The organism is Nocardioides sp. NBC_00163 (assembly GCF_045206295.1).
GTDB lineage: Bacteria > Actinomycetota > Actinomycetes > Propionibacteriales > Nocardioidaceae > Nocardioides.
In genome coordinates this window covers 452,430-510,100 of sequence record NZ_CP108155.1, presented here as the reverse complement: position 1 = coordinate 510,100, position 57,671 = coordinate 452,430, and the positions used below count along the sequence as shown (strand labels likewise).

Sequence of the window (57,671 nt, the reverse complement as noted above, 5' to 3'; positions counted from 1 at the left end):
GCGCCGGGCCGAGGACCAGCCCGACCGGCGCCAGCCACGCCCGTCCGTGCGCGGGGTGGGTGCTCAGCCGGATGCCGAGGTCCTCGCTGAGCGTCTCCTCGCCCGGCGTACGCAGCCACGTCCGCCGCCTCGGCAGCACCACCAGCCCGAGCGCGGTGAGCGCGATCCCGCCCCAGAGCACCGGGTCGCGGCCCATCCCGACGATGCGGGCCGGCCACGGGTTGATCGCATGCTCGCCGTACGCATCGGAGTCGACCACCCACATCCGGAAGGTCGCCTTCGAGGGGTCGGGGTCTCGGCCGATGTCGCGCAGGGTGCCGTGGATGCTTCCGGTGACCCGCTCGCCGTCGACCCGCCACTGGCCCCGGCAGGAGGTGATCTCGCCGGTGCCGCTGTCGAACTCGCACCGCTCCACCACGCTCACCTCCGCCCACTGCCCGCTGTTCCACCTGTCGGCTGCGTGCAGTGCCACGACGGTGGCCGGGAACAGCATCGCCAGCGCGCCGAGGCCCAGGGTGATCAGGACGGTTGCCATCGACGTACGCCGCTGTAGCCGGAGGATCCGGCGAGACGGGTCGATGAGACGGGACTTGGGTCCGGTGGTGGGGAGCACGGGGCCTTTCACGGTGGAGCGGATTCGAACGGTGGAGTGTAGTGGGCAAATACCGATGAGCGTCGGGGGCTTTCCTGCGGATACGATCGACGCGTCCGAATCACCGACCTGACCACAGGAGAGATCGTGTCCGAGATCAAGATCGCCGTACTCACCCCCGACGGGCGCGAGGAGCGGACGGTCACTACGGGCACGAAGGCCTGGGAGCTGTTCCAGGATACCCCCGAGGTGATTGCTGCGAGGGTCGGTTCCGACCTCAAGGACCTCGCCTACGAGCTCGCCGACGGTGATGACGTCGAAGGTGTCCTGATCGACTCCAAGGACGGCCACGACATCCTGCGTCACTCGACCGCGCACGTGATGGCGCAGGCGGTGCAGGAGCTCTTCCCGGAGGCCAAGCTCGGCATCGGCCCGCCGATCACCGACGGGTTCTACTACGACTTCGACGTCGAGACCCCGTTCCACCCGGATGACCTCGTCAAGATCGAGTCCCGGATGAAGAAGATCATCAAGGCCAACCAGAAGTTCTCCCGCCGGGTCACCACCGACGACGACGCTCGCGTCGAGCTGGCCGACGAGCCCTACAAGCTCGAGCTGATCGGTCTCAAGGGCTCGGCTGCGGACGCTGCCGAAGGCGCCAGCGCCGAGGTCGGCGGCGGCGAGCTGACCATCTACGACAACCTCGACCGCAACGGCGAGATCGCGTGGAAGGACCTGTGCCGCGGCCCGCACCTGCCCACCACCAAGCGGATCCCGGCCTTCAAGCTGATGCGCAGCGCCGCGGCGTACTGGCGCGGCGACGAGAAGAACAAGCAGCTCCAGCGCATCTACGGCACCGCCTGGGAGTCCAAGGAGGCGCTCGACGCCCACCTGGTCCGGATCGAGGAGGCCGAGCGCCGCGACCACCGCAAGCTCGGCCGCGAGCTCGACCTCTTCTCCTTCCCGGACGAGATCGGTTCCGGCCTCCCGGTCTTCCACCCCAAGGGCGGGATCATCAAGCGGGAGATGGAGGACTACGTACGCGCCAAGCACATCGAGCACGGATTCGAGTACGTCGGCACCCCGCACATCGCGCGTGAGCAGCTCTTCCACACCTCGGGCCACCTGCCCTACTACGGCGACGGCATGTTCCCGGCGCTGGACGTGGACGGCCAGGACTACCGCCTCAAGGCGATGAACTGCCCGATGCACAACCTGATCTTCCGTTCGCGCGGGCGGTCCTACCGCGAGCTGCCGCTGCGCCTGTTCGAGTTCGGTTCGGTCTACCGCAACGAGAAGTCGGGCGTCATCCACGGCCTCACCCGTGTGCGTGGGTTCGCCCAGGACGACTCCCACTCCTACTGCACCAAGGAGCAGGCGCCGGCCGAGGTCAAGCACCTGCTCGACTTCATGCTGACCGTGCTCAAGGACTTCGGTCTCGACGACTTCTACTTGGAGATGTCGACCCGCGACGACTCCAACAAGGACAAGTTCGTCGGCAGTGACGAGGACTGGGCCGAGGCCACCAAGATCCTCGAGGACGTCGCGTCCGAGACCGGTCTCGACCTCGTGCCCGACCCGGGCGGCGCGGCGTTCTACGGCCCGAAGATCTCCGTCCAGACCAAGGACGCCATCGGCCGGACCTGGCAGATGGGCACGGTGCAGTACGACTTCAACCAGCCCGCCGCGGACCGGTTCAACCTGGAATACCAGGCCGCCGACGGCACCCGCCAGCAGCCGGTGATGATCCACTCGGCGAAGTTCGGTTCGATCGAGCGGTTCCTGGGTGTGCTGGTCGAGCACTACGCCGGCGCCATGCCGCCGTGGCTCGCCCCGGTCCAGGTCGTCGGGATCCCGGTCGCCGACGCGTTCGACGAATACCTCTACGAGGTCGCCGCCAAGCTGAAGGCCAAGGGCATCCGGGTCGAGGTCGACGAGTCCGACGACCGCTTCCAGAAGAAGATCCGCAACGCCCAGCTCCAGAAGATCCCGTTCATGCTGATCGCCGGTGGCGAGGACGTCGAGAAGGGCGCGGTCAGCTTCCGCTACCGCGACGGCCACCAGGAGAACGGCATCCCGGTCGACGAGGCGATCGAGCGGATCGTCGCTGCCGTGGAGTCGCACGAGCAAGTCTGATCCGAAATCTCTCGAGGGCGGTGCGTGAATGTCACGCATCGCCCTCGCGGCATTTCCGGACGGTTCTGAGAGACGAGAAGATAAACGTGACACGAAGTCGCGCGTACTCTTGTTATCGGGACGCGTGTCCGGGTAACGTGAGTCACGTCGTTAGCAGCTCAACGTAGAACTCAACGGTGAAGGAGCGATCGTCATGACCGCCGTTCAGGATGAGAAGTCCACTGGATACGTCCGCCAGGGCAAGCAGGCCTACCTCGACACGCTTCGTACGCTGTCCGAGGCCTCGGTGGAGGTGCACTTCGACCCGTTCAAGGACATCGACTGGGACTCCGACGAGCTCGCGGTGCTGCCCGATGACGAGCGCTGGATCCTCAACGACGCCGACGAGATCGGTGCCCACCCTTGGTACAAGGCGCTGTCCAAGGAGCGCCAGATCGAGATCGGGATGTACCGCTGGGCCCAGGTCGCCAAGGTCGGTCTGCAGTTCGAGCAGCTGCTCATCGGCGGTGTCATGAACCACCTGGTCTGGTCGAAGAACAACAACCCGGAGTTCCGCTACGCGACTCACGAGGTGACCGAGGAGACCCACCACACCCAGATGTTCCAGGAGTTCGTCAACCGGGTGAACCCCGACGTGGCGGGCGCGCCGACCTACTTCAAGGTCCTGGTGCCCTTCATGGCCTCGGCGGGTGCGTTCTTCCCGGAGGCGTTCTTCACCGGCATCCTCGCCGGCGAGGAGCCGATCGACCACCTGCAGAAGGGCGCGATGCGCTCCGGCGGAAGCCACCCCGCGGCCAACCGGATCATGCAGATCCACATCGCCGAGGAGGCCCGTCACATCGGCTTCGCCCACCAGTACCTCGAGCAGCACGTGCCCGAGCTGGGCCGCGTGAAGAAGACGCTGCTGGCCTACATCTTCCCGATCATCATGCGACTGCTCTGCGACGTGATCATGGTCCCGAGCAAGCAGGCCCGCCACGACATGGGCATCCCGGACGAGGTCGCACGGGAGATCTGGTGGAAGTCGGAGGAGTCCGAGAAGCTGCTGCGTGACCTCTTCGGTGACGTACGCCTCCTGGCCGACAACCTCGGCATCCGCAAGGGCCCGGCCAAGCTGCTGTGGAGGATGACCGGCATCGACGGTCGCGCCTCGCGCTTCCGCGCCGAGCCGCGTGCGGCGTCCTACTGATCCCCCGAGCCCCGACGCCCTAGAACGGTAGTCACAAAGTGCCTCACGTCGTCACTCAGTCGTGCTGTGCGGACGCCTCGTGCGTGGTCGCCTGCCCGGTCAACTGCATCCACCCCGCCCCGGGCGAGCCCGGCTTCGGCGAGGCCGAGATGCTCTACGTCGACGCCAAGAGCTGCGTCGACTGCGGAGCCTGCGTCACGGCCTGCCCGGCCGACGCGATCGTCCCGCACACGACCCTGACGGCCGCGCAGACGCCGTTCCTGGCGATCAACGCGGAGTACTTCGAGGTCTTCCCGCACAAGGACCGCACCCCGCTCGCCCTGGTCCACCCCCAGCGTCGGCTGACCCGCACCGGACCGTTCCGGGTCGCGGTGGTCGGCGCCGGGCCGGCGGGGATGTACACCGCCGACGAGCTGCTCAAGCACCCCGAGATCACCGTCGACGTCTTCGACCGGCTGCCGACGCCGTACGGCCTGGTCCGGGCCGGCGTCGCGCCCGACCACCAGAACACCAAGCAGATCGAGAGGCTCTTCGCGCAGATCGAGTCGCAGCCCGGGTTCCGCTACTTCCTCGGAGTCGAGGTCGGCAAGGACGTCTCCCACGCCGAGCTGACCGCTCGCTACCACGCGGTCGTCTACACCGTCGGCGCGGCGAGCGACCGTGCTCTCGGGATCGAGGGCGACGACCTGCCCGGCTCGCTGAGCGCGACCGACTTCGTCGGCTGGTACAACGGCCACCCGGACAAGCAGGACCTGCCCGTTCACCTCGACCCGGAGTCACTCCCGTCTGGGCGGGTCGTCCTGGTCGGCAACGGCAACGTGGCGCTCGACTGCGCCCGGATCCTCGCCGAGGACCCGGAGCGGCTGGCCGGCACCGACATCGCCGAGGGACCGCTGGCGGTCCTGCGCGACAGCGCGGTGCGGGAGGTCGTCGTCCTCGGGCGCAGGGGGCCCGAGGAGGCGGCCTTCACCGTGCCGGAGCTGGTCGGGCTGATGGGGCACACCGGGATCAACGTCGTCGTCGACACCGGAGACCTGCCGATCGAGGAGGCGCTCGCCGGCGGTGGGACCACCACCCGGCTGCTGCGCGAGCTCGCCGGCCGCGAGGTGCGCCCGGAGCTGCGTACGATCGTCCTTCGCTTCCTCAGCTCGCCGGTTCGCGTGCTGGGTGAGGGCCGGGTCACCGGGGTGGAGGTCGGCCGCAACCGCCTCCAGCGCGACGAGAACGGCATCGTCCGAGCGGTCCCCACCGGCGAGACCGAGGTCCTCGAGACCGGGATGCTGCTGCGCGCGGTCGGCTACAAGGGCCTGCCCGTGGCCGACCTTCCCTACGAAGCCGCGACCGGCACCGTCCCCAACGAGCGCGGCCGGGTGCTCCCGGGCGTCTACGTCGCGGGCTGGGTCAAGCGCGGTCCCAACGGTTTCATCGGCACCAACAAGTCCGACGCCGAGGAGACGGTCGAGCAGGTGCTCGACGATCTCGACACGGACCGCATCCCGGCCCCGGTCGGTGACGCCGGCGAGATCACCGCGGTCGTACGCAGCCGCCAGCCCGGCATGGTCGACCTGGCCGGCTGGCAGGCGATCGACCGCGAGGAGAAGCGACGTGGCGCCGAGTCCGGCCGTCCGCGGGTGAAGATCACCGATGTCGAGGAGATGCGGGGCATCGCCGCGAAGTCGCGGAAACCCCGATACTCTCTTGGGCGTCGCAAGGAGCGCTGAGACGCTCTCGACACCGGGTTGAATTCGGGGAGCACGGGAGCAGGGGGAGAAGCGGGTGGCCGGGGAGAAGCGCGATGGTCGGCAGGACCGGTGGAGCAAGCACAACGAGCAGCGCCGCCAGCAGATCATCGATGCCGCGATCGCGGTGATCGAGGCCGGTGAGCCCGGCGGCGATGTGCAGGTGCAGCAGATCGCGGTTCGCGCCGGACTGTCCCGTACGGTCATCTACCGCCACTTCGAGGACCGCGCCGACCTCGACCGGGCCGTACAGCAGGCGATCCTCGACGGGCTCTGGTCCGACCTGATGCCCGGGATCACCCTCGACGGCACCGTGCCGGAGATCATCGAGCGGATCATCGGCACCTATGTCCGCTGGGCCCGGGCGCATCCGGCGCTCCACCTCGCCGCCGACCACGACATCGACGGCGGCGACGACGGTCCCTTCCAGCAGGGGATGGAGCAGCTCGCCGGCCGGATCGCGGCGATCGTCGGCACCGCCGTCCTCGCTCTGGGGGGCAACCCCACCGAGGAGGAGGCCGAGGCCCTCGACCCGCTGATCTACGGCCTGGTCGGCGCCGTCTTCGGTGCCGTACGCCGCTGGCTGACCCGCACCGGCGAGCGCCTGCCCGCCGAGACGCTGGAGCGGCTCACCGCCCAGTCCATCTGGTATGTCATCGACGGCCACGCCCGCGGTTTCGGGATCGAGCTCGACCCCGACCTGCCTCTCGAGGAACTCCTCACCAAGGACATCTTGGCCGTATAGCCTCTCGGGTATCGCCCGGCCGCACGGCCGTTCAGCCCAGGAGAAGACATGCCCCACATGCGCAGACTCTCGATCGCCGTCACCGCCGGACTGGCGGCCACCGCCGGGTTCGCCGTCCCGCTGAGCCCGGTGACCGCGGCTCCGGGCAGCGGCTCCTCCGAGGGCACGGCCAGCGTCTTCATGGTCAACCCGGTCCAGTCCAGCAACGACCAGGGCCTGACCGACCAGAAGGACGCCGCGAGCGCCGTCCCGGACAGCGCCTATGCCCAGGTTCCGCTCACCCACCTGGACGGCTCGGGCTACCTCCGCGGCGACTACGCCGTCGTCGAGTCGAGCACCGGCACGCCGGCGTACTCCACGACCAACAGCTACTCCTACGACCGCCACCAGGACCAGTTCGAGCAGGTCATGGGCTACTTCTGGGTCACCCGCGCGCAGACCTACCTGCACACCCTCGGCTTCGGCGAGTCGCTTCCGGGCGTCCTGAACCAGCCTTTCTCGGTCAAGATCAACCAGTACGGCGGCGACAACTCCTACCAGACCGACAAGCCCTTCCGGATCCGACTGGGCAAGGGTGGTGTCGACGACGCCGAGGACGCCGAGGTGATCGTCCACGAGTACGGCCACGCCGTCCACGCCAGCCAGGTGCCCGGCTACGGCAGCAGCCTGGACGCCGGCGCGATCGGGGAGTCGTTCGGCGACTACCTCGCCGTCACCGTCGGGCTCGACGCCGCCTCGGAGTACGGCTGGCCGGTCGCCGCCGACCCCTCCTGCCCGATGGACTGGGACGCGACCGCCTACACCGACGCCCCGCACTGCATCCGCAGCTTCCACCTCGACCTGACCCTCGAGGACCGCCGCAACCAGGTCCACTACGACGGGCAGATCTGGAGCCAGGCGCTGTGGGAGATCCGCGAGGGCTACGAGGCACTCGGCCTCTCCACCCGCGACTGGGACACCACGCTGATCTACTCCCAGTTCTCCTACGCCCCGGACACCAACTTCCAGGCCGCGGCCGCCGAGACGTACGCCGCAGCGGCTGCTCGCGACGGCCAGGCCGCCGCCGACCTGGTCCGCGACCGGTTCGCCGCCCGGGGGATCACCTTCTGATCATCACGCGGCTCCGCTAGGCCTCGCGCAGGTAGGCGAGGACGGCGGAGACGCGTCGGTCGGTGGTGGGGTCGAGCCGGAGCTTGGCGAAGATGTTGCCGACGTGCTTGCGTACGGCGGCCTCGGAGACGAACAGCGCGGTGGCGATGCTGCCGTTGGTGCGGCCCTCGGCCATCAGGGCGAGGACCTCTCGCTCGCGCTCCGAGAGCACGTCGAGCGGACCGTCGGGCTGGTGCCGGCTGAGGAGGCCGCGTACGACCTGGGGGTCGACGACCGTCTCGCCGCCGGCCACCCGGTCCAGGCTGTCGAGGAAGTCCCGGACGTGGCCGACCCTGTCCTTGAGCAGGTAGCCGATGCCGCCGCCACCGGTGGTGTCGAGGAGCTCGGCGAGGTAGGCGTCGGCGACGTAGGCCGAGAGCACCAGGACGGCCAGGTCGCGGTGCCGCCGCCGCAGCTCGGCGGCGGCGCGCAGCCCTTCGTCGGTGTGGGTCGGCGGCATCCGGATGTCGGTGATCACCACGTCGGGGCGGGTGTGGTCGGTGAAGGCGAGCAGGGCTTCCGCGTCGCCGACCGCGGCGATGACCTCGTGGCCGGCTCGCTCGAGGATGGCGAGGAGGCCCTCGCGCAGCAGCGCGGCGTCCTCGGCCAGGACGATCCTCAGGGGAGCACGGTCGGGCACGTCATCCTCACTTCCGTCGGTCCGCCCGGTGGGCTGGTGACCTCCAGGTGGCCGTCCAGGGCGGCCAGACGCGTGGCCAGACCGGCGAGCCCGCCCCCGGGACGCAGGGTGGCGCCGCCGTCCCCATCATCGCGTACGCCGACCTCCAACCGGCCACCGGTGACCTGCCCCTGAACGCGGGCCGATCGGGCACCGGCATGGCGGACCGCGTTGGTGAGCGCCTCGGCGACCACGAAGTACGCCGCGGCCTCGACCGGCGCCGGCAGCCGGCCGTCCACACGTAGGTCGACCGAGACCGGTAGCCCGGCGGCGTCGGCGAGCTCGCGGACGGCAGCGGTGAGCCCGTGGTCGACCAGCACCCGCGGATGGATCCCGCGGACGGTGGCGCGGAGCTCGGCCAGCGCCGTCTCGGCCTGGGTGTGCGCCTGCCGGACGAGGTCGAGCCCGGCACCCTCGGGCACCTCCAGCTCGGCCAGTCCGAGGGTCATGGTCAGCGCGACCAGCCGCTGCTGCGCGCCGTCGTGGAGGTCGCGCTCGATCCGGCTGCGCTCGGTCTCGAAGGCGTCGACGAGGTCCACCCGGGACCGGCGCAGGTCGGCGACGGCTGCGGCCATCCGGGTCTGCGCCGGTTCGAGCAGGAGCCGCGCCAGGCTGGCCTGGGCGGCGGCGAGGAGGGTGGCGGCGTACAGGCCGGCGATCAGCAGCACCAGCCCAGGGGCCACGGCGATCCAGGCCTCGGTGGGCGTGGTGAGCTGCCAGGGGCCGAAGGAGACGGGAGCGTCGAGTCGGACCAGGACCGGGGCGAGCACGAGCACACCCGGGATGGTGATGATCAGGTTGAGCACGACGGCGTCGACCACCCACAGCACCGTGGCGACCAGCACGGTGTAGCCGACCTCGGGTCCGGAGACCCGGAGCCGGCGCAGCGCCCGGAGGCGGTCGCTCCAGGCGATCGGCTCCAGCGGCTCGGCGGGTCCTGGGCGGACCTCGGGGAGGATCAGCCGGAGGCGTACCCGTTCCACGTCGGCGACGAGCGCCGCCAGCAGCGGGATACCGGCCAGGACCAGCACCCCGACCAGGAGGACCAGGGTGAGCAGTCCGACGCCGATCAGCACGAACAGGAGGAAGGCGACTACGAGACCGATCAGAGCGCCGGAGGCCAGGTAGGCCAGGGCGCGCCAGGGCCAGCTGGAGGCAAGCAGCCGCCAGGGGGAGGAGCGCAGCGCGGCCCAGACGTCGGGTGGAGGTCTCATGACTCTCGAGCCTAGGCACTTGTGACCCCGCGGTGGGGTAGCGCACGCGCTACCTCGCCGTGGCGTCTGCGCCCGTGTGCGCGCCGCGTACGAGGCGTTTGCTGGAAACCATGACCGCCACCATCCCGGACGCCGTCCACGCGCCTCGGCCGCCCGGCCCGCCCGCCGTCGTTCTCGACGACGTCACCCGCACCTATCGCTCCCGCTCCGGCAAGGTCGACGCCCTGCGCGGCGTGAGCCATGCCTTCGCCTCCGGGACGTTCACCGCGATCATGGGCCCGTCGGGATCGGGCAAGTCCACGCTGATGCAGATCGCCGCCGGCCTGGACCGGCCCACCCGGGGCACCGTCCGGGTCGCGGGCACCGCCCTGGCCGGCCTGAACCGGACGACGCTGACGAAGCTGCGCCGACAGATGATGGGCTTCGTGTTCCAGCAGTACAACCTGCTGGACGCTCTCACCGCGTACGACAACGTCGCCCTTCCCACCCGCCTCGCCGGGCGGCGTCCGGATCGCGCCGAGGTGGTCGGGGCGCTCGAGCAGGTCGGTCTGCACGGGCTCGCCCGGCGGCGGCCGCCGGAGCTCTCCGGCGGCCAGCAGCAGCGCGTCGCGATCGCGCGTGCGCTGCACGCGCGGCCGGCGGTGCTCTTCGCCGACGAGCCCACCGGTGCGCTGGACCGTAACGCCGGACGCGACGTGCTCGAGCTGCTGCGGAACCTCGTCGACGCCCCAGTCGCTCACGGGCCGGCGCAGACGGTCGTGATGGTCACCCACGACCCGCTCGCCGCCTCGTACGCCGACGGCGTGCTGTTCCTCGCCGACGGCCTGGTCGTGGGGCAGATGGGTCGCAGCGACGCGGCCCGGATCGCCGCCCGAATGGCCGAGCTGGAGCCTGTGCGATGAGCATCGTCTCGCTGGCCGCTCACAGCCTGAAGACCTTGCGCCAGTCCTGGCCTCCGTACGCCGGAGCCGCCGTCGCCCTCGCCGGTGGCATCGCCCTGATCACCCTCGCCACCAACATGCTGGGAGCGCTCGGCACCGCCACCGACGGGCTGGATCCGCAGACCCGGACGCAGATCGACGACCTCGGGTCGCTGTTCGGGATCATGGCCGGGATCTCGCTCTTCCTGGCGCTCTTCGTGGTCTCCTCGACCTTCGGGTTCGTGGTGGCCACCCGGCGCCGCGAGCTCGGCCTGCTCCGCCTGCTCGGCGCCACTCCGCGCCAGGTGCGGACCCTGCTGCTCGGAGAGGCGCTCGCGGTCGCGGCCGTCGGCACGGTCGCGGGTTGCCTGCTCGGTACCGCCGTGACGGTGCCGGTGCTGCGCATCCTGCACCAGGCCGGGGTCACCCCGGTCCTGCTCGTGATGCCGAGCCAGGGCACCGGATGGGCGATCGCCGCCTCCTGCGGTGTCGGCGTCGCCCTGGTCGGGGCCTGGCGCGCGGGCGCTCGGGCGGGACGTACGCAGCCGGTCGAGGCGCTCCGCGACGCGGTCCTCGAGCGGCGTCGGCCCACGGTGGTCCAGGCGCTGGTCGCGCTCACCGCCGCCGGCGCGCTGGTCGCGACCGCCGTGCTCTCTCCCGAGATGCCGCTGCTGTTCGCGCTGCTCGTGGGCATGTTCCTGCCGATCGTCGCCGTGATCGGGGCCAACGCGGTGGGCGGCCTGCTCTACACCGAGCTCGCGGCTCTCGCTGGTGCCACGGTGTCAGGACGGGACCCGGCGGCGCATCTGGCCCGCGACCTCGCCCGCACCAGCAGCCGGATGACCGCCGCGGTGGCGGCGCCGGTGGTGGCCATCATGGCGGTGGCCGGCTCGATGGTGCTCGCGGTCGGTGCGACCGCCGACTGGAGCGAGGGTGCCGACCGGGCCGCCCTCAGGTCGGAGCTGGTCGTCGACCAGGCCGAGCGCCCAGAGCGGATCCAGGACGTGCCCGGGGTGGATGTGAGCGACGTACGCCGCACGGCGCAGGTCGGGTTCGGGGGCGGTCCCGAGGACGTCGAGGTCGTCGATGTCTCCAACGCTGCCGCGACGCGGAGCCTGCAGGCGACGCAGGGGAGTCTCGCCGACCTGCGCGGCCGGGCGATGGCGGTCACCGCCTCGTACGTCACCGACCTCGGCGGCCGGGTCGGCCAGACCCGCCGGATGCGCATCGACGGCCGGAGCGTCAAGGTGCGCCTGGTCGCGGTCGTCCCCGACGCCCCGAACCTGTGGAGCGACATCATCGTGCCCGACGACCTGCCCCGCATCGACAGGGTCGCCCGCGACACCGGAACGGTCTTCGTGCGCACCGACGCCGGCGCGGACGTCGCCGGGGCCGCACGGTCGATCCGGGAGACCGGGGCCGAGGTGAGCACCGGCGAGGAGTGGGTCGGCACGGTCTCGGCCGAGGCGCGCGAGATGAACACGGTCGTGCTGTGGGTGATGCTCGGCCCGGCCGGGGTCTACGCCGCGATCGCGGCTGTCAACGCGGTCCTGATCGGGGCGAGCCAGCGCCGCCGCCAGACCGCCACCGCCCGGCTCGTCGGCGCCACCCCGGCACAGGTGCGCCGGACCGCGCTCTGGGAGACGGTCTTCACCGGCGCCGGCGCTCTGCTGGTCGGCGGCGCGGTCACCGGGTTCACGGGCTGGCTGTTGCGGCAAGCGGTTGTACGCGACGTGCCCGGCGCACCGCTGACGTTCCCCTGGCAGGCACTGTCCGGGATCACGGCAGCCTGCCTGGTCGTGCTGCTAGCCGCAGCCGTCGCCGGGGCGTACGCGCTGCGGGGCGGGGAAGCGACCGACTGAGCCTGTCCTGACTGTGCCTGTCCCGAATGGGCCTGTGAGGGGTTAAGTAGTGTTTGCCGCGTGACAGAGATGGACGGCGTACTCACCCAGGACGGCATCGGCGAGGGCGACGGTCTGGAGCGGCTGTGGACGCCCTACCGGATGGCCTACATCCGCGGCGAGAACAAGCCCACCGACCCCTCGGAGACGGAGTGCCCGTTCTGCCGGGTGCCGACGCTCGAGGACGCCGAGGGCCTGGTCGTCCACCGCGGCGAGACCTGCTTCGTGGTGCTCAACCTCTACCCGTACGCCCCGGGACACATGATGGTGTGCCCCTACCGCCACATCGCCGGCTACGTCGAGACCACCGACGAGGAGGCCGCCGAGATGGCGGTGCTGACCAAGCAGGCCGTACGCACCCTCGCCGGCGTCTCGCGTGCCGAGGGCTTCAACATCGGGATGAACCAGGGCACCGCAGGCGGTGCCGGCATCGCCGCCCACCTGCACCAGCACATCGTGCCCCGCTGGGTCGGCGACCAGAACTTCATGCCGATCATCGGCCGCACCAAGACCCTGCCGCAGCTGCTGACCGACACCCGCGACCTGCTCGCGAAGGCGTGGGCGTCGGTCTAGCGCGTCGGACTGGGGATCAGACGATCGCCCAGGCCACGGCGGCGGCCGCGAACCCGACGATCGAGAGCACCGTCTCCAGCACCGTCCAGGTCGCCAGCGTCTGCTTCACGGTCATGTTGAAGTAGCGAGAGACGATCCAGAAGCCGCCGTCGTTGACGTGGCTGAGGATGATCGAGCCGGCGGCGATCGCGACCGCGATCACGGCGAGCTCGGGCTGTGAGTAGCCGGTGCCGAGGGTCGGCGCGATGATGCCGCCGGTCGTCACGATCGCCACGGTCGCGGAGCCCTGGGCGATCCGGAGCGCGCAGGAGATGACGTACGCCAGCAGCAGGATCGGCAGGCCCGCGTCGGAGAGCACCTCGGCGAGCGCGGTGCCCACACCGGTCGCGGTGATCACCGCGCCGAAGAAGGCGCCGGCGCCGACGACGAGCAGGATCATGCCCACCGGCCGCAGCGAGGCGCCGGTGAACTCCGAGATCTCCTCGAGGCTCATCCCACGCCGGATGCCGAGCAGCCAGAAGGCGAGGAGCACGGCGATGGTGAGCGCGATCGCCGGGTTGCCGAAGAAGGTGAGCAGGCTGAGCAGCCGGCCCGGGTCGAGCAGCATCGTGCCGAAGGTCGCGCCGAGGATCAGGACCAGCGGCACCGCGATGACCCCGAGGACGAGGGAGAGCGCGACCGGGGTGGCAGGCGTCTTGTCCTGCTCCGCCTCGGTCTCCGCAACCAGGAACTCCTCGGGCACCGAGACCTGGACCCGCCGGGCGATCCACGTCGGGAAGATGATCCCGGCGGCGGCGAACGCGGGCAGGCCGCACAGCAGGCCCATGATGATCAGCCAGCCGAGGTCGACGCCGAGCAGGCCGCCCAGGGCCGTCGGGCCGGGGTGGGGAGGCAGGAAGGCATGCGTCATCGACAGGCCCGCGAGGACCGGGAGGGCGTAGAGGACGAGCGACTTGCCCCCGCGGTGAGCTGCGACGTAGACCAGCGGCGCGAGCACGAAGATGCCGATGTCGAAGAAGACCGGGATGCCGAAGATCAGGCCGACCAGGCCCATCGCGACCGGGGTGCCGCGTTCGCCGAAGATGCCGATCAGCCTCGCGGCGAGGACGTCGGCGCCGCCGGACCGCTCGAGCAGCGACCCGAGCACGGTGCCGAGACCGATGATGAGCGCGATGTGGCCCAGCACGCCGCCGAAGCCGGTCTCGATGAGCGACTCCTTCGCGGAGAGCGCGGTGCCCACCATCTGCTCGACGGACAGGCCGGCCGCGACGGCGAGGCCGATGCCGCTGATGAAGAGGGCGATGAAGGGTTCGAGCTTCACCTTGATGATCAGGAAGAGGAGCACGGCGATCGCCACGGCGCAGAGCAGCAGCAGGCCCGTGGTGCTTGTCTGGAGCCAATGCATGGTTGGTTCTCCCGTCGGGTCGGGGTGGGGGATGGGTTGGGGGATGGACTCAGCGCAGAGCTGCGCGGAACCGGGCGGCGTTGGTGGTGATCTGCTCCCACCGGGCCTCGTCGACGTCGGCGGGCTGGACCACCGACGTCCCGGCGGTCACGGCGATGGCGCCGGCCCGCAGGAACTCCGCGGCGTTGTCTTCGTCGACTCCGCCGGAAGGGATCAGGGCGACCTCGGGGAACGGGCCCCGGAGGTCGGAGAAGTAGCGCGGACCGACGGCCCGCGCCGGGAAGATCTTGACCGCGTCGGCGCCGAGCGAGGTCGCGGTGAGGACCTCGGTCGGGGTGAGGGCGCCGAGGACGACGGCCGCACCCGCGGCGTGACCCTCGGCGACGATCTCCGCCGCCTCCGGCGGCAGGCCGGGCGTCACCAGGAACCGGGCGCCGGCCGCGAGCGCGGCGCGGGCCTGGTCGGCGGTCAGCACCGTTCCGGCGCCGATGACGATGTCGTCGTCGGCCCGGGCGCTGACCTGCGCGACGAGGTCGGTGAGGCCCGGCGTCGTGTAGGTCAGCTCGACGGTCCGAATACCCCCGGCGGCCAGCGCATGGCAGAGCGCGACGGGATCGTCGAGCCGGGAGGCGCGTACGACGACCAGCGCCCGGTCGTCCTGGAGCGTCTCGATGACGAAGTTGCTCATCGGGCTCGGGTCCCTTCGTCGGTGCGGCGCAGTGCCCGTCCGGGCAGTGCGTCGGTGCGGTGGCCGTCCTCGATGACGGCGGTGCCGTTGACCAGCACCCAGTCGATGCCGTGGGCCTGCTGCCGCGGTTGCTCGAACGTGGCGGTGTCCTGGACGGTGTCGGGGTCGAGGAGCACCAGGTCGGCGGCGTACCCCTCCCGGACGACGCCGCGCTCATGCAGCCCGAGCCTCGCCGCCGGGCGGCCGGTGAGGTGGTGGACGCAGTCGACCAGGTCGAGCACCCCGAGTTCGCGTACGTAGCGGGCGAGGTAGCGGGGGAAGGTGCCCCACGCGCGCGGATGCGGGCGCTCGCCGACGAGGATCGCGTCGCTGCCGCCGCAGTGGGTGCGGTGCCGCATGATCGTCTGCACGTTCTCCTCGTGGCCGACGTGCTGGAGGATCGTCGTGGCCAGCCGGTCGCGGACGAGCAGGTCGAAGAAGACGTCCGTGGCCACCTCGCCGGTCTCCTCGGCGATCGCGGCGACGGTCCGGCCGACGTAGCGGGACAGCTCCGGGTTGCGTACGCCGCTGATCTGGATCGTGCGCCAGTCGGTCACGCAGCCGTGGCAGCCATCGGTGCCGACGTGGTCGAGCTCGTGCGCGATCCGGGCACGGTCGCCGGGGTCTGCGATCCGCGCGAGCAGGGCGTCGGGGCCGCCGGAGGTCGACCAGCTGGGCAGCACGGCGCTGAGTGTGGTGGCGCCGGGTAGGTAGGGATAGGTGTCGAGCGTGATGTCGACGCCGTCGTCCAGGCCGGCCTCGATGAGGTCGACGAGCTCGCCGGCCCGTCCGCGGTTGGGCTCGAAGTTCATGGTCGCGTGGGTGAGGTGGAGGGCGCACCCGGAGGTCCGGGCGACGGCGATCATCTCGGCGTACGCCTCCAGCGCACCGGCCCCGTAGGACCGGTGGTGCGGGCTGTAGTAGCCGCCGGCCTCGGCGACGACCCGGCACAGCGTGGCCAGCTCGTCGTCGTCGGCGAACATGCTCGGCGGGTAGGTCAGGCCGCTGCTCATCCCCACCGCGCCCTCCTCGAGGCCGACCCGGAGCAGCCGGGCCATCTCGGCGATCTCGGCGGAGGTGGCGGGCCGGTTGTCGGGACCGACGACCATCAGCCGCAGGGTCCCCTGCGGGACGAGGTACGCCGCGTTGCACGCGATCCCGCGGTCGAGCCGGTCCAGGTAGCCGGCGACGGTGTGCCAGTCGAAGTCGAAGTCGTCCGGCCCGCCGTTCCAGCCCGCGATCTGGCGGCGCAGGTGGGCGCGCGCCGCCGCGTCGGCGGGTGCGAACGAGAGGCCGTCCTGACCGACGACCTCGAGGGTGACGCCCTGGCTCACCTTGGCGGTGTGGTCGGGGTTGACCAGGATCTGCAGGTCCGAGTGGGCGTGCATGTCGATGAACCCCGGGGTCAGCGCCCGCCCGGCGGCGTCGACGGTGCGTCGCGCGGCCGGTGCCTGAGCATCGGTGTGGATGCCGGTGATCCGCCCGGCGTCGATGCTGACGTGGGCGTGGAACGCCGGGGCTCCGCTGCCGTCGATGACGGTCGCGTCGCGGATGAGCAGGTCGGTCATGGTGGCTCCCCTCAGAACCAGGTGCGTACGAGGTCGACGACGACCGGGTCGTCGGCGTCGGCGTCGTCGAGGACCGGGATGAGGCCCCACTTGTCGAAGGCGGTGCACGGGTGCGAGAGCCCGAGGCGGAGCTCGTCGCCGATCACGACGGGTGCCTCGGTCGCGGGGTCCCAGCGGAGGAAGCCGTGCTGGTCGTTGAGTGCGGTCACGGCGACACCGGTGATCGGGGTCGCAGGGGAGCCGGTCGTCCGTGCCCGAAGCAGCTGCGCCTCGGGCATGCCCTCGTCGAAGGGCAGGTCGCGCTTGCCGGCATCGAAGAGCGCGAGCCCCGGCTCCGGCTGCGAGGAGATCCGCACCCAGCCGTGAAGGGCGCTGCGCAGGCCGGGGCCGGTGGTGCGGGGCGTGCTCCCCAGCGGTGAGATGCCGCGGTAGAAGCCGTCGTCGTGGGTGATGTAGGCGCCGCTGCGGAGCACCACGCGGGCCTCGTCGTCGGCCACCAGCGGCGCGAGCGCGTCGGCGACCTGCTCGAAGTAGGCGCTGCCGCCGGCGCTCACCACCGGCGTCCGGCCGGCGGGCAGCAGGCCGGCGATCCGCCGGTGGAGGGAGACCAGGCTGTCGACGTACGCATGGACGACGCCGAGCGCGGCCTCGTCGGTGGTGTGCGCCAGGGCGCCTTCGTACCCGGTGACCCCGGCGAGCTCCAGGTGGGGAGAGGCCGCGACCGCCTCGGCCACGGCGACCGCGGTCGCCTCGTCACGGGCGCCGGTGCGACCGCCCGCGGCGCCGCGCTCGACGAGGACGCCGAGCGGGCGGCGCGGCCCGGCCTCGGCGGCATGGGCAGCGAGCGCCTCGTGCATCAGGGCGACCGTTCGTGGCGAGTCGGCCCACACCAGCACCTCCAGCCCCGCGTCCTCGGTGATCTGGTCCGAGATCCAGCGCAGGGTGAGCGGGGAGACGATCGCGTTGGCCACGATCACCCGGGAGACGCCGAAGGCGCGGGCGACGGCGAGCTGGGGGAGGTTCGCCACCGTGATCGCCCAGGCGCCGGCGGCGAGCTGCTCGGCCCACAGCTGCGGAGCCATCGTGGTCTTGCCGTGCGGAGCCAGGGCGATGCCCCGCTCCGCGCACCAGGCGGCCAGCACGTCACGGTTGTGGGTCATCGCGACGCGGGAGAGGGAGAGCACGGGCGTGGGCAGCTGCGAGAGGCGGGGCGCCGCCTCGAGCACCTCGGCGACCGTACGTCCCCACAGCGCGGGCGGGATCGCCTTGTGGCGCCAGTCGACCCGCTCCTCGCGCAGCGCCGCGACGGCCGCTGTGTCGATGTGGGCTGCCGGGTGATCCATAACCCGTCCTTCCTGCGTTGCACATTATGCAACAGTGATTGCGTATTTCGATTCGTTAGTTGTAGCATCGGCCACACCGGGCGTCAACGGCCCGGCGAAGAACCAACAGGGGAGGAGCTCCATTCGTGGGCAGTAGCGGAGACGTGCGAGTGGTCTGTCTCGGGGAGGCGATGGTCGTCCTGCGTCCGGAGGGCGACCAGTCGCTCGCCGGGGCGACGACCCTGCGCCGTTCGGTCGGCGGCGCCGAGGCCAACGTGGCCGGTGCCCTGGCCGCCCTCGGCGTGCGGACCGCCTGGGTGTCCCGGCTCGGCCAGGACCCGTTCGGCGACGTCGTGACCGAGGACCTGATCGCCCGCGCCGTGGACGTCGAGGCGGAGCGTGATCCCGAGCGGCCGACGGGGCTCTACCTGAAGGAGCCCGCCCCCGGGGGCAGTCGTATGCACTACTACCGTGCCGGCTCCGCGGCCGCCGCGATGGACGCCGGCCTGCTGGATCTGCCGGGGGTCGCGGAGGCGCTGGCCTCGGCCGAGGTCGTGCACACCTCCGGCATCACCGTCGGCATCCTCGGGGAGGGATCGACGCTGCTCACCCGCCTGCTGGCGCTGCGCGATGAGCTCGGCTTCCGGCTCAGCGTCGACCTCAACTGGAGACCGGCCCTGTGGGCCGGGCGCAGCATCGCGCCGCTGATCGACCTGCTCCGCGCGGCCGACATCGTTCTGCTCGGAGCCGACGAGGCACGCGCGGCGCTCGGCGCGGACGCTCCGCAGGACCTCCGCGAGCTCCTGGGTGAGCGTCCGCGGCTGGTGATCAAGGCCGACTCCCACGCGGCTGGGGAGTACGACGCCGACGGAAGCGCCACGCAGGTCCCCGCGCTCCGGGTCGACGTCGTGGAGCCGGTCGGCGCGGGCGACGGCTTCGCGGCGGGCTACCTCGCCGCGCTCGTCGACGGGACCGGCCCGGTCGGCCGGCTGCGCCAGGGCCATCTGGTCGCGGCGGGCGTCCTGGCCGCGACCGGCGACCACGCGCGACCGCCGGCCGCCGACGTACGTGCCCGGCTGCTCGAGTCCTCCGAGGACGACTGGGCCGCGACCCGGGTGAGCGCGTCCGGCATCGACACCCCGGCGATCCGTGAGGAGGTCGGGCCGCGATGAGTCAGAGTCTCTCCCGCGCGCTGCAGATCCTCATCGAGCTCGGTGAGGGCGAGCGATCCCTCGACCAGGTGGCCGCCAGTCTCGAGGTCCACAAGACCACCGCGATGCGGCTGCTGCACACCTTGGAGGCGGACCGCTTCGTACGCCGCGACGACCGCCAGCGCTACCACCTCGGCTCCCGGCTGTTCGCCCTCGGCGCGGCAGCCCTCTCCCAGCACGCGATCCGCGACGTGGCCCAGCCCCACCTGACCCGCCTCGCGGCCGAGACGGGTGGCCAGGCCGTCCACCTGGCTGCGTACGAGAACGGCACGGCCATCTACCTCGCCAAGGTGGAGAGCACCCACTCGGTGCGGATGTACTCGCGGGTGGGTCTGCCCGCCGCGCTGCACGCGACAGCTGTGGGCAAGGTGCTCGTCGCGGGGCTGCCTCCGGGTGAGCAGGAGGCGGTGGTCGCCGGCATCGACTTCCGGCCGTTCACCAGCCGCACCATCCCCGACGCGGCCGGCTATCACGAGGTGCTCGCCCGGACGCGCGAGCAGGGCTGGGCCGAGGACGCCGCCGAGCACGAGGACTTCATCAACTGCGTCGGGGCGCCCGTGCGCGACGAGGCCGGGCGCGTCGTCGCCGCGGTCTCCGTCTCCGTGCCCGACGTCATCCTGCCCCGCGATGGGGTGCGTGCCCTGGTGCCGCAGCTCCTCGCGGCCACCGAAGCGATCTCCGCCGACTGGGCCGGCCGGAGCTCATGAGAACACCCCGAGAGGAAACCCATCCCATGTCCGACATCCGCATCTCCACCGACCAGGCCCCGGCCCCGGCGCACACCTTCTCCCAGGGCGTGGTCCGCGGCGGCCTGATCCAGGTCTCCGGTCAGGGCCCCGTCGACCCCGCCACGAACGAGTACCTGTTCCCCGGCGACGTGAAGGCCCAGACCGTACGCACCCTGCAGAACGTGGAGGCGATCCTGGCTGCCGCCGGTGCGGGCTTCGAGGACGTGCTGATGCTCCGGGTCTACCTGACCACCCGGGACGACTTCGCCGCGATGAACGACGCCTACGGCGAGTTCATCGGCTCACGCGTCGCCGAGGGCGGCATCCTCCCGTGCCGCACCACCGTGATGACCGGCCTCCCGCGCGAGGAGATGCTCGTCGAGATCGACGCGCTCGCCGTCGCTCGCTAGTCGACCACCCGGGCGAGCTCCCGGCTGAGGTAGGGCGCCAGGGTGCGGGCGTAGCGCGAGGTGATGTGGTTGCCGTCGCGGTAGACGATGACGTTGCCGATCACCGCCGGGCAGACCTCGTCCCCGCAGAACAGGTGGGTCAGGTCGACCAGGTGCGCGTTGGGGTCGCGGGCGACCGCGTCGCGGTGCGGATCCTTGACGAGTACGTCGGTGCGCGGCCGCCCGCACTTCTCGCCGGCGGTCTCGGGGGAGTGCCGCTGGATGCAGCCCAGGGTGGTGCGCAGATAGGCGGCGTTGTCGGGCTCGAACATCGGGTTGTCGACGAGCGCGATCACCGGGACGTCCTTCGCGGGCCGGTGGCTCCAGGCCTCGACCAAGCCGTTGACCGTGGACTCGTACGGCGTCTCGCCGTCCAGCGGCTGGGTCGTCTTGCGGGCCGAGTGGGTGACGATGATCGCGTCGAGGTCCTGCTGCTCGGGAGCGCGCAGGTAGGCCTCGAGCTGCCGGTTCCACTCCGCGCAGGCGGGGCGGTTGTCGGCGATGTTCCGGCCGAGCGGCCGGGTGTTCCAGTGGCAGGCGGCGCGGGCGGCGACGTCGATGCGCCAGTTGCGCTGGTCGCCGATCAGGTCGAGGGCGCCGACAGGGGCGACGGCATGGGAGTCGCCGACCATCAGCAGCCGCTTCCGGTAGCCCTCGACCGACCCGTTGGGGCAGGCGCTGAAGCGCACCGGACGCTCCTCGAAGGACCAGCACTGGCTCCGGTTCTCGTCGTCGGCGCCGATCGCGGCCACCGCCGGGATCAGCTCGCCCCGCAGGTCGGGGTTGTGGCACGAGCTTCCCGCGGAGCGCACCGCCAGCGCAGCCGCGCCGAGGCACTCGGTCGTGAAGGGGTCGGCGGTGGCGAGCCGGGCCGCCGCCGCGATCGCCCTGTCCTCGGAGTGGTCGATCGCGGTCAGGCCGCTCCAGCCGGCGCCGACGGCGACCACGAGAGCAGTCAGGGTGGCGACCAGGGCTCGCGGACCGCCGGGCCTGATGACGTACGTCTGGACCTGCCGGGTCACCAGCCGGTTGGTCGCCCAGGCGAGCAGCGTCGAGACGACCAGCACGCCCGCGGCCGAGGCGACGGTGAGCCGCTCCCCGCCGGTGTAGTAGAGCCATGCGATCAGCAGCGGCCAGTGCCACAGGTAGAGCTCGTAGGAGATGTCGGCGACGAACCGCAGCGGCCGGGTCTCCAGCAGGCGGCGCGGCCCGCGGGGCGACGGGGTGGAGCCGGCCATCACCAGCAGCGCCCCGGCGACCGGCCACAGGGCCAGCGGCCCCGGGAAGTGGTCCGCGCCGTCCATCACGAAACCGCAGGTCACAATCAGGGCGAGACCGGTCCACGCGGCGTACGGCTTGATCTTCTCGGGCAGGCTGCTCTGCCCATTCCTTCGGGGCCGCAGGGCGAGCGCGGCCAGGGCGCCGGCGGCGATCTCCCAGAAGCGGGTGATGGAGTTGAAGTACGCAGCCGCCTGGTCGGATCCGGAGACCTTGACCGCATAGGCGAAGGAGAGCGCGAACGCGGTCGCGGTCAGCACGAACAGCACCCGCGCGAGGCTGAGCCGCACCAGCCGGCCGCGGGCCACGACACGGAGCGCGAGGGCGAGCCCGACGACCACCAGCGGCCACAGCAGGAAGAACTGCCCCTGCACCGCGAGCGACCAGAAGTGCTGCACCGGAGTCGAGGACGGCCCCGCGGCGCCGTAGGAGAGCTGGTTGGCGATGAGCTCCCAGTTGAGCGTGTACGTCGCGGCCGCGACGAGCTCGCGGGTCGTCTGCGTCCACAACGTCTGCGGGATGAAGACCACCATCAGCGCGGCCGTCGCGGCCAGCACGATCAGCGCCGGCGCGGCGAGCCGCGCGAACGTACGTCCGTAGTGCTCGCCGAGCTTCACCCGGCCGCGCTCGGCCCTGCCCACGAGTGATCGGGTGGCGAGGAAGCCGGAGATCACCAGGAAGACGTCGATCCCGCCCGAGACCCGGCCGTTGCCGAAGAGATGGAAGGCGACCACGAGCGCCAGGGCGATGCCGCGCAGCCCGTGGATCTCGCTGATGTGTCCGGAAGTGTGCCCAGAGGTGTGCCCAGATTTGGGGCTGTTGGGATCGCTGTCGGCCCGACTGGTCGCGGGCGTGCGGAAATCCAAGGTGGCGGTCACGTGATCGCTGTTCTAGTGGACGTTGACGGGTGAGAGCCGTCGCACCGTAACGAGCAGTGGTGACCTGAAGGCATACGGCCGTTATCAATCTGCCGTCGAGATCTCCTCAGAACCGCTTCACATCGCCGCTGAAGGAGATAGGTTGCACCCCGACGTGACTTAGATCACACCCAGGACTGAGGAGTTCGACGATGAACACGCACAAGATCGGCCGCCTGATGGCGGTCGCAGCGGTGGCGACCCTGTCGACCGCATCGCTCGTGGCATGTGGAGGCTCGGATGACGGTGGCGACTCGGGAGACTCGGGCGGCACCGACGTCGGAGTGATCCTCCCCGACGCGACCACGTCTCCCCGATGGGAGTCCCAGGACCGCCCCAACCTCGAGAAGGCGTTCGACGACGCCGGCCTCGAGGCCACGATCCAGAACGCCCAGGGCGACACCGCCAAGTTCGGTCAGCTGTGCGACAGCATGATCAACGAGAACGTCAAGGTCATCATCATCACCAACCTCGACTCCGAGTCGGGCGCGGCCTGCCTGAAGAAGGCCGCCGACGCGGGCGTCACGAGCATCGACTACGACCGGCTGACGCTCAACGGCGGCGCCTCCTACTACGTCTCCTTCGACAACGTGAAGGTCGGCGAGCTGATGGGCACGGGCCTCGACGAGTGCATCACCGCCGCGGGCAAGAAGGGCGGCAACATCGTCTACGTCAACGGCGCGGCCACCGACAACAACGCGGCCCTGTTCAAGTCGGGCTACGAGAAGGCGCTCGAGCCGAAGATCGCCGACGGCACCTACAAGCTCGTCGGGGACCAGTCGGGGGAGTGGGACGCCACCAAGGCCGGGAAGGTCTTCGACCAGATGTACACGGCCAACGGCGGAAAGATCGACGGCGTGGTCTCGGCCAACGACACCATGGCCGGCGGCATCATCGCCCGGTTGAAGGCGAACAACGCCCAGGGCAAGATCCCGGTGACCGGCCAGGACGCCTCGGTCGAGGGTCTGCAGAACATCCTGCAGGGCTTCCAGTGCGGCACCGTCTACAAGAACACCGCGCTCGAGGCCAAGGCCGCCGCGGACCTGGCGATCGCGCTGATCGAGGGTGACGAGGAGGGTGCCGAGGCGCTGGCCACCGGCAGCGTCGAGGACACCGAGGCCGGCACGGACGTGCCGTCCGTGCTCGCCGAGCCCGTCTGGGTCACCAAGGAGACCGTCGGGACCGTCATCGAGGACGGTCAGGCCGACGCCGCCGAGGTGTGCGCCGGTGCGATCGCCGACCTGTGCACCGAGAACGGCGTGCCTCAGTGAGTCCACTGCTTGAGCTGCGCGGCGTCGAGAAGTCCTTCGGCGCCGTGCAGGTCCTGCGCGGAGTGGACCTCTCGGTCCAGGCGGGCCGGGTCACCGCGCTCGTCGGCGACAACGGTGCCGGCAAGAGCACCCTGGTCAAGGGAATGGCCGGGATCCATCTCTTCGACGCCGGTGACTACCTCTTCGAGGGCGAGCCGGTGAAGGTGACCAACCCCAAGGAGGCCGCCGCGCTCGGGATCGAGGTCGTCTACCAGGACCTCGCCCTGTGCGACAACCTCGACGTCGTCCACAACATGTTCCTCGGCCGGGAGATGAGACGGCTGCGGCTGGTCGACGAGGACACCATGGAGCAGCGTGCTCGCGAGACGCTCGACGGTCTCTCGGTGCGTACGCTGAAATCGGTGCGTACGCCGGTGGCCTCCCTCTCCGGTGGCCAGCGTCAGACGGTGGCGATCGCCCGGGCCGTGCTGTGGAACTCCAAGCTCGTCATCCTCGACGAGCCGACGGCCGCTCTCGGCGTGGCGCAGACCGAGCAGGTGCTCCGGCTGGTGCGGCGTCTGGCCGACCGGGGTCTCGGTGTCCTGCTGATCAGCCACAACCTCAACGACGTCTTCGAGGTCGCCGACGACATCGCGGTCCTGTATCTGGGCGGCATGGTCGGGCAGATCGAGGCCGCCTCCACGACGCGTGAGCGGGTCGTGCAGGCGATCACCACCGGCGTCGTTCCCGAAGGGGGTGCGGCATGAGTACCGACACCGATGACCCGACGATCGCCGCGGCACCGGACCCGGAGCCCGATAACTCTCTGGGCGGGATCTTCCGGGCCTACATGGCCAAGCTCAGGGGTGGTGAGGTCGGCTCGCTGCCGGCGGTGCTGGGTCTGATCGCGCTGGTCGTGGTCTTCTCCGCGCTGCGTCCCGAGCAGTTCACCAACTCGTTCAACTTCGCCAACCTGATTGGCCAGTCGGCGGGGGTGACCGTGCTCGCGATGGGCCTGGTCTTCGTGCTGCTGCTGGGCGAGATCGACCTGTCCGCGGGATTCGCGGGCGGCACGTGCGCCGGGGTGCTCGGCGTGTGCCTGACCCGGCAGGAGTGGCCGCTGATCCCGGCGCTGCTGGCGGCGCTGCTCACCGGAGCGCTGATCGGTCTGCTCATCGGTCTGCTGGTGGCCAGGCTCGGGATCCCGTCGTTCGTGGTCACGCTGGCCGCCTTCCTCGGGCTGCAGGGCGTACTCCTGACGATGATCGGTGAGGGCGGGACGATCCCCATCCGCAACGACTTCATCAACGGCCTCAACAACGCCAACCTGCCGGTCTGGCTCGGCTGGGTGCTCGGCATCGTCTGCATCGTGGGCTATGCGGCCTTGACGTACATCACCGATGCGCGCCGCCGCGCCAAGAACCTCACCGTGCAGCCCATCCTGCTGTGGGCGCTGAAGACCGGGCTGCTCACGGTCGTGGTGCTCGCCGTGGTCGGCTATCTCTCCGTCGAACGCAGCCGTAACCCGGCGCTGACCTCGCTCAAGGGGGTGCCGGTCTCGCTGGTGGTGATCGTCGGCCTGCTGATCCTGCTCACCTTCACGCTGACCCGCTCCGCCTGGGGCCGGCACGTCTACGCGGTCGGCGGCAACGCCGAGGCGGCACGCAGGGCCGGGATCAACGTGTTCCGCGTGCGTCTGTCGTGCTTCGTCCTCTGTTCCACCATGGCGGCGGTGGCCGGCATCATGATCGCCAGCCGCACCAACTCGGTGAACCCGAACACGGGCGGCGAGACGACCCTGCTGTACGCCGTGGGCGCCGCGGTCATCGGTGGCACCTCGCTCTTCGGCGGCAAGGGCCGGGTCATCGACGCCGTCATCGGCGGCACCGTCGTGGCCGTCATCGACAACGGGATGGGCCTGCTCGACCAGCCCCAGGGCACCGTCTGGATGGTCACCGGCCTGGTCCTCCTGGTGGCGGCCAGCGTCGACGCGCTCTCTCGGCGCCGGGCATCGGCTACCGGGCACGTGTAGCGGGCGCGTTCCTCCGTCAAGGTATGCAGGCGAAGGCGCACATCCCCAGCGGAGCTCCGCACGGGATGTGCGCCTTTCGCTGCATGCCTTGACGGAGGCTCAGGCCGGCGGAGCGGTGCTGCTGCGCTCGACCAGCTCGGCGGGCAGCCGCAGATGGCGCTCGGTCTGCTTGCCCTCCAGCAGCTCGAGCAGGAGCCCGAGAGCGGCCCGGCCCATCTCGTGGAGCGGCTGGGCGACGGTGGTGAGCGGGGGAGTGGCGTCGCGGGCCTCGGGTACGTTGTCGAAGCCGATCACCGAGAGGTCCTCGGGCACGCGCAGGCCGAGCGAGCCGGCGACCTCGATGACCTTGATCGCGGAGATGTCGTTGGCGGCGAAGATGGCGGTGGGGCGCTCGCCGGCCGGGAGCGAGAGCAGCTCGCGGGCCGGCGCCTCGGCGAGCTCGGGGTGGTAGCCGCCCACCCGGATCAGGTCGGGGGAGACGCTGAGACCGGCGTCGTAGAGAGCCTCGCGGTAGCCCTGCTCGCGCAGGCCGGCGGAGCGGAGGTCGGGGCGCCCGCCGAGGAAGCCGATCCGTCGGTGGCCGAGCCCGACCAGGTGGTCGACGGCGAGCCGGGCGCCGGTGATGTTGTCGGCGTCGACGGTCATCGGGCCGTCCGGCCCGGTGTGGGGGTCGATCGCGACGACCGGGATGGTGGTCTCGTCGGTGATGATCATCGACGGTGTGACCACGATCGCGCCGTCGATCAGGGTGTGACCGAGGCGGGAGAGCGAGCGGCGCTCCCAGCCGGTGTGGTTGTGTGCGCCGGTGCGTCCGGCGTGGGCCAGCAGCTCGTAGCCGGTGCCGTCCAGCGCCGCCGAGATGCCCTTGAGGAGCTCGGCGGAGTAGGGCTCGAACTCGGCCACGAGCACGCCGATCACGCCGGTGGACTTGCGGCGCAGGCTCGAGGCGATCAGCGAGGACTGGTAGCCGAGCTCGTCGATGACCGCGAGCACCTTCTCGGCCGTCGCCTCGCTGACGCCGTAGCGCTCGTTGATCACCTTGGAGACGGTGGCCACGGATACGCCGGCCTCGCGGGCCACGTCGGTGATGGTCACCCGGCGGGGGCGTGGCTGATCGAGCGTGCTCATGGCCTGACAGTAGCCCACTTCGGGGATTGTCGATAACAGGCTACGAAAACGTTATCGACAACGATTGACACAAGCCCTGGCACGCGCCATGCTCGACCCCAACAATGTGGCGGCAGTCACATGCCCCAAACATCCAGAACTGTGACGAAGAGGTCCCAAGATGTCGAGGAAGACACAAGCGCTCGCCGCGCTGTGCGCCGGATTGATGATTGCCGCCACCGGTTGTGGTGGCTCGGGCGACTCCGGTGGCGGCGACGACAACACCATCATCTGGTGGCACAACTCCAACAACGATCCCGGGAAGGGCTACTACGAGCAGGTCGCCAAGGACTTCGAGAAGGCGAACCCCGGCGTCGACGTCAAGGTGCAGGCGTTCGCGCACGAGGACATGCTCACCAAGCTGGACGCTGCGTTCCAGAGCGGTGACCCCGAGCAGATCCCCGACGTCTACATGGAGCGTGGCGGCGGCGAGCTCGCCGACCACGTCGAGGCCGGGCTGACCAAGGACCTGAGCGAGGACGCGGCCGACGAGATCGAGATGATCGGCGGCTCGGTCGCCGGTTGGCAGGTCGAGGACCAGACGTACGCCCTGCCGTTCTCCATCGGAGTCGTCGGTTTCTGGTACAACAAGGACCTCTTCGCCAAGGCCGGCATCAGCACCGCGCCGAAGACGATGGATGAGTTCTACGCCGCCGTCGACAAGCTCAAGGCCGCGGACATCCAGCCGGTCTCGGTCGGTGCCAAGGACGCCTGGCCGGCCGCGCACTACTACTACTGGACCGCGGTCCGGGAGTGCTCGCAGGACGTGCTGACCTCGGCGGTCAAGAGTCTCGACTTCTCCGACCCCTGCTTCGAGAAGGCCGGTGAGGACGTCGCCGACATCGTCGCGAAGGAGCCGTTCAACAAGGGCTTCCTCTCCACCGGCGCCCAGGAGGGACCGACCTCGGCTTCCGGCCTCCTCGCGACCGAGAAGGTCGCCATGGAGCTCGCCGGCCACTGGGAGCCCGGCGTGATGCAGGGCATCACCGAGGACAAGAAGGGCCTGGGCGAGAAGACCGGTTGGTTCTCCTTCCCGACCATCGACGGTGGCCAGGGCGACCCGGCCGCGCAGATGGGCGGCGGTGACGCCTGGGCTGTCTCCGAGGGCGCTCCCGACGCATCGGTCGACTTCGCCAAGTACCTGCTCTCCACCGATGTGCAGAAGGGCTTCGCCGAGAACGGGATGGGCCTGCCGACCAACCCCGACGCGGTCGGCTCGCTGACCGACCCCGCTCTGGCCGACCTGATCAAGGTCCGTGACAGCGCTCCGTACGTCCAGCTCTACTTCGACACCGCTTTCGGCCAGTCCGTCGGCGGCGCGATGAACGACGCCATCATCAACGTCTTCGCGGGGAAGGGCTCGGCAGCCGACATCGTCGAGGCCACCCAGGCCGCCGCGGACAAGGAAAAGTGAGTCGAACCTGTGACACACGACGTGACCGACCCCGCTCGGGCGGTGCCAGGACACGCCACATCGGGCACCCGGCGTACAGCTCCTGTACGCCGGGGGCCCGGCGGTACGAGGGGTGCCGGACTCAGTGGTGACACCTGGCGCAAGCGATTCGAGATCCTTGTCTTCGTCACTCCGGCACTGGTGCTCATCGCGCTCTTCGTCGCCTGGCCGATCATCACCGCGGTGCGCTTCTCGGTCTATGACTGGAAGGGCTTCGGCGACCTGACCGACTTCGTCGGCCTGGAGAACTACGCCGAGGTCCTCGGCGACGAGGTCTTCCGCAGCGCGGTCGCCCACAACGCGGTGATCGTGGTGGGCTCGATCCTGCTCCAGCTGCCGCTCGGAGTGGCCATCGCGCTGCTGCTCAATCGGAGGATGAGGGGCCAGGGCCTGCTCCGGACCATCATCTTCGTGCCGTACGTCCTCGCCGAGGTCATCGCCGCGGTGGTCTGGCTGCAGCTGCTGCAGCCGCAGTACGGCTTCTTCGACGCGATGACCGCGAAGGTCGGGCTGACCCCGCCCGATCAGGGCTGGCTGGGCACTCCGGAGTACGCCCTGTGGGTCGTGCTCCTGGTGCTCACCTGGAAGTATCTCGGCCTGGCCGTGCTGCTCTTCCTGGCAGCCATGCAGGGTATCTCCGAGGAGCTCTACGAGGCCGCCCAGCTCGACGGCGCCTCCTGGTGGCAGACACAGCGGCAGATCACCATCCCGCTGCTGGGTCCGACCATGCGCACCTGGGCCTTCTTGTCGATGATCGGGTCGATCCAGTGCTTCGACATGATCTGGGTGCTCACCCAGGGCGGTCCCGCGAACGCGACGACCACCATGGCGACGTACCTGATCGACGAGGGCACAAAGCGCCACAACTACGGCATCGCGGGCGCTGCCTCGGTGATCTTGTTCGTCATCGCCTTCGCGATGGCGCTGGCCTACCAGGTCCTCATCCTGCGTCGTGACACCCAGGACGACACCCAGCGATACACCCGAGCGGAGCGCGCTCTGGTCGGTGCTCTCTTCCGCAAGCGAAAGGCGGCGTGATGGCCAGCGTGACCCTCGAACCTCTCGCCGAGACCGGAAACGGCTCGGGCCGATCACCCCGCAAGCAGCGTCGCCGCAGCTTCGGCGGCGGCAACCTGTGGGTCTACCTGATCGCGCTCGTCGTGGTCGCGATCACGCTCGGGCCCGTCCTCTACGGCGCGCTGGGCGGCTTCCGCAGCAACGCCCAGCTCGCCGACAAGCCGGCCGGGCTGCCCGACCCCTGGGTCTGGACGAACTACGCGGGCGTGCTGAACAACCCCTCGTTCTGGCAGTACGCACTCAACTCGACGATGATCGCGATCATCACCACCGTGGTGACCGTCGTCTTCGGGCTGATGGCGGCGTACCCGCTGGCCCGCTACCAGTTCCGCGGGCGCGAGGCGCTGTTCATGGTCTTCGTGCTCGGCCTGCTCTTCCCGGCCGCGGTGGCGATCATCCCGCTGTTCATCATCATCACCCGCAACCTGCAGATGGCGAACACGTGGTGGGGCGTGGCCCTGCCACAGGCGGCGTTCGCGCTGCCGATGACGGTGGTCATCCTCCGGCCGTTCCTGATGGCGCTGCCCAAGGAGCTGGAGGAGGCCGCCCTGATCGACGGCGCCAGCCGGATCGGCATCTTCTGGCGGGTCCTGATGCCGCTGTCCGCACCCGGGATGATCACCGTCGGGGTGCTGGCCTTCGTGACCTCCTGGAACGCCTACCTGCTGCCGCTCCTGCTGCTGCAGGACAAGATGCGCACGCTTCCGCTCGGCGTCGCCGACTTCTCCACCGAACACTCCGCCGACACCGCCGGTGTCCTCGCGTTCACCACGCTCGCGATGATCCCGGCTCTCGTGCTCTTCCTCGCCTTCCAGCGCCGGCTCGTCAGCGGCCTGCAGGGCGCGGTGAAGGGCTAGTAGGGACAACTGTGACTGAAAACGCCCCCCTTCCCGCCTGGCCGCACGTCTCCGATCGCGTGCGTGACCTGCATGCCCAGATGACCTTGGAGGAGAAGCTCGCCCAGATAGTGGGCTACTGGCTCGATCGCGGCGGCGACGTCGTCGCGCCGATGGCCAACGAGATGAGCAGCAGCATCTCGGGAGGTGACCGCCGACTCTCGGAGATCACCGCCCACGGCCTGGGCCACTACACCCGGGTCTACGGCACCCGGCCGGTCGAGCCCGCCGAGCGGGCCGCCTGGCTGTGGGCCGAGCAGAAGCGCCTGGTCGACGAGACCCGACTGGGGATCCCCGCGCTGGTCCACGAGGAGTGCCTGACCGGACTCGCGACCTGGGAGGCGGCGACGTTTCCCACCCCGCTGGCCTGGGGAGCCACCTTCGACCCCGAGGCGGTCGAGGAGATGGCGGCGATGATCGGGTCCGATATGCGCGACCTCGGCATCCACCAGGGCCTGGCGCCCGTGCTGGACGTGATCCGGGACGCGCGCTGGGGTCGCTGCGAGGAGGCAATCGGCGAGGACCCCTACCTCGTCGGGACGGTCGGCACTGCGTACGTCCGCGGGCTGCAGTCGGCCGGCGTGCATGCCACGTTGAAGCACTTCGTGGGCTACTCGGGCTCGCGGGCCGGGCGCAACCACGCGCCGCTCTCGGCGGGTCCGCGCGAGATCGCCGACATCTTCCTGCCGCCGTTCGAGATGGCAGTCCTCGACGGTGGCGCGCGGTCGGTGATGGCGTCCTACAACGACATCGACGGTGTGCCGCAGCATGCCTCGATCGAGCACCTCACCACGCTGCTGCGCGAGACCTGGGGCTTCGACGGGGTCGTGGTCGCCGACTACTTCGGTGTCGCGTTCCTGGCGGTGATGCATGCGATCGCCGCCGATCGCGGGAGGGCAGCTGCGTACGCCCTCGAGGCAGGTGTCGACATCGAGCTGCCGAGCGGGGATGCCTACCTCGAGCCGCTCGCGGCGCTGATCCGTTCCGGCGAGGTCTCCGAGGCGATCGTCGACCGGGCCGTGCTGCGCGCGCTGAAGCAGAAGGAGGAGCTCGGTCTTCTCGACGAGTCCTTCGCGGCCGGTCTGGTGGAGGGGGCTCCGGAGTCGATCGACCTGGACTCCCCGGCCCACCGCTCGCTGGCCCGTCGGCTCGCCGAGGAGTCGGTCGTGCTGCTCAGCAACGACGGGGTCCTCCCGCTCAGGGGCGACCTCGGCAAGGTGGCGATCATCGGCCCGAACGCCGACCGCTCCGAGGCGCTGATGGGTTGCTACTCCTTCGTCAACCACGTGATGGTGAGCTACCCCGAGAAGCCTCTGGGCATCGAGCTGCCGACGATCGCCGAGGCGGTCCGGGCCGAGCTCGGCGCCTCCTCCTACGAGGTCGTCGCCGGATGTGACGTCGAGGGCACGGACCGCTCCGGCTTCCCCGCCGCGGTCTCCGCCGCCGAGGACGCCGACGTGGCCGTGGTCGTCGTCGGCGACCAGGCCGGCCTCTTCGGCCGCGGGACGGTGGGGGAGGGCAACGACTCCGAGTCGCTCGAGCTCCCCGGCGTCCAGCGCGAGCTGGTGTCCGCGGTCGTCGCGACCGGCACGCCCGTCGTGCTCGTGGTCGTCACCGGCCGCCCGTACGCCATCGGGTGGGCGCTCGACGACGAGACCCGCCCCGCCGCGGTGCTGCAGGCGTTCTTCCCTGGCGAGGAGGGCGGTGCGGCACTGGCGCGCGTCATCTCCGGCGCGGTCAACCCGTCGGGCCGGCTCCCGGTCTCGCTGCCGCGGGTCTCCGGGACTCAGCCCTACAGCTACCTCCAGCCGCTGTTGGGCGGTCCGTCCGAGGTCACCAGCACCGACCCGACGCCGGCCCGCCCGTTCGGCTTCGGGCTCTCCTACACCACCTTCGGCTACAGCGGGCTCTCGGCCGACCGCTCGGTCGAGGCGAGTGGCACCTTTGGTGTCGAGGCGACCGTCACCAACGTCGGTGACGTCGCCGGCGTGGACGTGGTCCAGCTCTACGGACGCGATCTGCTCGCTTCGGTGGTCCGACCGGTCACGCAGCTGCTCGGCTACCAGCGGGTGGCGCTGCAGCCGGGCGAGTCGGCGACCGTACGCTTCGACGTGCCGACGACTCGGTTGGCCTTCGCCGACCGCAGCTACAACCGCGTCGTCGAGCCCGGTGAGGTCGAGGTCTGGGTCGCCGCCTCGGCAGGGGAGAAGGTCGCCACCGCCGTGGCCGAGGGCATCGCGGAGCTCTCCGACGTCGAGGCCGCTTCGGCCGCCGGCGAGTCGGGCACCGACAAGGCTCTGGTCACGATCACCGGTGACGTGCACCGGGTCGGCCCCTCCGACCAGCGGATGACGACGGCGGCGGTCTCGCGCATCTAGCCGGTGGCGCGGGCCGCCTGGCGGGCGAGATGGGCGGCGGGATCGGCGATGACGCGGCGTACGACGGTCCCGGCCGCTCCGCGCACGGCGGCGTCACTGCCGAGCCCGGAGACCAGCAGCCCGGGCGGTTCGACGGCACCGGTGTGGTGGCTGATCGAGGCCGCGGTCGCCTTGGTCAGCCAGGGCGCGAGTGTGGCGAACGCGCCACCGAGCACGATCGCGGTGGGGTCGAGGAGGGTGATGACCGAGGCGAGTGCGACGCCGAGGTGTCGGCCGGCGCCGGCGACGGCGTCGAGCGCCGCCTGATCGCCCGCCTCGCAGGCCCGGGTGAGGTCAGCCATCGTCGCCACCTGCGCGCGGGCGAGGATCTCCTGCTGCCCGGCCATCCGCTCCAGGCAGCCGTGGCCGCCGCAGCCGCACCGCGGGCCGTCGGGAGCCACCACGACATGGCCGAGCTCGCCGGCGCCCGCGTGCGCGCCGCGGAAGACCTCGCCACCGATCACGATGCCGCCACCGATGCCGATCTCGCCGGAGACGTGCACGAAGTCGCGCAGGGGAGCGCCGTCGTGCTCGTGGCCGCCGAACCACATCTCGCCGAGAGCCGCCAGATTGGCCTCGTTCTCCACGTCGACCTCGAGCCCGGTTCCCTCGCCGACGGCGCCGGCGAGATCGACCCGGGCCCAGCCCAGGTTGGGGGTGCGTACGACGGCGCCCTCGACGGTCAGGCCGGGCACCGCCACGCAGGCACCTGACAGCGGTAGACCCTGGGAGGTGGCGCTGCGGGCGGCGGTGCGGGCCAGATCGATGAGATCGGCGACCACCTCGTCGACCTCGCGGCCGCGGTTGTCGCGGCGTACGACATGGTGGTAGCGCGGCACGCCGGTCAGGTCGGTCACCACGGCGGCCAGGTAGTCGACGTTGACCTCCAGGCCGAGGCCGGCGACGCCTCCGGGAGCGAGGTTGAGCGCCGTGGCGGGCCGGCCACGCTCGGTCGCGGCCGGGGCGCTCTCCTGGATCAGGCCGGCGGAGATCAGATCGGACACCAGCCCGGATACCGACGACTTCGTCAGGCCGGTGCGCGCAGCGACCTGCGCCCGCGAGACCGGGCTGGTGCGGGCGACCTCGCCGAGCACGAGCGCGAGGTTGCTCGCCCGCATCCCGGCATGCTGGGCAGGCTCGGTTCTGGCGGTCATGCACGGGATTAGACCAAGTTCTGAACTTTAGGTCAAGCGACCCGCTAGCAAGTGTTCAAAGGGTTGACAATGTGACGGCCGTCGCGTTTCATGTTGATCATATAGTCCGAGACATGAACTAATGTGAGGAAGCAAGGCTATGACCGATTACACCCCCACCTCCGAGGACAAGTTCACCTTCGGGCTGTGGACCGTGGGCTGGAACGGGCAGGACGTGTTCGGCTCGGCGAGCCGGCCTCACCTCGACGTCGCCCACTCGGTGCACAAGCTGGCCGAGCTCGGCGCCTACGGCATCACCTTCCACGACAACGACGTCTTCGCGATCGACGCGAGCGACGCGGAGCGCCAGGCGGAGATCGACAAGCTCAAGGCCGCGCTGGACGAGACCGGCCTCAAGGTGCCGATGGCCACCACCAACCTCTTCGGTCACCCGGTCTTCCGTGACGGTGGCTTCACCTCGAACGACCGCGAGGTGCGCCGCTACTCGATCGCCAAGGTCGCGCGCAACATCGACCTCGCCGCCGAGCTCGGCGCCACGACGTACGTCATGTGGGGTGGCCGTGAGGGTGGGGAGTCGCACGCTGCCAAGGACATCGCGTCCGCGCTCGACCGCTACCGCGAGGCGGTCAACCTGCTCGGCGACTACGTGACCGAACGGGGCTATGACATCCGGTTCGCCATCGAGCCGAAGCCCAACGAGCCCCGCGGCGACATCCTGCTGCCGACGATCGGCCACGCGCTCGCCTTCATCAACTCTCTCGACCGTCCCGAGATGGTCGGCCTCAACCCGGAGGTCGGTCACGAGGAGATGGCCGGGCTCAACTTCGCCTCCGGTGTCGCCCAGGCGCTGTGGCACGGCAAGCTCTTCCACATCGACCTCAACGGTCAGCACGGCCCGCGCTTCGACCAGGACCTCCGCTTCGGCGCGGGCAACCTGCGGGGCGCGTTCAACCTGGTCGACCTGCTGGAGACCAAGGGCTACGAGGGCCCGCGCCACTTCGACTTCAAGCCGCCGCGCACCGAGGACGAGGACGGGGTGTGGGCCTCGGCCGCGGGCTGCATGCGCAACTACCTGGTGCTGCGTGAGCGGGCCAAGGCCTTCCGGGCCGACCCGGAGGTCAAGGCTGCGCTCGAGGCCTCGCAGGTCGAGGAGCTCTCCGTGCCGACGCTGGCCGAGGGCGAGACGCTCGAGGACATTCGCAAGGCGACGTACGACATCGAGAAGCTGGACCACGGCTACGCGTTCGAGCACCTCGACCAGCTGGCCATGGACCACCTCCTCGGGCTTCGTTAGGTTGCAGGGCATGCCGCTCGTCGCCGGGGTCGACTCCTCGACCCAGTCCTGCAAGGTCGTCGTCCGTGACGCGGAGACCGGGGCGCTGGTGCGCTCCGGCTCCGCGCCGCATCCCGAGGGGACGGAGGTGGACCCGGCGGCGTGGTGGACCGCGCTCGAGTCGGCCGCCGAGGCGGCCGGCGGGCTCGATGACGTCGCCGCCGTCTCCGTCGGCGGACAGCAGCACGGGATGGTCTGCGTGGACGAGGCCGGAGAGGTCGTACGCCCGGCACTGCTGTGGAACGACACCCGCTCGGCCGGCGCGGCCGCCACGCTCAACACCGAGCTGGGTGCCGCGGCCTGGGCCGATGCCGTCGGCTCGGTGCAGGTGGCCAGCTTCACGGCCACCAAGCTGCGCTGGCTCGCCGAGCACGAGCCGGACGCCGCGGCCCGGGTCGCGGCGGTGTGCCTGCCCCACGACTGGCTGACCTGGAAGCTCGCCGGCGCCCCGGGGCTGGAGGCGCTGCGTACGGACCGCAGCGATGCCAGCGGCACCGGCTACTACTCGGCCGTGACCGGCGAATACCGTCGCGACCTGCTCAAACGGGCGCTCGGGCGGGACGATGTCGTGCTGCCGGAGGTGCTCGCGCCCTCGGCCTCGGCGGGACGTACGCCGGCCGGGGCGCTGCTCGGCCCCGGTTGCGGCGACAACGCCGGGGCGGCCCTGGGCGTGGGCGCCCGGCCCGGTGACGTCGTCGTCTCCATCGGCACCTCCGGCGTCGCCTGCGCGGTATCGGAGACACCCACCTCCGACGCGTCGGGCACTGTGGCGGGCTTCGCCGACGCCACCGGCCGTTACCTGCCGCTGGTCGCCACCCTCAACGCCGCGCGCGTCCTCGACGCCACCACCCGGCTCCTCGGGGTGAGCCACGAGGAGCTCTCCCGGCTGGCACTCGAGGCGCCCTCGGGCTCCGGCGGCCTGGTCCTCGTCCCTTACCTCGAGGGCGAGCGCACCCCCGACCGGCCGTCGGCTCGGGGCGTGATCCACGGCCTGACCCTCGCCACCGCGGAGCCCGCCTACCTGGCCCGCGCGGCCGTCGAGGGCCTGCTCTGCGGGCTCGCCGACGGCATCGATGCGCTGAAGTCCCAGGGCGTCGCGGTCAACCGCGTCCTCCTCGTCGGCGGGGGCGCCCGCTCCGAGGCCGTACGCCGTCTCGCACCCGTCGTCCTCGGCCACCCCGTACTCGTCCCCGAGCCGGGGGAGTACGTCGCCGACGGCGCCGCCCGCCAGGCCGCCTGGCTCCTCACCGGCGGCGCGGAGCCCCCGACCTGGGAGCTCGCCGGCACCCAGACCTACGAGGCCGACCCCGACCCCGCCGTACGCTCCCGCTATGCCGAGGTCCGCGATCTGACCGAAGGCGTTTAGCTCCGCTGGTCGAGCCGCCGGAGCCGCTAGGCGAAGGCGTGTCGAGACCAACACAGTCGTTCGAGCGCAAACGGGACTGTGTTGGTTTCGACACGCTCGCTGCGCTCGCGGCTCAACCGACACCTACGTCCGATACCGTGGCCGCGCCATGTTGGATCACATCAAAGGCTTCGTTCAGGGAGTCGTCCTCGCGCCCATCGTCCGGCTGTTCGTGGCGCTGAAGATCAGCCCCGATGTCGTGACGCTCGTCGGCACCATCGGAGTAGTGGTCGGAGCGCTGGCGTTCTACCCGCGCGGCGAGCTGCTGGCCGGCACGATCTTCATCACCTGCTTCGTCTTCAGCGACCTGATCGACGGGGCGATGGCGCGTGCCGTCGGACGTACGTCGAAGTTCGGTGCCTTCTGGGACTCCACCCTCGATCGGTTCGGTGACGGCGCGGTCTTCGGCGGCCTGGCGCTCTACTTCGCCGGCCCGGGTGACTCCGACCTCTACCTCGCACTGTCCCTGTGGTGCCTCGTCATTGGTGCGGTCACCTCCTACGCCCGTGCCCGCGCCGAGTCGCTGGGCTTCACCGCCAACGTCGGCATCGCCGAGCGCGCCGACCGTCTGGTCCTGGTCCTGGTGATGACCGGCTTCGCCGGCATCTTCTCCCTCGACCTGCTCATCTACATCGCGCTGTGGATCCTCGCCGTCGCCTCGACCGTGACCGTCGGCCAGCGCATCTGGACCGTCCGCAAGCAGGCCCTCGCCGAGGAGGCGGCCTCGTGACCGCGCCGACCGAGGCAGACGTACGCCTGGCCGCGGAGCTCGTCCGCGGTGCCGGCTCGCTCGCCGCGAAGATGCGCAACGAGGGCATCGGTGACTCGATCGAGACGAAGACCTCGGTCTCCGACCTGGTCACCGCTGCCGACAAGGCCGCCGAGAAGGCGATCGTCGAACGCCTGACGGCCGAGCACCCGGGTGACGGCATCCTCGGCGAGGAGGGGTCGGCCCGCGAGTCGACCACCGGCCGGGTGTGGACCATCGACCCGGTCGACGGCACCTACAACTTCGTACGCGGCCTCGACTGGTGGTGCTCGGCGCTGGCGCTGACCGACGGCGACGGCATAGTCCTGGGTGCGATCTACTCACCGGCGGAGGACGCGGTCTACGTCGGCGGCCCAGAGCTGCCCACGACCCGCAACGGCGTCCGGCTCGACGCGATGCCCGACACGCCGCTCGCCCTCGCCTGCCTCACCACCTACCTCCACCCCTCGAAGCTGAAGCAGCCGGTCGGCGAGGCGTACGTCCGCGTCGCCAGCGGCGCCGCCTCGATCCGGATCCTCGGCTCCGGCTCGATGGACCTCACCGCCATCGCCCAGGGCAAGCTCCACCTCTTCTGCCAGCACTCCGTCCCCGACTGGGACCGGCTCCCTGGCGCCGCCCTCGTCCTGGGCGCCGGCGGAGCCACGACCCAGGTGGAAGCCGGCGGCGTCACCTGGTCGCTTGCCGGCGCACCCACCGCGGTGGCAGAGGCCGCCGAGGCCTTGACCGGGTAGCAGTCCACTTGGAGCAGTCCACTTTGGGAACAGTGGCTTGACCAGGGCTTTCCGAGGGTGGCGTACGCCTCGTCCCGACCTACGATCGCCCCATGGCAACAAGCATGAATGAGACGGGAACCTCGCGGGTCAAGCGCGGGATGGCGGAGATGCTCAAGGGTGGCGTGATCATGGACGTGGTCACCGCCGAGCAGGCGAAGATCGCCGAGGACGCCGGGGCGGTGGCGGTGATGGCGCTCGAGCGCGTCCCCGCCGACATCCGCGCCCAGGGCGGCGTGAGCCGCATGTCCGACCCCGACATGATCGACGGCATCATCGAGGCCGTCTCCATCCCGGTCATGGCCAAGGCCCGGATCGGCCACTTCGCCGAGGCCCAGGTGCTGCAGAGCCTCGGGGTGGACTACATCGACGAGTCCGAGGTGCTGACCCCGGCCGACTACGAGAACCACATCGACAAGTGGGCCTTCACCGTGCCGTTCGTGTGCGGCGCGACCAACCTCGGCGAGGCCCTGCGCCGCATCACCGAGGGCGCGGCGATGATCCGCTCCAAGGGCGAGGCCGGCACCGGCGACGTGTCCAACGCGGTCACCCACATGCGTACGATCCGCCGCGAGATCCGCCGTCTCGGCGCCCTCGCCGAGGACGAGCTCTACGTGGCCGCCAAGGAGCTCCAGGCTCCCTACGAGCTGGTCAAGGAGGTCGCCGAGAACGGCAAGCTCCCGGTCGTCCTGTTCACCGCCGGCGGCATCGCGACCCCCGCCGACGCCGCGATGATGATGCAGCTCGGCGCCGAGGGTGTCTTCGTCGGCTCCGGCATCTTCAAGTCCGGCAACCCGGCCCAGCGCGCCGAGGCGATCGTCAAGGCGACCACCTTCCACGACGACCCCGACGTCGTCGCCAAGGTCTCCCGCGGCCTCGGCGAGGCGATGGTCGGCATCAACGTCGACGAGCCCGCCAGGTCGATCCAGTTCGCGGAGCGCGGCTGGTGACGACAGTCGGCGTACTCGCTCTCCAGGGCGACGTCCGCGAGCACCTCGCCGCCCTCGACCGCCTGGGGATGAAACACACATCCGTACGCCGCCGGGAGGAGCTCGACGCGTGCGACGCGCTCGTCATCCCCGGCGGTGAGTCGACGACGATGTGGCGCCTGGCGCGTACGTTCGATCTGCTCGACCCGCTTCGGGAGCGGGTCCGGGGCGGGATGCCGGCGCTCGGCACCTGCGCCGGCATGGTGCTCCTGGCCGACCGGCTGCTCGACGCGGCCCAGGGCCAGGAGACCATCGGCGGGCTCGACATCACCGTCCGGCGCAACGCGTTCGGGCGGCAGACGGAGTCGTTCGAGACCGACCTCGTTGTCACCGGGCTGGACGACACGGTCCACGGCGTCTTCATCCGGGCGCCCTGGGTCGAGCAGATCGGCCCGGGCGTGGAGGTCCTGGCGAGCGTGGGGGAGCACCCCGTCGCCGTACGTCAGAACCAGCTCATGGCGACGAGCTTCCATCCCGAGGTCAACGCCGATGACCGGCTGCACCGGCTGTTCCTGGATACCTGCTGCTGACGGTGACGCACTGCAGGTAGTTAGAATGGAGACCTGCTGCCCTGTGACGTCTTCCGGTGGTGGCACGACAAGCATCAGCGACGACGCGGGGCAAAGGACGGTTTCCAGATGAGCGGCCACTCCAAGTGGGCAACGACGAAGCACAAGAAGGCGGCGATCGACGCCAAGCGCGGCAAGCTCTTCGCCAAGCTCATCAAGACGATCGAGATCGCGGCCAAGACCGGCGGCCCCGATCCGACGGGCAACCCGACCCTCTTCGACGCGATCCAGAAGGCCAAGAAGCAGTCGGTCCCCAACGACAACATCGACCGCGCGGTCAAGCGCGGTGGTGGGCTCGACGGCGGCGGGGTCAGCTACGACACGATCATGTACGAGGTCTACGGCCCCCAGGGGGTCGCGCTCCTCATCGAGTGTCTGACCGACAACCGCAACCGGGCGGCCATGGAGGTGCGCACCGCGGTCACCCGCAACGGCGGCACCATGGCCGACCCGGGCTCGGTCTCGCGACTCTTCGACCGCAAGGGCGTCGTCGTCGTGGCCAAGGCGCAGGAGGGCAACACGATCACCGAGGACGACCTCCTCGAGGCCACCCTCGACGCGGGTGCCGAGGACGTCAACGACCTCGGTGAGTCCTTCGAGATCGTCTCCGACCCGTCCGACGTCGTCGCGGTCCGCACCGCGCTGCAGGACGCCGGCATCGACTACGACTCCGCCGAGGTCCAGTTCGTCGCGAGCATGGACATCCCGGTCGCCGACGCCTCGGCCGCCGGGAAGGTCTTCAAGCTCATCGACGCCGTCGACGACCTCGACGACGTACAGAACGTCTTCTCCAACGCCGACATCCCCGACGAGGTCATGGAGACCGTCGACGCCTGAGCGGCTCGCTGGTCGAGCCGGATTCGTGAGGAACGAGCGAATCCGTGTCGAGACCAACACGGTTCTGTCGAGCGGACAGAGGACCGTGTTGGTCATCTCGACAAGCTCGATACAACGCTCGACACGCCTCCGCCCAGGGGCTCCGGCGGCTCGACCAGCGATGCCGGTACGCTACGAACAGACGTTCGATGGAGGTGCTGATGCGGGTGCTTGGGATCGACCCGGGCCTGACCCGGTGCGGGATGGGCGTGGTCGACGGGTCGCTCGGTCGGCCGCTGTCGATGGTGGACGTCGGAGTGATCCGTACGTCCTCCGATCTTCCCGTCTGGGAGCGGCTGGTGAGCATCGAGAAGGGCATCGACGCCTGGATCGAGGAGCACCGGCCCGACGCGGTCGCGATCGAGCGGATCTTCGCGCGCTCGAACGTCTCCACGATCATGGGTACGGCCCAGGCCAGCGGCCTCGCCATGGTCTGCGCCGCCCGGCGCGGACTGCCGGTAGCCCTGCACACGCCCTCTGAGGTCAAGGCCGCCGTGTCCGGCAACGGCCGGGCCGACAAGCAGCAGGTGACCGCGATGGTGACCCGCATCCTGCGGCTCCCGACCCCGCCGAAGCCTGCCGATGCCGCCGACGCGCTCGCGTTGGCCATCACCCACCAGTGGCGCGGAGGCGCCCAGAACCGCATCGAAGCCGCGGTGGCCGCGGCAGGGAAGGTACGCCGATGATCGCGTCCGTGCGCGGCAAGGTCGCCGCAGTCAGTCTCTCCACCGCCGTCGTCGAGGTCGGCGGCATCGGGATCGAGCTGCTCTGCACGCCCAACACGCTGGCCACGCTCCGGACCGGCGAGGAGGCTCACCTGCCGACCAGCCTGGTCGTGCGCGAGGACTCGCTGACCCTCTTCGGGTTCACCGACACCGACGAGCGCACTCTCTTCGAGCTCCTCCAGACCGCCTCCGGTGTCGGCCCGAAGCTCGCCCAGGCGATGCTCGCCGTCCTCTCGCCCGACGGCATCCGTCTGGCCATCGCGGGCGAGGACGCCAAGACCCTCACCAAGGTTCCCGGCATCGGCCAGAAGGGCGCCCAGCGGATCATCCTGGAGCTCAAGGACAGGATCGGCGCACCGACCGGCACCGCCTCCGTCCCGGCGCGCGCCACCGCAGCGGCGCCGTGGCGCGACCAGGTCGCCGAGGCCCTCGTCGGCCTGGGCTACAACGCCCGGGACGCAGACAAGGCGGTCACCGCGATCGAGCCCGAGGCCGGCGACCAGGCCAACATCTCGTTGCTGCTCCGGGCGGCCCTGCGCACCCTTTCGAAGGCATAAGGACCCATGCACGAGGACGATCTGGACCGGGCCGAGGAGGACTACTTCTCGTCGCTCACCATCGCCGAGGCCGACGGCGACGACCGTGCCGTCGAGGCCGCGCTGCGCCCGAAGACCCTCGACGAGCTGATCGGCCAGCAGCGCGTCCGCGAGCAGCTCGGCCTCGTCCTGGAGGCGGCGCGGCAGCGTGAGCGAGCCCCCGACCACGTACTCCTCTCCGGGCCGCCAGGCCTCGGCAAGACCACCCTCGCGATGATCATCGCGGCCGAGATGTCGGCGCCGCTTCGGATCACGAGCGGTCCGGCGATCACCCACGCCGGCGACCTGGCCGCGATCCTGAGCGGGCTCAACGAGGGCGAGGTTCTCTTCGTCGACGAGATCCACCGGATGAGCCGCCCCGCCGAGGAGATGCTCTACCTGGCGATGGAGGACTTCCGGGTCGACGTGATCATCGGCAAGGGCCCGGGCGCGACCGCGATCCCGATCGACCTACCGCCGTTCACGCTGGTCGGCGCGACCACGCGGGCCGGCCTTCTTCCTGGCCCGCTCCGGGACAGGTTCGGCTTCACAGGCCACCTCGAGCTCTACGACCCGGCCGACCTCGAGCTGATCGTGCGCCGCTCCGCGGGCCTGCTCGACGTCACCCTCAAGGACGACGGCGCCTCCGAGATCGCCGGCCGCTCCCGCGGCACTCCGCGGATCGCCAACCGGCTGCTGCGTCGCGTACGCGACTATGCCCAGGTCAAGGCCGACGGCACGGTCACCCAGCAGATCGCCGAGAAGGCGCTCGATCTCTACGAGGTCGACCCGCTCGGCCTGGACCGCCTCGACCTGGCCGTCCTCGACGCCCTGTGCCGGAGGTTCGGCGGCGGCCCGGTCGGCATCTCCACCCTCGCCGTCGCCGTGGGGGAGGAGCGGGAGACGGTCGAGGAGGTGGCCGAGCCGTTCCTGGTGCGGTCCGGTTTCCTGGCACGTACGCCGCGTGGCCGGGTCGCGACCCCGGCCGCATGGGAGCACCTCGGGCTGCCGGTGCCGGCCAACGCCGAGGCTGCGGCCTGGTCCAAGGAAACGCTCTGGGATGAGGCCTGATTCACAGTCTCAACCAGGTGCCTGGTTAGACTTGCACGTCGCCGTGCGCCTGCCGGTGACCACTCAGACTGTCGGAGCCGAACCCCCGTGGAATTCCTTCCTTTTATCGTCATCATCGTCCTGTTCTACTTCCTGTTGATCAGGCCGCAGCAGAAGCGTGCGAAGCAGGCTCGTGAGCTCCAGCTCAACCTCCAGCCGGGTGACCGGGTGATGCTGACCGCCGGATTCTTCGGCACGGTGACGGAGGTCGAGGAGACCACGACGAACATCAAGGTCGAGATCGCCGACGGCGTCGTCATCCAGGTCGTGCGTCAGGCCGTGGCCCAGAAGGTCACCGAGGCGCCTGCCGAGGAGATCGACGAGAACGCCGCCGAGGAGCCCGAGGTCGAGGCCAAGGCCGACGAGACCCCGGAGGGCGCCGAGAACGTCATCGTGGACCTCGACAAGAAGGACTGACCAACACATGGCACGCAAGACAGCGCGCCCCGGCCGGACACTCGCACTGCTCTTCTTGGCCATTGCGATCATGTTCGGCGGCATCGCGTTCGCCGGCACCTGGAAGCCCGAGCTGGGCCTCGACCTGCGCGGCGGCACCGAGATCTCGATGACCGCGGAGAACTCCGAGGGCGGATCGGTCCCGAGGGAGAGCCTCGACGAGGCCAAGTCGATCATCGACCAGCGCGTCAACGGCTCCGGCATCACCGGCGGCCGAGTGACCACCGAGGGCAACGACGTCATCAAGGTCTCCATCCCCGGCACCGGCAAGGTGCAGCAGGAGACCGCCGAGCGCGTCCGCCAGACCGCGAAGCTCCGCTTCCGTCTGGTCGCCTGCAGCCCGCAGAAGCCCTGCGGCGCGGCGGACCCCAGCGGCTCGATGGTCGAGGACCCCTCGGCCGGCACCGTGCCGGGCACCTCGCCGCGCGCGGCGTTCGGTGGCGAGACCGCCACCGCCTCCGAGACCGCGAGCGCTTCCGAGAAGTCGTCCGAGAAGGCCTCCGAGAGCGCCGACCCGAGCGCCGGCCCGTCGGCCTCGGCTGGCGCCGAGCCCGAGAAGCAGAACGAGAACGAGGTCGTCAAGGTCGACGACGCGGTCGAGTTCATGCGCAACGTGCCGCAGGAGTGGGCGACCGCCTACAACTCCTTCACCTGCCCCGCTCCCGGCGCCGAGCCGGCCGAGGACATCCCCGGAAAGCCGCTGCTGACCTGTGACGAGGACGGCGTCCCCTACCTGCTGACGCCTGCCGTCATCGAGGGCACCGAGATCAGCGAGGCCTCCTACGGCATCCCGCAGCAGCAGGCCAACTACGTGGTGACCCTGGACTTCAAGTCCGAGGGCAACAAGGTCTTCGCCGACACCACCGGCGCCATCGCCGGCACCGGCGAGCAGTTCGCGATCGTCCTGGACGCCAAGGTGATCTCGGCCCCGACCGCCGACTCGCGGATCAGCGGAGGCGCCCAGATCAGCGGCGACTTCACTCAGGAGTCCGCCGCCGCGCTGGCCAACAACCTGAAGTACGGCTCGCTGCCGCTCGACTTCCCCGAGGACGGCATCCAGACCCGGGTCATCGGCCCGACCCTGGCCGGCAACCAGCTCACCGCCGGACTCTGGGCCGGCCTCGTCGGCCTGATCCTCGTGGTGATCTTCTCGATCCTCTACTACCGCGCGATGAGCATCGTGGTGATCGGCTCGCTGGTTGTGGCAGGGGCGATGACGTACGGGATGATCCTGCTGCTCAGCGAGACCGCCGGCGTCACCCTGGACCTTCCGGGCGTGGCCGGTCTGATCGTCGGTATCGGCATCACCGCCGACTCCTTCATCATCCTCTACGAGAGGATGCGTGACGACATGCGTGAGGGACGCTCGATGCGGGTGGCCGTCGACACGGCCTGGCCGCGCGCCCGAAACACGTGTCTGGCCTCCGACGGTGTCTCGTTCCTGGCCGCGTTCGTGCTCTATGTCTTCGCGACCAACGAGGTCAAGGGCTTCGCCTTCATGCTCGGCCTGACCACCATCATCGACGTCCTGGTGTTCTTCTGGTTCACCCACCCGATGACCAAGCTGATGGCCGGCTGGGGCTTCTTCAACAAGGGCCACGTGCTCTCCGGCATGGACCAGCGCGCTATCGGCACCGTCGACGCCCCAAAGGGCACCACGCCCAAGGGCACCACTCTGGTCGGAGGCAAGGCCTGATGAGCAAGTTCTCCATCTCGCGGCTCGGCAAGGAGCTCTACACCGGCGAGAAGTCCTTCGACTTCGTCGGTCGCCGGATGCTCTGGTACGCCGTCTCCGCGGTCGTGCTCGTCGCCGTCGTCCTGGGCGTCTCGCTCCAGGGCATCAACCTCGGCATCGACTTCACTGGCGGCACGCGCTACACCGTGACCGTCGCGCAGGCCGACCAGGAGCTGGCCGACGACCTGCGCGCGGCGGTCGGTGACACGGCCGTCGAGGCCGCCGACGGCGCCACGGTGCGTACGGCCGGTGGCAAGTCGATCGTCATCGAGACCAAGGCCATCCCCGACAACTCCGAGGCCGACGACTCGATCATGGAGGCGATCACCAAGACCGCCGACGTGGCCGAGGACGACATCAGCCGCACCGGCATCGGTCCCAGCTGGGGCCAGCGGGTCGCCTCCAAGGCAGCCCTCGCGCTGGGCATCTTCCTCGTCGGCGTGGTCCTGTTCATCTGGATCTACTTCCGGGAGTGGAAGATGTCGGTCGCGGCCGTCGTCGCGCTGCTCCACGACGTGGTGATCACGGTCGGCGTCTACGCGATCATCGGCTTCGAGGTGACTCCGGCAACGGTCACCGGCTTCCTGACGATCCTCGGCTACTCGCTCTACGACACGGTGGTGGTCTTCGACAAGGTCAAGGAGAACACCCGCAACCTGTCGCAGAAGAAGCAGACCTACGCCGCCGCGGCCAACCTGGCGATCAACCAGACTCTGGTCCGCTCGATCAACACCTCGATCATCGGTCTGCTGCCGGTCGTCGCGATCCTCTACGTCAGCGCGGTCCAGCTGGGCACGTCCTCGCTGAAGGACATCTCCCTGGTTCTCTTCGTCGGTATGGCCGTCGGCACCTACTCCTCGATCTTCATCGCCACCCCGCTGCTGGTGCACCTGAAGTCGAAGGAGAAGGACATCGTCGACGCCGACAAGCGTGCCGCCGCCCGGATGAAGGAAGCCGACAAGTACGCCGCGGTGCCGGTCTTCGACGAGGGCATGCCGGTCGCGGAGGGCGACGAGCCGGACGAGCTCAGCGACGCCCCCTCCGAGGACCTTCACGAGGCCGGCGTGAGCCGGGGCACCAGCCCCAACCGCAACGCGACCGGCCGGGGCCGCAACGTACCCGACCAGCACCGTTCGGTCTCCGACAGCGGCGCCGCCGGGCGCCCGCAGCCGAAGCGCGAGTCGAGGTCGAAGCGGAAGTGACTGTCTCCGAGACGGCCGCTGGTGGCCGGTCGCTCGAGGAGACCCTCGAGCGGCTGGTCGCCGACGTTCCCGACTTCCCGGAGCCGGGTGTCGGGTTCAAGGACATCACCCCGCTGCTGGCCGACCACGCGGGCTTCAGCCAGGTGGTCGAGGCGCTCGCCGCTCCGGCGCGCGACGCCGACGGCAACGTGACCGTCACCAAGGTGCTCGGCATGGAGTCGCGAGGCTTCATCCTCGGCGCCCCCGCGGCCCTGCACCTCGGCGTCGGCTTCGTGCCCGTCCGCAAGGCCGGCAAGCTGCCCCGCGAGACCCACGCGGTCTCCTACTCGCTGGAGTACGGCGAGGCCACCCTGGAGATCCACACCGACGCGGTCGCGCCGGGGGAGCGGGTGCTGGTCATCGACGACGTCCTCGCGACCGGTGGCACCGCGGCGGCCACGATCGAGCTCGTCGAGCGCTGCGGCGGTGTCGTCGTAGGCGTCTCGGTCCTGCTCGAGCTCGGCTTCCTCGACCCGCGCAGCAAGCTGCCGGACACGCCGGTGCACGCACTGCTCACCAGCTAGCAGGTGGCCCGCAAGTGTCCAACCCGCAAGTGTCGTCCTAGCCAACGCTCCGGGTCGGGCCGGTAGACTCTGACTATGGCAGAGGATCGCATCGTCGCGCAGCCTCGTGCGCACAACATCGAGGCGCGGGAGAGCAGTGGCCCGGCCCCGTCGGGCCGCAGCGTCCGTGCGCGCCTGGCCCGGATCGGCGGCCGCGGCACGCCGGGCAATCCTGTGCTGGAGCCGCTGTTCCGGGCGGTGAGGTCCAACCACCCGAAGGCCGACCTGGCCCTGCTGGAGCGGGCGTACGTCACCGCCGAGCGCCTGCACGGCACGCAGATGCGCAAGAGCGGCGACCCCTACATCACCCACCCGCTCGCGGTGACCACGATCCTCGCCGAGCTCGGTATGACCGAGCCGACCCTGGTGGCGGCGCTGCTGCACGACACCGTCGAGGACACGCCCTACACGCTCAAGGAGCTCACCCGGGACTTCGGTGAGGAGGTCGCCCACCTCGTCGACGGCGTCACCAAGCTCGACAAGGTCACCTACGGCGACTCCGCGCAGGCCGAGACGATCCGCAAGATGGTCGTGGCGATGTCCCGCGACATCCGGGTGCTGGTGATCAAGCTCGCCGACCGCCTGCACAACATGCGTACGCTGCGCTACGTCCCGCAGAAGAGCCAGGAGCGCAGCGCTCGCGAGACCCTCGACATCTACGCGCCGCTGGCCCACCGGCTCGGCATGAACACCATCAAGTTCGAGCTGGAGGACCTCGCCTTCGCGACCCTCTACCCGAAGATGTACGACGAGCTCGTCCGCCTCGTCGCCGACCGCAACCCGTCGCGGGAGAAGTTCCTGGCCCAGGTCATCGACCAGGTCGAGCGCGACCTGCACGAGGCCCGGATCAAGGCGACCGTCACCGGTCGACCGAAGCACTACTACTCGATCTACCAGAAGATGATCGTCGGCGGTAAGGACTTCTCCGACATCAACGATCTGGTCGGCATCCGGATCCTGGTCGAGGACGAGCGCGACTGCTACTCCGTCCTCGGCATCCTGCACTCGCGGTGGAACCCCGTCCTGGGGCGCTTCAAGGACTACATCGCGATGCCGAAGTTCAACATGTACCAGTCGCTGCACACCACTGTGATCGGCCCGCAGGGCAAGCCGGTCGAGCTGCAGATCCGCACCTTCGCGATGCACCGCCGCGCCGAGTTCGGCGTCGCCGCGCACTGGAAGTACAAGGAGGACGGCCGCGCCGGTGTCGACACCGACCGGCCGATGGACAACGACATGAGCTGGGTCAAACAGCTCATGGACTGGCAGTCGGAGGTCAACGACCCCGGCGAGTTCCTGGAGTCGCTGCGCTTCGAGATGAAGCGCACCGAGGTCTATGTCTTCACGCCCAAGGGCGACGTGATCGCCCTGCCCGCCGACGCGACCCCGGTCGACTTCGCGTACGCCGTCCACACCGAGGTCGGCAACAAGACCATCGGTGCCCGGGTCAACGGCCGTCTGGTGCCGTTGGAGTCGACCCTGGAGAGCGGCGACGTCGTCGAGGTCTTCACCTCCAAGTCGCCCAACGCCGGTCCGTCGCGCGACTGGACCTCCTTCGTCAAGTCCAACCGGGCGAAGGCGAAGATCCGGCAGTGGCACACCCGTGAGCGCCGCGACGAGGCCATCGAGAAGGGCCAGGACGCGATCGCCCGGCTGATGCGCAAGGAGGGCCTGCCCCTCAAGCGGCTGATGTCGCGCGAGTCGCTCATGCTCGCCGCCGACCACTTCGACCTCGCCGACGTCGACGCGCTCTACGCCGCGGTCGGCGAGAGCCACCTCTCTGCCCAGGCGGTCGTACGCCGCGTCATCGAGGACCACGGCGGCGACGACGGTGCCGCCGAGGACCTCGCCGAGGCCATCAACGTCGGCCGCAGGCGCCACGGCAAGGTCTCCACCGCCAACTCCGACGCCGGCGTGATCGTCAAGGGCTCCCCGGACGTCTGGGTCAAGCTCGCCAAGTGCTGCACACCGGTGCCCGGCGACGACATCCTCGGCTTCGTCACCAAGGGCGGGGGAGTCTCCGTCCACCGCACCGACTGCACCAACGCCGCCGAGCTCCGCTCCCACCCCGAGCGCCTGCTCGAGGTCGAGTGGGGCTCCACCTCCAACTCGGTCTTCCTGGTCAACATCCAGGTCGAGGCGCTCGACCGGGCCCGGCTCCTGTCCGACATCACGATGGCGCTCTCCGACGCCCACGTGAACATCCTCTCGGCCCAGCTGACCACCACTCGCGACCGCGTCGCGAAGTCCCGCTTCTCCTTCGAGATGGCCGACTCCAAGCACCTGGACACCGTCTTGAAGCAGGTACGCACCGTTCCCGGCGTCTTCGACGCCTACCGCGTCACCCAATGAGAAAGTGAGCATCTCGTGGACCCGTTCACATGGTTTCTGATTGCTGCAGGCGTCGTGATCGTCGGCGCCGTCGTGTGGCTGGCGGTGAGAAAGTCGTCGGGAGGCGTCGACGAGGCTGCGGCGAACAGGAACAGGGGTCAGGCCCTGGGCAAGGCCGAATACTACGGAACAAAGCACCATGGCAGCTCCGACGGCGGCTCTGGCGGCCTCGGCTTCTGAGCCCTCAACCGCCTGATGTCCCAATCACGGGACATCAGGCCAGACTCGGTCGTTATCAGTGAAACAGCTGCGCCGACTCGGGCGCCTGAGAGAGGAGCACAGCATGTTCACCTGGATCCTCATCATCGGCGGCGTACTTTTCCTCGCAGGCATCGTCTGGACCGCCCTGGGCAAGGGAGGGAAACCCGTCGACCACAACGACGTGCGCCAGGCGAAGATCCGCAACTCCGGGAAGGGCGACTACTACGGCGGCGCTGGCACGTGATCCCACGCCGAGTCGGCTCAAGCTGACGAAATAGCACGCCGAGTCGGCTCGTCATAACGAGCCGACTCGGACGGATTCTGCGTCAGAACGCGCCGACTCGGCGCGCCTGAGTGGGACAGACGCGCCGAGTCGGAGTTGGGTCAGCTGAAGTCGGCGCTGGCGCGCTTGGCCATCTCGAGGAACTGACGACGCGACTCGAGGTTCTCCTCGAGGCTCTTGATCTTGCGGGCGTCACCCGAGGCCTGGGCCTTGGTGAGGTCGCTCTCGACCTGGGCGATGGCCTCCTCGAGCTTGGCGATCATGTCGTCGGCTCGAGCGGACTTCTCCGGGTCGGACTTGCGCCACTGGTCGTCCTCGGCGGACTTGATGGCCTGCTCGACCTTTCGCATCGCGCCCTCGAGCTCCTTGATGCGGTCGCGCGGGACCTTGCCGGCCTCGTCCCAGCGCTCGGCGATGTCCCGGAAGGAACGCTTGACGGCGTCGAGGTCGTCGCCCTTCTCCAGCAGCGGGAGAAGCTCCTGCGCCTCGGCGAGCAGACCTTCCTTGACCACGGCGTTCTGCGCGAACTCGGCGTCGAGCGCCGCGTTGGCCGAGTCACGGGCACCGAAGAAGACGTCCTGGGCGGCCCGGAACTGCTTCCAGAGCTTGTCGTCGACGTCCTTGGGGGCCGGCCCGGCGGCCTTCCAGTCGCGCATCAGGTCGCGGTAGCGCCCGGCGGTGGGGCCCCAGTCGGTGGAGGTGGAGAGCTGCTCGGCCTCGACGATGATCCGCTCCTTGATCACCTTGGCGTCCTCGCGCCGGGCGTTGAGCTCGGCGAAGTGCGCCTTGCGGCGACGCGTGTAGGCGGTGCGCGCCGTCGAGAAGCGCCGCCACAGCGCGTCGTCGGACCCGCGGTCGATGCGGGGGAGCGCCTTCCACTGGTCGAGCAGCTCACGCAGCCGGTTGGCACCGTTGCGCCAGTCGTTGCTCTGGGCCAGCTTCTCGGCCTCGTCGACGAGAGCCTCCTTGGCGACCTTCGCCTCGGCCGCCTTCGCGGCCCGCTCGGCCTTACGGGCCTCGCGCTGGGTGGCGATGACTGGCGCCAGAGCGTCCAGCCGCGCCACCAGCGAGGCCAGATCACCGACCGCGTTGGCGTCGGTCACCTTCTCCACGACGGTCTTGACCGCCGCGGTCGCCTCGTCGGGCGACGTCTTGCCCGCATGCACGCGCCGCTCGAGCTGCTCGACCTCGAAGGCGAGCTGGTCGAACCGGTTGGTGAAGAAGGCAAGTGCCTCCTCTGGCGTGCCTTCCGGGTATTGCCCCACGGAACGCTCGCCCTCAGCGGTCTTCACATAGACCGTTCCGTCTTCCTCGACCCGACCCCACTGCTCGCTGGTCACAATGTCCCTACTCTTCGCATGAGGCGCTAACCTCTTATGAAATCTCCCCCGCCGGACACCGTGCTCGTCACAGTCCCGGTCGGCTCAACTTGCAGGTCCCCGTGGTGTCCCGGCACACCTCGGGATGCCCATCGTAGTCAGACGCCACGATGCGGCGCTGCACTGTACCGCTGGATAGGGTGTTTCTCGTGTTGATCGCAGGCTTTCCCGCCGGTCCGTGGGGCACCAACTGCTACGTCGCCGCCACCGGTCCGGGCACCGAGTGTGTCGTGATCGACCCCGGGAAGGACGCCGCCAAGGGCATCGAGGAGATCGTCCGGGAGCAGCGCCTCAAGCCGGTCGCCGTGCTCCTCACCCACGGCCACGTCGACCACATGTGGTCCGTGACCCCGGTGAGCAGGACGTACGACTCGACGGCCTGGATCCACCCCAACGACCGTCACCTCCTGGCCGATCCGCTCCAGGGCATCTCGCCGGAGTCGGCGCAGATGCTGCTCGGCATGCCGCAGGGGACCTACGACTTCGTGGAGCCCGACGACGTCCGCGAGCTCACCGACGGCCAGGCCATCGACCTGGCCGGGATGAGCTTCCTGATCGACCATACGCCCGGGCATACCGAGGGGTCGGTCACCTTCCGGACTCCCTACCCCGACCACGCCGAGGTCAGTGACGTGATGTTCTCCGGCGACCTGCTCTTCGCGGGCAGCATCGGGCGTACGGATCTCCCCGGCGGTGACCACGCCACGATGCTGCAGTCCCTGACCACCAAGGTACTGCCCCTCGCCGACGACATCGTGGTGCTCCCCGGACACGGCGAACAGACCTCGATCGGGCGCGAGCGCGCCACCAACCCGTTTCTTCAGGACCTGATCACCACACCATGAACAAGCCAACACCGCTCTCCGGTTTCCCGGAGTTCCTGCCGAGCCAGCGCACCGTCGAACGCGAGGTCATCGCGACCCTGAGCCGCACCTTCGAGCTGCACGGCTTCGGCAACATCGAGACCCGCGCCGTCGAGCCGATGGACCAGCTGCTGCGCAAGGGGGACACCTCCAAGGAGGTCTACGTCCTACGCCGTCTGCAGGAGGACGACAGCAGCCGAGACAAGGGGATGGGGCTCCACTTCGACCTCACCGTCCCCTTCGCCCGCTACGTGCTGGAGAACGCCGGCAAGCTGGAGTTCCCCTTCCGCCGCTACCAGATCCAGAAGGTCTGGCGAGGCGAGCGCCCGCAGGAGGGCCGCTTCCGCGAGTTCGCGCAGGCCGACATCGACATCGTCGGCCGCGACACGCTGCCGTTCCACCACGACGTCGAGGTCGCCCGGGTCATGCTCGAGGCGCTCGGCAAGCTGACCTTCCTGCCCGGGTTCACGCTCCAGGTCAACAACCGCAAGCTGATCCAGGGCTTCTACGCCGGTCTCGGCGCCCCTGACGTCGAGGAGACCATGCGGCTCATCGACAAGCTCGACAAGATGCCGGCCGACGAGGTCGGCAAGTTGCTCGTCTCCGAGGCGGGGCTGACCGACGAGCAGGCCGCCAAGTGTCTCGAGCTCGCCACGATCACCGCCACCGACGACTCCTTCGTGGAGAAGGTCCGTGCCCTCGGCGTCGAGAGCGAGCTGCTCGAAGAGGGCCTGACCGAGCTTGCCACACTGATCACCGCGACCGCGCCGCTCAACACCGATTCCGTACGGGTCGTGGCCGACCTGAGCATCGCCCGGGGCCTGGACTACTACACCGGCACCGTCTTCGAGACCCGCCTGGACGGCTACGAGACGCTGGGCAGCATCTGCTCCGGTGGCCGCTACGACGCGCTCGCCAGCGATGGCAAGACCACCTACCCGGGAGTCGGGATCTCGCTCGGCGTGAGCCGCGTCCTGGTGCCCCTGGTGCAGAAGGGCGTGCTCGACGGCGACCGCAAGGTCCCGAGCACGGTGCTGGTCGCCGTCGCCGACGAGGAGAGCAGGGCCGAGGCCGATTCGGCGGCCCAGCAGCTGCGCGCTCACAATGTTGCCTGCGAGGTCTCGCCCAACGCCGCCAAGTTCGGCAAGCAGATCCGCTTCGCGGAGCGCCGCGGCATCCCGTACGTCCTCTTCACCACCGAAGGCGGCTACGAGATCAAGGACATCCGCACCGGCGACCAGGTCCCGGCCGACCCGGCCACCTGGACGCCGCAGAACGAGAGCGACCTGAAGCCCCAGGTCGTCGCGAACAACGAGGAGAAGAAGTGATCCGCACCCACGACGCCGGCACCCTGCGTGCCGAGCACGTCGGCCAGACCGTGACCCTCGCCGGCTGGGTAGGCCGCCGACGCGATCACGGCGGGGTCGCGTTCCTCGATCTGCGTGAGGCCAGCGGCGTGGTCCAGGTCGTCGTCCGCGACGAGGAGATCGCTCACCACCTGCGCAACGAGTACTGCATCAAGGTCACCGGCGAGGTCGTTGCTCGGACTGAGGAGAACCTCAACCCCAACCTCGCCACCGGCGAGATCGAGATCGTCGCCAAAGACCTCGAGGTCCTCAGTGCGGCCGCGGCCCTCCCGTTCCCGATCGACGACCACGTAGAGGTCGGCGAGGACGTACGTTTCAAGCACCGCTACCTCGACCTGCGCCGCACCGCGCCCGGCAACGCCATCCGCCTGCGCTCGAAGGCCAACAAGGCCGCCCGCGACGTGCTGGCCGGTCACGACTTCGTCGAGATCGAGACCCCGACGCTGACCCGCAGCACCCCTGAGGGCGCTCGTGACTTCCTGGTCCCGGCCCGCCTGCAGCCGGGCTCGTGGTACGCCCTGCCGCAGTCCCCGCAGCTGTTCAAGCAGCTGCTCATGGTCGGCGGCATGGAGCGCTACTACCAGCTCGCCCGCGCCTACCGCGACGAGGACTTCCGCGCCGACCGGCAGCCGGAGTTCACCCAGCTCGACATCGAGATGAGCTTCGTCGAGCAGGACGACGTGATCGCCCTCGGCGAGGAGATCGTCGCGGCGCTGTGGAAGCTGATCGGCTACGACGTGCCGCTCCCGCTGCCGCGGATGACCTACGCCGACGCAATGGCCAAGTACGGCTCGGACAAGCCCGACCTGCGCTTCGGCATCGAGATCACCGAGTGCACCGACTACTTCTCCGAGACGACGTTCCGCGTCTTCCAGGCGCCCTACGTCGGCGCCGTGGTGATGCCGGGCGGCGCGAGCCAGCCGCGGCGTCAGCTCGACGGCTGGCAGGACTGGGCCAAGCAGCGTGGCGCCAAGGGCCTGGCGTACGTCCTGGTCCAGGAGGACGGCTCGCTGACCGGTCCGGTCGCCAAGAACCTCTCCGAGACCGAGGCCGCCGGACTGGCCGCCCACGTCGGCGCCAACCCCGGCGACTGCATCTTCTTCGCCGCCGGTGCGCCCAAGTCGAGCCGTTCCCTGCTGGGTGCCGCCCGGCTGGAGATCGGCAACCGTCTCGACCTCCGCAAGGACGGCGAGTGGAGCTTCCTGTGGGTCGTCGACGCGCCGCTGCTCGAGCCGGCCTCCGAGGCCGTCGAGTCCGGTGACGTCGCGGTCGGTGCGGGGGAGTGGACCGCGGTCCACCACGCCTTCACCAGCCCGCAGGACGTCGAGGGCTTCGACAAGGACCCCGGCAACGCGCTCGCCTGGGCCTACGACATCGTCTGCAACGGCAACGAGATCGGCGGCGGATCGATCCGTATCCACCGCGAGGACATCCAGAAGCGGGTCTTCGACCTGATGGGGATCGGCGAGGAGGCGGCCGAGGAGAAGTTCGGCTTCCTGCTCGACGCCTTCAAGTTCGGCGCCCCGCCGCACGGCGGCATCGCCTTCGGCTGGGACCGCGTGGTCGCCCTCCTCGCCGGCACCGACTCCATCCGCGACGTGATCGCCTTCCCGAAGACGGGTGCCGGTTACGACCCGCTCACCGCCGCTCCGGCGCCGATCACCCCCGAGCAGCGCAAGGAGGCGGGCGTCGACGCGCGGCCCGCTCCGGCGGCGGCCGCCGAGGGCGAATCGGCGAACTGAGGGCACTTAGAGCAAAGCCAACAGAGTCTCCGGGACCGGTCCGCCGGTCCCGGAGACTCTCGTCGTTCAGCGGTGAATGGCAAGAATCCCTCCCGATCTGCCGTATCACTGGTTGAAATCGGATCGTTACCGGTACGGGGCGCATCGGGGCAAAGTCATCACATAGAGTTCCCTCCGTCGACCTCGTGGGTCGGACGCTGCCGTGCGACGGCGGCACCCAGGATTACGACTAGACAGAGGAACCATGAGCGAATCGGCCACCGTGTTCGAAGGTGAAGAACTCTCGGGTGGATCGACACCTCCTGCTTCGCCCGAGGAGGCGAAGAAGATCGCCGGCAAGTCGCCGATGAAGCTGGCCTGGATGCGGCTTCGCAAGGACAAGCTGACGATGGTGTCGCTGACCGTTGTCGTCCTGGTGGTCCTGGCCGCGGTGCTGGCCCCCCTTCTCGTCAAGATGGGCGTGCTGGACCCGTTCAGCTACAACCAGGAGCTGCTCGACGCCAACACCATCCCCGAGGGCAGGTTCAGCGGCGCGAGCCTCTCACACCCGCTCGGGGTGGAGCCTGGAACAGGCCGCGACGCCCTGTCCCGGTTCTGGTACGGCATCACTTTCTCGTTGGCGATCGCGCTGACTGCGGCGATCCTCTCGGTGGTCATCGGCGCGGTCATCGGGATCATCTCCGGCTTCAGCGGTGGCTGGATGGACGCGACCCTGAGCCGCTTCACCGACCTGACCCTCTCCTTCCCGTCGACGCTGATGCTGCTGGCGCTCTCGGCCCTCGGTCTCGAGCTCGTGCAGCAGGTGACGGGCCTACCCAACGGACCACTGGCCCAGGGGATCTACTGCACCGTGGTGCTCGCGATCTTCGGTTGGACCAGCACCGCCCGCGTGGTCAGGGGGCAGGTCTTGTCGATCAAGCAACGCGAATTCGTCGAGGCCTCGATCGTGCTGGGCGCCTCCAAGGCGCGGATCTACTTCAAGGAGATCCTGCCGAACCTGTGGGCTCCGCTGCTGGTCCTGGTCACCTTGATGATGCCGGCCTACATCTCGGCCGAGGCCGCCCTCAGCTACCTCCAGGTCAGCGTGAAGCCGCCGACGCCCACGCTCGGCAACGTGCTCGCGGACTCGCTGAAGTACGCGCAGGTGGACCCGTTCTACTTCTTCATGCCCGCGATCCTGATCGCGATCATCGTGATCTCGTTCAACCTTCTCGGGGATGGGTTGCGAGACGCCCTTGACCCCAAGGGTGACAGGTGAGCCTCGGGGCTCCGAACACACACAGGTGACCCGCCCGGGACACCGTTACGGCGTCAGCTGTCAGAGGCTGACGGCGACCACACCAAGGAGAAACGAATGCTCAAGAAGCGAGCTAAGTACGTAGCGGTGAGTGCCGCCGGCGTGCTCGGGCTTTCGCTGGGCCTGGCTGCCTGTGGCGGCGGGGACGGCGGCGGTGACTCGAGCGCCAAGGGCCTGACCATCGTCACCGAGGACCCGTGGGACCACCTGGACCCGCAGCGGATCTACGTGGGCGAGACGATCTCCCACACCACGCGTCTGGTCTACCGCAAGCTGCTCTCGAACCCGGCGTCGACCGACCCCGAGGTCTCGCAGAAGCCGATCCCGGACCTGGCGACCGACGAGGGCACCTCGACCGAGGGCGCGAAGACCTGGTCGTTCACCATCAAGGACGGCGTGAAGTGGGAAGACGGCTCCGAGATCACGTGTGAGGACTTCGCCTACGGCGCCTCGCGCAACTTCGCCGCCGACGAGCTCACCGGTGGTCCGGGCTTCTACCTGACCGCGAAGCTCGCGCTCAAGGGTGAGTACCCGGGCCCCTACACCGCGACCCCGGAGCAGCAGGCCGACTTCGACCAGGCCGTGACTTGCGATGGCAAGACCATCACCTACAAGTTCAAGTCGCCGTGGCCGGACTTCCCGCTGGCGATCTCGTCGCTGCACATGATGGACCCCTACAAGGAGTCCGAGGACAAGGGCGCCAAGAACGACGACGTCATCTTCTCCAACGGCCCGTACAAGGTCGACACCTGGAACGCCCAGAAGGGCGGCACCCTGGTGCGCAACGACGAGTACGACCCGGAGACCGACGACAAGTCGCTTCGTGAGGCGAAGCCGGACACCATCACCGTGGAGTTCGGTGAGAAGGCCGCGACGACCTACGAGAAGCTGTTCTCCGACAGCCCCGACTCGCAGACGACCATCGTCAGCGGTTCGCGCGTCCCGCCGGAGTTCTTCCCCCGTCTCACCGAGGCCGGTGTCAAGGACCGCTACGTCCAGGTCCAGTCGCCCTACGTCGACTACTTGGTTCCGAACCAGAACCAGATGAAGGACCCGAACGTCCGTAAGGCCCTGGCCCTCGCGACCAACGTCGAGTCGTGGATCGCCGCCGGCGGTGGCGAGAAGGCCTACACCCCTGCCGACT

The 57,671-nt window shown here is 69.8% G+C and carries 51 protein-coding genes (2 of these 51 cut by a window edge); 40 read left to right on the top strand and 11 right to left on the bottom strand.

Annotated elements, in window-relative coordinates; all coding sequences use genetic code 11:
- Positions 1 to 613 carry the 5' portion of a hypothetical protein gene (locus OG801_RS02480; RefSeq protein WP_406033409.1) on the bottom strand. The gene continues 386 nt to the left of window position 1, outside the view, so 613 of the gene's 999 nt are visible here — the first part of the coding sequence; it begins with the start codon at positions 611 to 613; its stop codon lies off the left edge, out of view.
- Positions 614 to 739: 126 nt separating this feature from the next.
- Between OG801_RS02480 and thrS the strand changes: the two genes are divergently transcribed.
- The 5 genes from thrS to OG801_RS02455 all read left to right on the top strand — a co-directional run bounded on the left by thrS (position 740) and on the right by OG801_RS02455 (position 7,511).
- Positions 740 to 2,728 carry a threonine--tRNA ligase gene (gene thrS / locus OG801_RS02475; RefSeq protein ID WP_406033407.1) on the top strand — a complete coding sequence of 663 codons (1,989 nt, stop codon included), beginning with the start codon at positions 740 to 742 and terminating at the stop codon, positions 2,726 to 2,728.
- 193 nt (positions 2,729 to 2,921) lie between these two features.
- Positions 2,922 to 3,917, top strand: coding sequence for a diiron oxygenase (locus OG801_RS02470; protein ID WP_355020188.1), 996 nt, complete (start codon positions 2,922 to 2,924; stop codon positions 3,915 to 3,917).
- A 38-nt stretch (positions 3,918 to 3,955) separates the two neighbouring features.
- Positions 3,956 to 5,638 (top strand): FAD-dependent oxidoreductase, encoded by a 1,683-nt coding sequence (locus OG801_RS02465; protein WP_406033405.1) that lies wholly within the window; start codon positions 3,956 to 3,958, stop codon positions 5,636 to 5,638.
- A gap of 55 nt (positions 5,639 to 5,693) precedes the next feature.
- A complete protein-coding gene (locus OG801_RS02460) occupies positions 5,694 to 6,401 on the top strand; it encodes a TetR/AcrR family transcriptional regulator (RefSeq protein ID WP_406033403.1) in 708 nt (235 codons plus the stop codon).
- Between the two features lie 48 nt (positions 6,402 to 6,449).
- Positions 6,450 to 7,511, top strand: coding sequence for a M36 family metallopeptidase (locus tag OG801_RS02455; protein WP_406033402.1), 1,062 nt, complete (start codon positions 6,450 to 6,452; stop codon positions 7,509 to 7,511).
- 16 nt (positions 7,512 to 7,527) lie between these two features.
- On the opposite strand, the gene OG801_RS02450 is transcribed toward OG801_RS02455, so the two are convergent.
- Positions 7,528 to 8,190, bottom strand: coding sequence for a response regulator (locus tag OG801_RS02450; RefSeq protein ID WP_406033400.1), 663 nt, complete (start codon positions 8,188 to 8,190; stop codon positions 7,528 to 7,530).
- Positions 8,169 to 9,443, bottom strand: coding sequence for a sensor histidine kinase (locus OG801_RS02445; RefSeq protein WP_406033398.1), 1,275 nt, complete (start codon positions 9,441 to 9,443; stop codon positions 8,169 to 8,171). Before OG801_RS02445 ends, OG801_RS02450 begins: the two co-directional genes overlap by 22 nt.
- Before the next feature lie 110 nt (positions 9,444 to 9,553).
- On the opposite strand from OG801_RS02445, the gene OG801_RS02440 reads away from it, so the two are divergent.
- The 3 genes from OG801_RS02440 to OG801_RS02430 all read left to right on the top strand — a co-directional run bounded on the left by OG801_RS02440 (position 9,554) and on the right by OG801_RS02430 (position 12,837).
- Entirely contained in the window at positions 9,554 to 10,345 is a 792-nt protein-coding gene (locus OG801_RS02440) for an ABC transporter ATP-binding protein (RefSeq protein WP_406033396.1), read from the top strand.
- Positions 10,342 to 12,225 carry an FtsX-like permease family protein gene (locus OG801_RS02435; protein WP_406033394.1) on the top strand — a complete coding sequence of 628 codons (1,884 nt, stop codon included), beginning with the start codon at positions 10,342 to 10,344 and terminating at the stop codon, positions 12,223 to 12,225. The genes OG801_RS02440 and OG801_RS02435 overlap by 4 nt, the downstream gene beginning before the upstream one ends.
- A 69-nt stretch (positions 12,226 to 12,294) precedes the next feature.
- Positions 12,295 to 12,837, top strand: a complete 543-nt coding sequence (locus OG801_RS02430) for an HIT family protein (protein ID WP_406036326.1) — start codon at positions 12,295 to 12,297, stop codon at positions 12,835 to 12,837.
- A 16-nt stretch (positions 12,838 to 12,853) separates the two neighbouring features.
- On the opposite strand, the gene OG801_RS02425 is transcribed toward OG801_RS02430, so the two are convergent.
- The 4 genes from OG801_RS02425 to OG801_RS02410 are packed head-to-tail and all read right to left on the bottom strand — an operon-like array spanning position 12,854 to position 17,880.
- Positions 12,854 to 14,242, bottom strand: coding sequence for a GntP family permease (locus tag OG801_RS02425; protein WP_406033392.1), 1,389 nt, complete (start codon positions 14,240 to 14,242; stop codon positions 12,854 to 12,856).
- A gap of 49 nt (positions 14,243 to 14,291) precedes the next feature.
- Complete coding sequence (locus tag OG801_RS02420; protein WP_355020179.1) at positions 14,292 to 14,930, bottom strand: bifunctional 4-hydroxy-2-oxoglutarate aldolase/2-dehydro-3-deoxy-phosphogluconate aldolase; 639 nt, start codon at positions 14,928 to 14,930, stop codon at positions 14,292 to 14,294.
- Positions 14,927 to 16,537: an amidohydrolase family protein gene (locus OG801_RS02415; protein ID WP_406033389.1), complete on the bottom strand. Its 1,611-nt coding sequence runs from the start codon at positions 16,535 to 16,537 to the stop codon at positions 14,927 to 14,929. Before OG801_RS02415 ends, OG801_RS02420 begins: the two co-directional genes overlap by 4 nt.
- 11 nt (positions 16,538 to 16,548) lie before the next feature.
- Positions 16,549 to 17,880, bottom strand: coding sequence for an amino acid deaminase (locus tag OG801_RS02410; protein WP_406033387.1), 1,332 nt, complete (start codon positions 17,878 to 17,880; stop codon positions 16,549 to 16,551).
- A gap of 125 nt (positions 17,881 to 18,005) precedes the next feature.
- Here OG801_RS02410 and OG801_RS02405 point away from each other — a divergent pair, with 125 nt between their 5' ends.
- Genes OG801_RS02405 through OG801_RS02395 form a run of 3 tightly spaced genes read left to right on the top strand, consistent with a single transcriptional unit; the run spans position 18,006 to position 20,208 of the window.
- The gene (locus tag OG801_RS02405) at positions 18,006 to 19,031 is read left to right on the top strand and encodes a sugar kinase (RefSeq protein WP_406033386.1); all 1,026 of its coding nucleotides are present in this window, start codon (positions 18,006 to 18,008) and stop codon (positions 19,029 to 19,031) included.
- Positions 19,028 to 19,777 (top strand): IclR family transcriptional regulator, encoded by a 750-nt coding sequence (locus OG801_RS02400; RefSeq protein ID WP_378680514.1) that lies wholly within the window; start codon positions 19,028 to 19,030, stop codon positions 19,775 to 19,777. Before OG801_RS02405 ends, OG801_RS02400 begins: the two co-directional genes overlap by 4 nt.
- Before the next feature lie 26 nt (positions 19,778 to 19,803).
- Positions 19,804 to 20,208 (top strand): RidA family protein, encoded by a 405-nt coding sequence (locus tag OG801_RS02395; protein WP_160022834.1) that lies wholly within the window; start codon positions 19,804 to 19,806, stop codon positions 20,206 to 20,208.
- Here the strand turns inward: OG801_RS02395 and OG801_RS02390 are convergent.
- The gene (locus tag OG801_RS02390; protein WP_406033383.1) at positions 20,205 to 22,403 is read right to left on the bottom strand and encodes an acyltransferase family protein; all 2,199 of its coding nucleotides are present in this window, start codon (positions 22,401 to 22,403) and stop codon (positions 20,205 to 20,207) included. The genes OG801_RS02395 and OG801_RS02390 overlap by 4 nt on opposite strands.
- 191 nt (positions 22,404 to 22,594) lie before the next feature.
- On the opposite strand from OG801_RS02390, the gene OG801_RS02385 reads away from it, so the two are divergent.
- From OG801_RS02385 to OG801_RS02375, 3 genes are read left to right on the top strand one after another with little or no spacing between them, the layout of a single operon-like run.
- Positions 22,595 to 23,713 (top strand): substrate-binding domain-containing protein, encoded by a 1,119-nt coding sequence (locus OG801_RS02385; RefSeq protein WP_355020173.1) that lies wholly within the window; start codon positions 22,595 to 22,597, stop codon positions 23,711 to 23,713.
- A complete protein-coding gene (locus OG801_RS02380) occupies positions 23,710 to 24,459 on the top strand; it encodes an ATP-binding cassette domain-containing protein (protein WP_355020172.1) in 750 nt (249 codons plus the stop codon). The genes OG801_RS02385 and OG801_RS02380 overlap by 4 nt, the downstream gene beginning before the upstream one ends.
- Entirely contained in the window at positions 24,456 to 25,724 is a 1,269-nt protein-coding gene (locus tag OG801_RS02375) for a sugar ABC transporter permease (protein WP_406033380.1), read from the top strand. The genes OG801_RS02380 and OG801_RS02375 overlap by 4 nt, the downstream gene beginning before the upstream one ends.
- A gap of 99 nt (positions 25,725 to 25,823) precedes the next feature.
- On the opposite strand, the gene OG801_RS02370 is transcribed toward OG801_RS02375, so the two are convergent.
- Complete coding sequence (locus OG801_RS02370; RefSeq protein WP_355020170.1) at positions 25,824 to 26,852, bottom strand: LacI family DNA-binding transcriptional regulator; 1,029 nt, start codon at positions 26,850 to 26,852, stop codon at positions 25,824 to 25,826.
- 160 nt (positions 26,853 to 27,012) lie between these two features.
- On the opposite strand from OG801_RS02370, the gene OG801_RS02365 reads away from it, so the two are divergent.
- Genes OG801_RS02365 through OG801_RS02350 form a run of 4 tightly spaced genes read left to right on the top strand, consistent with a single transcriptional unit; the run spans position 27,013 to position 32,695 of the window.
- Positions 27,013 to 28,305 carry an ABC transporter substrate-binding protein gene (locus OG801_RS02365; protein ID WP_406033378.1) on the top strand — a complete coding sequence of 431 codons (1,293 nt, stop codon included), beginning with the start codon at positions 27,013 to 27,015 and terminating at the stop codon, positions 28,303 to 28,305.
- A 9-nt stretch (positions 28,306 to 28,314) separates the two neighbouring features.
- On the top strand, positions 28,315 to 29,382 hold the full coding sequence (locus OG801_RS02360; RefSeq protein ID WP_355020168.1) for a sugar ABC transporter permease: 1,068 nt from the start codon (positions 28,315 to 28,317) through the stop codon (positions 29,380 to 29,382).
- Positions 29,382 to 30,278 carry a carbohydrate ABC transporter permease gene (locus OG801_RS02355; RefSeq protein ID WP_355020167.1) on the top strand — a complete coding sequence of 299 codons (897 nt, stop codon included), beginning with the start codon at positions 29,382 to 29,384 and terminating at the stop codon, positions 30,276 to 30,278. Before OG801_RS02360 ends, OG801_RS02355 begins: the two co-directional genes overlap by 1 nt.
- Positions 30,279 to 30,289: 11 nt before the next feature.
- On the top strand, positions 30,290 to 32,695 hold the full coding sequence (locus tag OG801_RS02350; protein WP_406033377.1) for a beta-glucosidase: 2,406 nt from the start codon (positions 30,290 to 30,292) through the stop codon (positions 32,693 to 32,695).
- Here the strand turns inward: OG801_RS02350 and OG801_RS02345 are convergent.
- A complete protein-coding gene (locus tag OG801_RS02345; RefSeq protein WP_406033375.1) occupies positions 32,692 to 33,888 on the bottom strand; it encodes an ROK family protein in 1,197 nt (398 codons plus the stop codon). The two genes, OG801_RS02350 and OG801_RS02345, sit on opposite strands and share 4 nt — an antisense overlap.
- Positions 33,889 to 34,027: 139 nt before the next feature.
- On the opposite strand from OG801_RS02345, the gene xylA reads away from it, so the two are divergent.
- From xylA to OG801_RS02260, 17 genes are all read left to right on the top strand, one after another.
- Positions 34,028 to 35,182: a xylose isomerase gene (gene xylA / locus OG801_RS02340; protein ID WP_406033373.1), complete on the top strand. Its 1,155-nt coding sequence runs from the start codon at positions 34,028 to 34,030 to the stop codon at positions 35,180 to 35,182.
- Between the two features lie 10 nt (positions 35,183 to 35,192).
- On the top strand, positions 35,193 to 36,587 hold the full coding sequence (gene xylB, locus OG801_RS02335; RefSeq protein WP_406033371.1) for a xylulokinase: 1,395 nt from the start codon (positions 35,193 to 35,195) through the stop codon (positions 36,585 to 36,587).
- 148 nt (positions 36,588 to 36,735) lie between these two features.
- Positions 36,736 to 37,356, top strand: coding sequence for a phosphatidylinositol phosphate synthase (pgsA, locus tag OG801_RS02330; RefSeq protein ID WP_355231135.1), 621 nt, complete (start codon positions 36,736 to 36,738; stop codon positions 37,354 to 37,356).
- Positions 37,353 to 38,126, top strand: a complete 774-nt coding sequence (locus tag OG801_RS02325; protein WP_406033369.1) for an inositol monophosphatase family protein — start codon at positions 37,353 to 37,355, stop codon at positions 38,124 to 38,126. The genes pgsA and OG801_RS02325 overlap by 4 nt, the downstream gene beginning before the upstream one ends.
- A 92-nt stretch (positions 38,127 to 38,218) precedes the next feature.
- Positions 38,219 to 39,115 carry a pyridoxal 5'-phosphate synthase lyase subunit PdxS gene (gene pdxS, locus OG801_RS02320; RefSeq protein ID WP_355020160.1) on the top strand — a complete coding sequence of 299 codons (897 nt, stop codon included), beginning with the start codon at positions 38,219 to 38,221 and terminating at the stop codon, positions 39,113 to 39,115.
- Positions 39,112 to 39,684 (top strand): pyridoxal 5'-phosphate synthase glutaminase subunit PdxT, encoded by a 573-nt coding sequence (gene pdxT / locus OG801_RS02315; RefSeq protein WP_406033367.1) that lies wholly within the window; start codon positions 39,112 to 39,114, stop codon positions 39,682 to 39,684. Before pdxS ends, pdxT begins: the two co-directional genes overlap by 4 nt.
- 108 nt (positions 39,685 to 39,792) lie before the next feature.
- Positions 39,793 to 40,560, top strand: coding sequence for a YebC/PmpR family DNA-binding transcriptional regulator (locus OG801_RS02310; RefSeq protein ID WP_355020158.1), 768 nt, complete (start codon positions 39,793 to 39,795; stop codon positions 40,558 to 40,560).
- A 200-nt stretch (positions 40,561 to 40,760) separates the two neighbouring features.
- Entirely contained in the window at positions 40,761 to 41,285 is a 525-nt protein-coding gene (ruvC, locus tag OG801_RS02305) for a crossover junction endodeoxyribonuclease RuvC (RefSeq protein WP_355020157.1), read from the top strand.
- Positions 41,282 to 41,881 (top strand): Holliday junction branch migration protein RuvA, encoded by a 600-nt coding sequence (ruvA, locus tag OG801_RS02300; protein ID WP_406033365.1) that lies wholly within the window; start codon positions 41,282 to 41,284, stop codon positions 41,879 to 41,881. The genes ruvC and ruvA overlap by 4 nt, the downstream gene beginning before the upstream one ends.
- 6 nt (positions 41,882 to 41,887) lie before the next feature.
- Positions 41,888 to 42,970, top strand: coding sequence for a Holliday junction branch migration DNA helicase RuvB (gene ruvB, locus OG801_RS02295; RefSeq protein WP_355020155.1), 1,083 nt, complete (start codon positions 41,888 to 41,890; stop codon positions 42,968 to 42,970).
- An 87-nt stretch (positions 42,971 to 43,057) separates the two neighbouring features.
- Positions 43,058 to 43,426: a preprotein translocase subunit YajC gene (gene yajC, locus OG801_RS02290; protein ID WP_406033364.1), complete on the top strand. Its 369-nt coding sequence runs from the start codon at positions 43,058 to 43,060 to the stop codon at positions 43,424 to 43,426.
- A gap of 7 nt (positions 43,427 to 43,433) precedes the next feature.
- Entirely contained in the window at positions 43,434 to 45,161 is a 1,728-nt protein-coding gene (secD, locus tag OG801_RS02285) for a protein translocase subunit SecD (RefSeq protein ID WP_406033362.1), read from the top strand.
- Positions 45,161 to 46,402: a protein translocase subunit SecF gene (secF, locus tag OG801_RS02280; protein ID WP_406033361.1), complete on the top strand. Its 1,242-nt coding sequence runs from the start codon at positions 45,161 to 45,163 to the stop codon at positions 46,400 to 46,402. The genes secD and secF overlap by 1 nt, the downstream gene beginning before the upstream one ends.
- Positions 46,399 to 46,965, top strand: a complete 567-nt coding sequence (locus tag OG801_RS02275) for an adenine phosphoribosyltransferase (RefSeq protein ID WP_355231121.1) — start codon at positions 46,399 to 46,401, stop codon at positions 46,963 to 46,965. The genes secF and OG801_RS02275 overlap by 4 nt, the downstream gene beginning before the upstream one ends.
- 75 nt (positions 46,966 to 47,040) lie before the next feature.
- The gene (locus OG801_RS02270; protein WP_355020150.1) at positions 47,041 to 49,356 is read left to right on the top strand and encodes a bifunctional (p)ppGpp synthetase/guanosine-3',5'-bis(diphosphate) 3'-pyrophosphohydrolase; all 2,316 of its coding nucleotides are present in this window, start codon (positions 47,041 to 47,043) and stop codon (positions 49,354 to 49,356) included.
- A gap of 15 nt (positions 49,357 to 49,371) precedes the next feature.
- Positions 49,372 to 49,575, top strand: a complete 204-nt coding sequence (locus tag OG801_RS02265; RefSeq protein ID WP_355232611.1) for a hypothetical protein — start codon at positions 49,372 to 49,374, stop codon at positions 49,573 to 49,575.
- Between the two features lie 103 nt (positions 49,576 to 49,678).
- Positions 49,679 to 49,840, top strand: a complete 162-nt coding sequence (locus tag OG801_RS02260; RefSeq protein ID WP_406033358.1) for a hypothetical protein — start codon at positions 49,679 to 49,681, stop codon at positions 49,838 to 49,840.
- Between the two features lie 140 nt (positions 49,841 to 49,980).
- Here OG801_RS02260 and OG801_RS02255 read toward each other — a convergent pair whose 3' ends face one another.
- Positions 49,981 to 51,219, bottom strand: a complete 1,239-nt coding sequence (locus OG801_RS02255) for a DUF349 domain-containing protein (RefSeq protein WP_406033356.1) — start codon at positions 51,217 to 51,219, stop codon at positions 49,981 to 49,983.
- A 188-nt stretch (positions 51,220 to 51,407) separates the two neighbouring features.
- Here OG801_RS02255 and OG801_RS02250 point away from each other — a divergent pair, with 188 nt between their 5' ends.
- The 5 genes from OG801_RS02250 to OG801_RS02230 all read left to right on the top strand — a co-directional run.
- Positions 51,408 to 52,103 carry an MBL fold metallo-hydrolase gene (locus OG801_RS02250; protein WP_406033354.1) on the top strand — a complete coding sequence of 232 codons (696 nt, stop codon included), beginning with the start codon at positions 51,408 to 51,410 and terminating at the stop codon, positions 52,101 to 52,103.
- Positions 52,100 to 53,449, top strand: a complete 1,350-nt coding sequence (hisS, locus tag OG801_RS02245; protein WP_406033352.1) for a histidine--tRNA ligase — start codon at positions 52,100 to 52,102, stop codon at positions 53,447 to 53,449. The genes OG801_RS02250 and hisS overlap by 4 nt, the downstream gene beginning before the upstream one ends.
- Positions 53,446 to 55,230 carry an aspartate--tRNA ligase gene (gene aspS, locus OG801_RS02240; protein WP_406033350.1) on the top strand — a complete coding sequence of 595 codons (1,785 nt, stop codon included), beginning with the start codon at positions 53,446 to 53,448 and terminating at the stop codon, positions 55,228 to 55,230. The genes hisS and aspS overlap by 4 nt, the downstream gene beginning before the upstream one ends.
- Positions 55,231 to 55,474: 244 nt before the next feature.
- A complete protein-coding gene (locus OG801_RS02235) occupies positions 55,475 to 56,488 on the top strand; it encodes an ABC transporter permease (protein WP_406033348.1) in 1,014 nt (337 codons plus the stop codon).
- Positions 56,489 to 56,584: 96 nt separating this feature from the next.
- Positions 56,585 to 57,671: the 5' portion of an ABC transporter substrate-binding protein gene (locus OG801_RS02230; protein ID WP_406033346.1), read on the top strand. The gene runs 620 nt beyond the window's last position; 1,087 of the gene's 1,707 nt are visible here — the first part of the coding sequence; its start codon is at positions 56,585 to 56,587; its stop codon lies off the right edge, out of view.

Coding starts and splice junctions, on each gene's coding strand:
- OG801_RS02370 (WP_355020170.1), bottom strand. CDS start 26,852: ATGAGCACGCTCGATCAGCCACGCCCCCGCCGGGTGACCATCACCGAC.
- xylA (WP_406033373.1), top strand. CDS start 34,028: ATGACCGATTACACCCCCACCTCCGAGGACAAGTTCACCTTCGGGCTG.
- OG801_RS02440 (WP_406033396.1), top strand. CDS start 9,554: ATGACCGCCACCATCCCGGACGCCGTCCACGCGCCTCGGCCGCCCGGC.
- xylB (WP_406033371.1), top strand. CDS start 35,193: ATGCCGCTCGTCGCCGGGGTCGACTCCTCGACCCAGTCCTGCAAGGTC.
- OG801_RS02410 (WP_406033387.1), bottom strand. CDS start 17,880: ATGGATCACCCGGCAGCCCACATCGACACAGCGGCCGTCGCGGCGCTG.
- OG801_RS02355 (WP_355020167.1), top strand. CDS start 29,382: ATGGCCAGCGTGACCCTCGAACCTCTCGCCGAGACCGGAAACGGCTCG.
- OG801_RS02375 (WP_406033380.1), top strand. CDS start 24,456: ATGAGTACCGACACCGATGACCCGACGATCGCCGCGGCACCGGACCCG.
- ruvA (WP_406033365.1), top strand. CDS start 41,282: ATGATCGCGTCCGTGCGCGGCAAGGTCGCCGCAGTCAGTCTCTCCACC.
- hisS (WP_406033352.1), top strand. CDS start 52,100: ATGAACAAGCCAACACCGCTCTCCGGTTTCCCGGAGTTCCTGCCGAGC.
- OG801_RS02470 (WP_355020188.1), top strand. CDS start 2,922: ATGACCGCCGTTCAGGATGAGAAGTCCACTGGATACGTCCGCCAGGGC.
- ruvC (WP_355020157.1), top strand. CDS start 40,761: ATGCGGGTGCTTGGGATCGACCCGGGCCTGACCCGGTGCGGGATGGGC.
- OG801_RS02385 (WP_355020173.1), top strand. CDS start 22,595: ATGAACACGCACAAGATCGGCCGCCTGATGGCGGTCGCAGCGGTGGCG.
- OG801_RS02430 (WP_406036326.1), top strand. CDS start 12,295: ATGGACGGCGTACTCACCCAGGACGGCATCGGCGAGGGCGACGGTCTG.
- pdxS (WP_355020160.1), top strand. CDS start 38,219: ATGGCAACAAGCATGAATGAGACGGGAACCTCGCGGGTCAAGCGCGGG.
- OG801_RS02270 (WP_355020150.1), top strand. CDS start 47,041: ATGGCAGAGGATCGCATCGTCGCGCAGCCTCGTGCGCACAACATCGAG.
- ruvB (WP_355020155.1), top strand. CDS start 41,888: ATGCACGAGGACGATCTGGACCGGGCCGAGGAGGACTACTTCTCGTCG.
- OG801_RS02395 (WP_160022834.1), top strand. CDS start 19,804: ATGTCCGACATCCGCATCTCCACCGACCAGGCCCCGGCCCCGGCGCAC.
- OG801_RS02435 (WP_406033394.1), top strand. CDS start 10,342: ATGAGCATCGTCTCGCTGGCCGCTCACAGCCTGAAGACCTTGCGCCAG.
- OG801_RS02365 (WP_406033378.1), top strand. CDS start 27,013: ATGTCGAGGAAGACACAAGCGCTCGCCGCGCTGTGCGCCGGATTGATG.
- OG801_RS02445 (WP_406033398.1), bottom strand. CDS start 9,443: ATGAGACCTCCACCCGACGTCTGGGCCGCGCTGCGCTCCTCCCCCTGG.
- OG801_RS02400 (WP_378680514.1), top strand. CDS start 19,028: ATGAGTCAGAGTCTCTCCCGCGCGCTGCAGATCCTCATCGAGCTCGGT.
- OG801_RS02260 (WP_406033358.1), top strand. CDS start 49,679: ATGTTCACCTGGATCCTCATCATCGGCGGCGTACTTTTCCTCGCAGGC.
- OG801_RS02310 (WP_355020158.1), top strand. CDS start 39,793: ATGAGCGGCCACTCCAAGTGGGCAACGACGAAGCACAAGAAGGCGGCG.
- OG801_RS02420 (WP_355020179.1), bottom strand. CDS start 14,930: ATGAGCAACTTCGTCATCGAGACGCTCCAGGACGACCGGGCGCTGGTC.
- secF (WP_406033361.1), top strand. CDS start 45,161: ATGAGCAAGTTCTCCATCTCGCGGCTCGGCAAGGAGCTCTACACCGGC.
- OG801_RS02235 (WP_406033348.1), top strand. CDS start 55,475: ATGAGCGAATCGGCCACCGTGTTCGAAGGTGAAGAACTCTCGGGTGGA.
- OG801_RS02415 (WP_406033389.1), bottom strand. CDS start 16,537: ATGACCGACCTGCTCATCCGCGACGCGACCGTCATCGACGGCAGCGGA.
- pgsA (WP_355231135.1), top strand. CDS start 36,736: ATGTTGGATCACATCAAAGGCTTCGTTCAGGGAGTCGTCCTCGCGCCC.
- OG801_RS02455 (WP_406033402.1), top strand. CDS start 6,450: ATGCCCCACATGCGCAGACTCTCGATCGCCGTCACCGCCGGACTGGCG.
- OG801_RS02345 (WP_406033375.1), bottom strand. CDS start 33,888: ATGACCGCCAGAACCGAGCCTGCCCAGCATGCCGGGATGCGGGCGAGC.
- OG801_RS02425 (WP_406033392.1), bottom strand. CDS start 14,242: ATGCATTGGCTCCAGACAAGCACCACGGGCCTGCTGCTGCTCTGCGCC.
- secD (WP_406033362.1), top strand. CDS start 43,434: ATGGCACGCAAGACAGCGCGCCCCGGCCGGACACTCGCACTGCTCTTC.